Here is a 56,424-nt window from a genome sequence, read left to right as displayed (position 1 = left end):
TACGTCGCCTCGGGGAACGCGGCCCAGGCGTCCGAGCAGCTGCTCAACGTGCTGCGGCTGTGCACGCGCGCCGCGGACGTGCAGCGCGCGCAGCCGTACCTGGCCACCATCCTCAACGAGAACCCGGCGCACCCGGAGGTGCCCGCCTTCCTGTCGGTGCTGCGCACGGACGGCCCGGTGGCGGCGGCGCCGTCGGTGGCGGTGGTGGAGTCGGTGGGCGAGGACGCCATCCTCGTCGACTCCAGCGACGACGAGATTCTCGTCGCCCCTCCGCCGGAAGACGCGCTGCTGCACCCGCCCGGGGACGAGCTGGCGCTGACCACGCTGCCCTCGAGCGACTCGGACGAGGTCATCGAGGAGGACGGCGACTCCGCCGTCGTCAGCGAGGAGGCGCTCGTCGGCGAGGCCGTCTCCAGTGAGCACGACATGTACGGCACGCCCGCGCCGGAGGACCTGGCGGCGGCGGCGCTCTCGGACGAGACGCTGGTGGCCGAGGACGACGGGCTGGTGCTGACGGACGAGCCCGGCATGTCGCTCGTGGACGACGAGCCGCTCGTCGCCCCGGACGACGACCTGGGCGCGACGTCGGCCTACTCGCTCGAGGACGAGTCGCTGGGGGGCGAGGCCACGGCCACGTCCATGGAGGCGCTGTCGCTCGGGGACGAGGACGACCCGCCGCCCACGATGATTCGCGCGCCCACGCGGGCGCTGCTCCAGGAGGCCGCGCCGGACACCCGGCAGCTGGCCGCGCTGGAGGAGGACGAGGCGCTGGCGGACGAGGCCTTCGGAGAGCCGCCTCCGCTCGACGTGGAGGACATGCCCACGCGCGTGGGCATCGCCGCGCTGGACCCGTCCATGCTGGAGGAGGACGAGGCCGAAGTCACCGCGACGGCGCTGGGCGACCCGCTGGACTACGAGGAGCCCACCGCTTCGCACGCCATCCCGACGCTCGCGGACGAGCCCGGCATGGAGGCCGGGGCCGACGTCGTCTCGGAGCCGGCGCTGGAGGATGTGCCCGAGGCGGAAGCCGAGGCCGTGCCCGAGGAGGAGGAGCCGGCGGCGGAGGAGTGCGACGAGGCCTCCTTCTTCCTCGACCAGGGGCTGCTGGAGGAAGCGCGGGAAATCCTCGAGACGGTGATGATTGCCTTCCCGGGCCATGCGCGCGCCAGCGAGCTGATGGCGCGGCTGGAGGCGCTCGAGGCAGGCGGTGGCGTGGAGGCCGAGGAGGCCCCCGCGGAGCCGGTGTCCGTGCCGCACGTGCAGCCCGTGCTCGAAACGGAAGGCGAGCGCGACGCGTTCGACCTGGCGGCGGAGCTGGCCGGCGAAATCGACAACCTGGGCGACGACACCGCGGCCGCCGCTCCGGTGGAGGAGGACTTCCAGTACTCGGTGGAGGAGGTGTTCTCCGAGTTCAAGAAGGGCCTTGCCAAGGTGGTGAAGCCCGAGGACGTGGACACGCACTACGACCTGGGCATCGCCTACAAGGAAATGGGCCTGCTCGACGACGCGCTCCACGAGTTCGACGTGGCCCGCCAGGGCTGCGTGGGGACGAAGCGCGAGCTGGACTGCATCACCATGATGGGGATGCTGCAGCTCTTGCGCGGTGACGCCGCGGCGGCGGTGGAGGTCTTCCGCGAGGGCCTGTCCAGCCCGCAGGCCACGGCGGAGCAGACGAAGGCGCTCGGCTTCGAGCTGGCGGCGGCCTACGAGGCGCTGGGCGAGCCGGGCAAGGCGCTGTATCACTACCAGCGCGTCTCCGCGGTGGACGCGAAGTACCGCGACGTGGCGTCGCAGATGAACCGGCTGGCCGCCTCGGTGGAGCCGGAGGATGACCCGCTGCCGTCGCACGCGGGCAATGGAGCGAAGGCGAACGGCGCCCCGGCGGCCGCGGCGGCCGTCGCGTCCACCCCGATGCCGGCGGCTGGCGCGTCCAAGGCGCGCAAGGTCGGCTACCTGTAGTCACCCCCGAGGTCCGGCGAGCCCATGACGACCTACCTCGACTTCTTCGAGCTGACCCAGGAGCCCTTCTCCAACGCTCCGGTGAGTCGCTTCTATTACAACTCCGCGCAGCACTCGCAGGCGCTCACCCGGCTGATGCACGCGGTGAGCTACATGAAGGGCCTGTCCATCCTCATCGGGGACATCGGCGCGGGGAAGACGACGCTGGCGCGCCGCATGCTCGACTCGCTGCCCGAGTCCGAGTACGAGGCCGCGCTGCTGGTCATCATCCACTCCGGCATTACGGCCAACTGGCTGCTGCGGCGCATTGCCCTGCAGCTGGGCGTGGAGAACCCCGCGCAGGAGAAGCTCGCGCTGCTGTCGCAGCTCTACCAGCGCCTCCTGCAAATCTACGAGTCCGGCAAGAAGGCCGTCGTCCTCATCGACGAGGCGCAGATGCTGGAGACGCGGGAGCTGATGGAGGAGTTCCGCGGCCTGCTGAACCTGGAGGTCCCGGAGCGCAAGCTCATCTCCTTCGTCTTCTTCGGCCTGCCCGAGATTGAGAAGAACCTGAAGCTGGACGCGCCGCTCGCGCAGCGGGTGGCCATGCGCTACAAGCTGGAGCCCTTCACCGCCGAGTCCACGGAGGCGTACGTCAAGCACCGCCTCCGGCTCGCCGGGTGCCCGCGGATGCCGTTCTCCCCGGAGGCGCTGCTCGCGGTGCACGAGCACTCGTCCGGCTCGCCCCGCGTCATCAACACCCTGTGCGACAACGCCCTCTTCGAGGCCTTCCTCGCGCGCCAGGAGACCGTGTCCGCGGACCTGGTGAACCGCATCGGGAAGAACCTGGGCCTGCAGGGGGTGAATACGCCCGCCAGTGGAGCAGCCGAGCGAGCGAGCGCTTCCGTCACCGCGCTGCCCCGGACGGCGAACAGCAAGGTGGACCTGGCGGAGATCGACCGCTACCTCGAAGGGCTGGGTAAGCTGTAGGGGCTTTGTCCTCCCCGAATCGCAACAGTGCGCGCAGGGCGCTGCTGGTGGTGCTCCTCCTGCTGTCGGGGAGCGTCCTGCTGTTGCGGATGCAGGCGTCGTGGGACCTGGCCTGCACGCTGGCGCGGCGCAACCTGCCGGACGTGCTGGGGCTGGACGTGGGCATCGGCCGGTGCGAGCTGGACCCGCTGAACTCGCGCGTCCTCGTGCACGGCTTCTCGCTCTTCCTGCCGGGCACGGACACGCCGCTGGTCGCCGCGGACATGGCGGAGGTGCAGCTGGGCTTCCTGCGGCCGCTCTCCGGCCGGCTGCAGCTGGCGCTGGTGCGCGCCCAGCGGCCCCGCGTGACGCTGGACTTGTCGCGGCCGTCGGCGGAGCCCGCGAAGAAGTCCGAGGGCTGCTTCCTGGACCCGCTGGAGCGGCTGCGGGTGGCGAAGCTGGACATCACCGGAGCGGAGCTGCGGCTGGCGCTGCCGCAGGGCCGGCGCGTGGAGGTGGGCGAGCTGGACGTGCGCTGGGCGGAGCGCTGGGGCGTCATCGAGCTGGACGTGGAGGCGCGGCGCGGGCTGGTGCGGCTGGGGCCGGACGGGCAGGAGCTGGCGCTGGGGCAGCTCGCCGTGGCGGGCGCGGTGGACCCGGACGAGGCGCTGCTGGAGCTGGAGCGCGCGGAGGTGTCGCTCGACGACATCACCACCACGGTGTCCGGTCGCGTGGAGTCCCTGTGCGACCCGAACCTGGCGCTGGACGCGCAGGTGTTCCTCCCGCTGCGCACGCTGTCCCAGGCGCGCCTGGTGCCGAAGGCCGCCACCGGCCACCTCTGGTCCCGCGTGTCGATTGCGGGCAAGCCGTCCGCGCCCGCGGTGTCGCTGGAGCTGTCCGGCAGTGGGCTCGGCTATGAGCGCTTCGGCCCCTCCAACCTCACCGCGCGCCTGTCGTACTCGGGCGACGAGGTGCGGGTGGAGGACCTGGTGGTGCCGGTGGGCGCGGGGAAGGTGCGCGCCACGGCCCGGCTGGGGCTGACGCCCAACTTCCCGCTGGAGGTGTCGCTGTCCACGGAGGACGCGTCGCTGGGGCGCATCCTCGACAGGGCGGGGGTGAAGGGCTCGTGGGTGGACTTCCCGGCCACGCTGGACGCGCAGCTCCAGGGAAACCTGCTGCCGCGCTTCTCGCTGGCCGGCCCGCTGGACTTGCGCACCGGCCCCTTCGTGCTGGCCACGCGCGCGTACGACGCACCGGAGGACTCGGGGCTCACCATCCTGGAGTTCGACAAGGGCCGCGCCCAGGCGCAGGTGAAGATTCAGGCGGACCGCGTGTCCTTCACCCACGTCACCGCGGAGTCGGGCCGCTCGCGCGTGCACGGGGACGTGGGGCTGCTCATCGGCGACGGGCTGGGGCTGGACATCCACGGCCACGGCGACCTGGAGCTCGCGGACTTCGGCCACATCGCCGGGCTGCAGTGGGCGGGGCGGGGGAGCGCGACGTACTCGGTGACGGGCCCGGCCTCGGAGGTGAAGGTGGAGGCGGGCCTGTCCATGCGCGACTTCGTCTTCTGGAACCTCTCGCTGGGCGTCCTGCAGGGGAAGCTGGGGTACTCGGACGGGGTGCTGGCCTTCCCCGCCTTCACCGGCCAGAAGGGGCGCACGCAGTACTACGGCAAGGCGGGGGTGTCCTTCGGGCGGCTGCTCGGCCTGCGCCTGGAGGTGAATGTCCCGCAGGGGCGCACCGAGGACCTGGTGGACGTGGTGGCGGGGCTGAGCCCCTCGCTGGAGGTGATGCGGGGGACGCTGGGCGGCACGGCCACCGGGCGCGTGGAGGTGGACAGCCCGGTGGAGAAGCTGGAGGGGCTGGTGGCCTTCGACGTGAAGGACACCACCTACTACGGCCGCCGCATGGGCGACGGCGCCATGCGCCTGCGCTTCGTGGATGGCAAGGCGATGGTGCTCGAGCGCACCGTGCTGAAGGGCCCGCTGGGACGCACGTGGGCGGACGGCACGTTCACCTTCGCGGGCGGGCTGGACTACCGCTTCGGCGGGGACGACCTGTCCCTGGCGGAGACGGTGGGGCCGGACGTGGCCGAGCGCATGGGCATCCAGGGCCGCATGGTGATGGATGGGAAGGTATCCGGCACCGCCGACGTGCCGGTGGTGGACGCCACGCTGCGCGCGCCGCGCGTCACCTTCGCCGACCGCAACCTGGGCGCCATGGACCTCACCGGGCGCCTGGTGGGCAAGGACTTCGAAGTGAGGGGCCACCCGTTCCAGGACGCCACCGGACGGCTCGCCTTCAAGGTGAAGGACAACTGGCCCTATGAAGCGCAGGGCTCGCTGTCGCTGCCGGAAATCCGCCCGCTGCTGCCCGCCGAGCCGCTGTGGGCCGGCGTGTCCGGCGCGCTCTCCGGCACGCTGAGCGCGAAGGGGCAGCTGCTGGAGCCCGCCGGCTCGGAGGTGAGCGCCACCGTGGACAAGCTGGTGCTCTCGCGCGACGACGTGCACGGGGAGAACACGGGCCCCATCGTCCTGGCCTACGCCGGGGGCCGGCTGGACGTGCAGCCCTTCCGCTTCCTGGGGCCGTACGTGGACCTGTCGCTGGGCGGGTGGATGGGGCCGCGCGGCATGGACATCACCCTGCGGGGCGGCTGGGACGTGCGCATGCTGGAGTCGCTCCTGCCCTCCATGGTGGAGCGCGCCACCGGCCGCGTCACCGTGGACGCGGAAATCACCGGCACCCCGCTGTCCCCGTCCGTGGTGGGCGCCGCGGAGCTGCTGGACCTGCGGCTGGCGCTGCGGGACTGGCCCGTCAACGTGCGTGGCATGTCCGGGCGCATGGAGCTGACCGGCCAGCGCGTGCTGCTGGAGCACCTGCAGGGGCAGCTCAACGAAGGGCGCGTGTCCGCGCGCGGCGACGTGCGGCTGGAGCGCTTCCTGCCGACGCGGCTGGGCCTCACGGTGCAGCTCGACGAGGTGCCCTACCGCCTCACGGAGGACCTGCCCGCCACCTTCTCCGGGCTGCTCCAGGTGAGCGGCCCGCCCCATGGCTTCACCGTCACGGGCGGGCTGGACATCGTCAAGATGCGCTACCAGAAGGCCCTGGACGTGGAGTCGATGCTCAAGTCGCTCCAGAAGCGCACCACCTACACGCCCTCGGGGCCGGTGACGTCCTCCACGGGCGAGCCCCCGAAGCCGCTCGTCATCTGGGACGTCAACGTGCACTTCGGCGACGTCCGGGTGGACAACAACCTGGCGAAGGCGCGCCTTCTGGGCGACGTGCGGCTGACGGGGACGGACCTGCGGCCGGGCCTCTTGGGGCGGGTGGAGCTGGCGGAGGGCAGCCAGGCCTTCTTCCGCAACAACCCCTTCACCATCAACCAGGGGCAGGTCGAGTTCCAGGACGCCACCGGCATCAACCCCGTCTTCGAGGTCCAGGCCCAGACGCAAGTGCGCGAGTACACGGTGAAGCTGCACGCCTTCGGCAAGCCGGCGGACCCGCAGATCCTGCTCTCCTCGGAGCCGGCGCTGGTGGAAGGGGACATCGTCTCGCTGCTCACCCTGGGCTTCACCTCGTCGGACCGGGACACGGCTGCCACGGCGAGCGCCGGCCTGGCGGCCGAGGCCCTCTTCAACGTGTCGGGCCTGGACCGGCAGCTCCAGCGCTTCCTCCCCAGCAACCCGGTGTTGCGGGATTTGTCGCTGCAAATCGCCACCACCTACAACGACGCCACCCGGCAGGCGGAGCCGACCGCACAACTGGAGTCGAAGTTCCTGAGCGAGCAGCTTAAAATCGGCATGACACAACCGGTGAGCGGGCGCGGCACGCGGGCGCGCGCCGAGTACCGCTTCGACGACCGACTCTCTGCTCAGGCCCAGTGGGACAACGAGAACAGCGAAGCCTCGTTTGGCAACCTCGGGCTCGAGCTGAAGCTGAGCTGGGAGGTCGAGTAGCCCGCGCCGTCATGGCGTGGGTGCTGCTGCTGTGTGTCCTCGTGGCGGGCACGGCGGCGGCGCAGCCGGAGGGCGAGCCCCCGCCGGTGGTGGTGGCCGTGGAGCTGCACCTGCCGGGCAGCGCGGACGCACAGGGGCTCACGGGGCTGGTGGCGGTGCGCAAGGGGCAGACGCTGGCGCCCGGCGCGGTGCGGCGCTCGCTGGAGCGGCTGTGGGCCACGGGCCGCTTCACGGACGTGGTGGCGCGCACCGTGGAGGTGCCGGGCGGCGTGCGGCTGGTGTTCCAGCTGACGCCGGTGGCGCGGCTGGCGCGGCTGCGCTTCCTGGGCAACGCCGTCCTGTCCGAGGGGGAGCTCATCGAGGCCAGTGGCCTGCTGGAGGGCGGCCCCCTGGACGCGGAGGAGCTGGAGGGGGCGGTGTCCTCCGTCCTCCAGGCGTACCAGCGCAAGGGCTTCGACTCGGCGAAGGTGACGGTGCGGCAGGAGCCGGTGACGGACGGGCTCAATGTCTCGCTCACCGTGGACGAGGGCGTGCCCACGCGGGTGCGGATGGTGACGTTCTCCGGCAGCCCGGGCTTCCCGCTGCCCCGGCTGCTGGAGGTGCTGGAGATGCGGCCCGGCGAGGTGTTCGACCGGGTGCGCCTGGACGCGGGCCTGGAGCGGCTGCGCACGCTGCTGCGCGAGGCGGGCCACTGGCGCGCGCAGGTGGGGACGCCCTCGGTGCTGGTGGAGGGCAGCGCGGCCACGGTGGCGGTGCCGCTGTCGGCGGGCCCCCGGTACAGGGTGCGCTTCCATGGCAACCGCCGCTTCCCGGCGGCGCTGCTGGAGCGCGTGCTGGCGCACGACGTGGCGGAGACGCTGGACGTGGTGGTGGCGGGCCGGCTGGCACGGCGGGTGGAGTCCTTCTACCGGCACCGCGGCTTCCACGACGTGCACGTGCGGCCGCGCGAGGTGGTGCGGCCGGACGGAGAGCTGGCCGCGCTGGCCTTCGACGTGGAGGAGGGGCACCTGCTGCGCGTGACGGAGGTGCGCTTCCACGGCAACCGGGGGCTGGCGTCGGAGCAGCTGCGCGCGCTGCTGACCGAGCGCGTGCGCGCGGGCGAGCCCCGCCCGGAGCTGGACCTGCGCCTGCTGGATGACCCGCTGAACGCCGAGGGGCGCCTGGGCCCGGAGCAGGGGACGCTGGAGCCGCTGCCGGACCCGTCCACGGTGTACGTGGAGGACGCGTGGCTGGACGCCGTGGACGCGATGAACGAGCTGTACCGGGAGCGGGGCTATCTCTCGTCGGCGGTGTCGTTCCGCGGGCTGACGGTGGATGTGACGGGCCACACGGCGGTGGCGGACTTCGACGTGGAGGAGGGGCCGCAGGCGCGCGTCACGGACGTGCGCTTCGTGGGCGTGCCGAAGGACGTGCCGCTGGTGCCGGTGGGCCTGTCGCTGCGCAAGGGCCAGGCCCTGAGCTTCGACAAGGTGGAAGAGGCGCGGCAGGCGCTGGAGCGGGGGCTGGCCCAGTGGGGCTACCTCTTCGGCCGGACGACCACCGAGACAAGCGTGGGCGAGGACGGGCAGGCGGCGACGGTGGTGTTCCGCACGGACCCGGGGCCGCAGGTCCGGGTGGGGAAGATTCTCGTGCAGGGGCTGACGCGGACGGACCCGGAGCTGGTGCTGGCGAACCTGGACCTGGAGGAGGGCAAGCCCGTCGCGCTGGAGCGGCTGACGGAAGGGCAGCGGCGGCTGGCGCGGCTGGGGGTGTTCCGGCAGGTGGACGTGTCGCTGGCGGACCCCACGCGGCGCGAGGAGACGAAGGACGTCCTGGTGACGGTGCAGGAGCGCCCCCGGCTGGATGGCCAGGTGTCCGGCGGCTACTTCCTCGTGGACGGTCCGCGAATCACGCTGGACACGGCCTACCGCAACCTGGACGGCATGGGCCTGAGCCTGCTGGCGCGCGGGAAGGTGAACTACGCGGGCTGGAGCGCGGAGGCGCTGTCGGCGGACCGGCGCATCGCCTGCTCGCAGCCGGGCGTGGATGGCGGATTGGCTCCGGGCTGTGACGCGGAGTTGCAGGGGCTGAACGGGCTGGGCGGGCGCGGCAACCTGGCGCTGGCGCAGCCGCGCCTGTTCTTCATGCTGCCGCTGGAGGTGGGCGCGCGGCTGGACCTGATTGGCGAGCGCGTGCACCGGCCCTCGTACGTGTCCACGCGCTTCGCGGCGGCGGCGGCGCTGGACTGGGCGGCGGCGTCGTGGCTGAACGTGTCGCTGTCGTACGAAGTGGAGAACAACCGGCTGCGCTCGCGCGCGGGGGTGCTGGAGCTGCTCAACCGCGCGGACCAGGAGCGGCTGCGCTACCCCTTCGGTGACTTCGCGCTGCACTCGCTGCGGCCCTCGGCGACGCTGGACTTCCGGGACGACCCGACCAACCCGCGCAAGGGCGTGGTGTTCATCTCCAGCGCGGAATTCACGCGGGGGTTGAGCGTGAAGCCCACGGACGTGGCGGGCAACCGCGTGGCGGGGTACCCGATTGACGGCGTGAAGCTGGCCAGCAACCTGAGCGGCTACATCCCCCTGGGACGGCGGGCGAGCATGGCGCTGTCGGCGCGCGCGGGCACCATCATCCCGCTGGAGGAGGACGCGCAGGCCATCGGCTCGAAGCTGTTCTACCTGGGTGGCTCGTCCAGCCTGCGCGGCTTCCGCGAGGACGGGGTGCTGCCGGAGGACGTGCGTGGGGCGCTGCAGCAGCGGGTGCGGGACTGCCGGGCGCTGATTACGCCCGCGGGGTGTTCCGCGGAGTTGAAGGCGGTGCTGGCGGGGCAGGTGCCGGCGAGCCAGGGCGGTGAGCTCTTCACGCTGGGCAAGGCGGAGTTGCGGCTGCCGGCGCTGACGTCGTTGGACCTGGGCCTGTTCTTCGAGGCGGGGAACCTGTGGTTGGACCGGACGTCGTTCGACCCGGGGCGGCTGCGGTACGCGGCGGGCGCGGGCTTGCGGTACGTGACGCCGGTGGGTCCGCTGGCGTTCGACGTGGGCTTCAACCTGGACCCGGACGAGACGGTGAACGAGGCGACCACGCAGTTCCACTTCAGCATCGGCACGTTCTGAGGAGGCCAGGGGTGCGCATGCGCGGGCCGGTGTGGATGGCGGCGTGGGTGGTGCTGGGGCTCGTCTCGGGCTGCCGGCACACGCAGGGCGAGGGCGTGAAGGCGGAGCGTCCGAAGTGGATGCCGCCCGAGGGCGAGTGCCCGCGTGGGGCGCTGTTGCAGATGGAGCGGCTGGGGCTGAAGCCGGGGGACAAGGTCCCCGTCATCGTGGACGCCATCCAGGACCACCCGGGGCCGGCCCGGTACAACTACAGCTTCGTGATTGCGTTGCCCCGGGACGAGGGCGAGAAGCAGCTGCCGGGGGCGCGAATCGGCGGGCGGTTGTACGTGACGAAGCACCGGGTGTTTGGCCGGTATGACCGCATCTTCCTGCCGGAGAGCGGGGCCATGTCCGTGCCCTTCTGCGGCGTCCTGCTCGACGCACGGTGGGACCGGGACGGAGAAGGGCTGATTGCCTACCCGAGCCCGATGAAGGGCTTCTCCGTGGTGCAGGACAACACGGGCATCATCCAGGTGGTGGACAGGTATCCGTGACGGGGGTCAGCCCGGCTTCATGCCGGTGCGGACCATGGCGAGATCGATGGATTCCTGCAGGGCCTTCCTGTAGCGCCCCTTTCTCAGCCGGCGAACCCGTGAGGCAGCGTCCGCGATGAATGGCCGGACCACGGGAGAGTCCTCCTTGCCCAATTCAATCCATCTGCCGAGCATGGCGGCGATGTGCACCCTCTTTTCGATGCTGGAGAACCCAAGCCGGGTCATGCGTTTGAGCTCTAGGACGAGAGTCGCTTCGGGCTCGGGGAGCATGCATGCCCTGGAGAGGATTCTCTCTGAGACCCGTCTGGCCATCTCGCGTCGCACGAAAGCCGTCTGCGCCTTGGCCTGCATCCTTCGAAGAAAACGAAGCATCTCGGACCGGAACGCTGCGTGGGGCTCACGTCGGAGAGAAATCTCGGTGCGGCCGATGGACTCGCCGAATTCCAGTTCGAGCTTCTGCTTGGCAGTCATTCGACTGCGGGGCATTTTCTTCCTCCGTTCGTCCGGGTCGGCCAGTAGCCACGGTCAGTGCAAATGTCGAAGCATTGCTGGCAGACGGTCGTTCCGAATCCGCCCGAGTTCCTGCGGTTCGCCACCTTCGCATCCTCCATGCACTTTATGTACAAGTCTTCGCAGCGGTCGTAGGGCTTGCCGTCTTTCTCTCCCTGACCTTCCGTGGCCTGGGGTGGAATGACCGGGCCCGGATTCGGTGGCTTGGGTGCCTTTGGTCTGGGTGTCCCGAGTTGCTCACACGCCGCTTCCGAACCGTTCTTGCATGAGCAGTCCAGTGAGCTCGCGCAACCCGGCCCTGGTCCGGGGCCCACGCTCTGTCGGAGTGGCCGCGAGCCACCCGCACAGCCTGCGAGCCACAAGCACCAGAGTGAGACCCACAGCAATACACGCATGGCCTCAGCGTAGCAGGGGGGGCTCCAACGAGAGGCAGGCAGGACTCGTAGGGGCACCCGAAGCGGGCAGCGGTAGCCGGTTGCCCCGGGGGGAATGTCGTCCGTCCCTGCGCTACAGTCCCCGCCGTGTTCTACGCGTGCGTACGTGCGGTGGTCGCGCTGTTCTTGCGGCTCTTCTACCGGGTGAAGGTGAATGCCCCGGCGACGGAGCCGGAAGGCCCCGTGCTCTTCGTGGGCAACCACCCCAACGGGCTCATCGACCCCGCGCTGGTGTTCATCCTCACGCGCCGCAAGGTGACGTTCCTCGCCAAGGCGCCCCTGTTCAAGATGCCCGTCATCGGCTGGCTGCTCCGGGGCCTTGACGCGCTGCCCGTGTACCGCAAGCAGGATGACCCCACGAAGATGGGCGGCAACGAAGGCACGCTGGACGCCGCCAAGGGCGCCCTCGTACACGGCCGTGCCATCACCATCTTCCCCGAGGGCAAGAGCCACTCGGAGCCCGGGCTCGCGGAGCTCAAGACGGGCGCCGCGCGCATCGCCCTCAACGCCGCGAAGGAGGGCGCTCCCGTCCGCATCGTCCCCGTGGGCCTTACCTACGCGGAGAAGCACGTCTTCCGCAGCGAGGTGCTCATCGACGTGGGGCCCGCCATCGACGTGCAGGCCTTCGTCCCGAAGGACGCCGCGTCCGAGCCCGAAGCCGTGCGCGGCCTCACCGAGCGCATCGCCGGAGGGCTGCGCGCCGTCACCCTGAACCTGGAGCAGTGGGCGGACCTGCCGCTGGTGCAGCTCGCCGAGCAGCTCTACGCCTTCAGGCAGGGTGGGGCGCTGGACGCGGAGCGGCTGCGGCTGTGGGCTCGCGGCGTGCAGCTCTTCCGTGCGCAGGAGCCCGAGCGCTTCGAGGGCCTCCGCGCCCACCTCGCCGCCTTCAAGCACCGCATGGAGTTGGTGCAGGCGGCGGGGCCGCAGGACCTGGCGCTCGTGTACCGGCCCGGCAACGTGGTGCCCTTCGTCGCGAAGAACCTGCTCGCCCTGGTGCTGGGGCTGCCGCTGTTCGCGCTCGGGGTGGTGCTGTTCTGGCTCCCGTATCAGCTGCCGCGCACCGCCAGCCGCAAGGCGGAACTGGACGTGCAGGCCACGGTGAAGTTCCTCACCGCCTTCGTGGTGGCCCTCGTGTGGTGGGGCGCGCTGACGGTGGCGGCGGGGTGGTGGGCCGGAGTCCCCTGGGGCGTGGCCACCTTCCTCGCGGTGCCACCGCTGGCCCTCTTCACCCTCTACTTCGCCGAGCGCTGGGAGTCGCTCCAGCGCGACATCCGCGTGTTCTTCACGCTGGGCAATCGCGCGCGCCTCAAGGCGCTGCTGCTCGCCGACGGCGAGCGGCTGGCCTCGGAGGTGGAGCGACTGGCCGGTGAGTACCGGCCGAAGCTCGAAGGCACCCCCGCCCCCGCGACACCCTGAAGCGTCACCGCGTCCGGGGCACGGCCTCGCGGAACATCTTCGCGCCCACCAGCAGGGCCAGGCCGCCCAGCAGCACGGGCAGGGCGTTGAGTTCGATGGCGGCGTGCAGGCTCCACGCGTCCGCGATGCTCCCGATGAGCGTGGGGGAAATCGCGTCGCCCAGCATGTGGATGAAGAGCACGTTCAGCCCCATGGCGAAGGCGCGGAACGCGGGCGGCACGCAGTTGACGATGGCCGCGTTGATGGGGCCGCTGTTGAGGAAGATGAGGAACTGCGCCACGCCAATCACCGCGAACGTCAGCGCGGTGCTCTGGATGTTCGTGGCCAGGTACATGGCCGGCGCCGCCAGCAGCAGCCCCACGCCCGACATCCACAGCCCGCCGCCCTCGCGCTTGCGGTCCAGCTTGTCCCCCAGCCACCCGCCCACCAGCGTCCCGATGAGTCCCGCCACCAGCGTAATCGCGCCGAAGGTGGTGCCCGTGTCGCCCTGGGCCATGCCCCGCTCGCGCACCAGGTACGTGGGCATCCAGAAGCCCAGCCCGCCGATGGAGAACGTCATCAGCGTGTAGCCCGCCGTCACCGCCCAGAACGCCGGGTTCCTCCCCAGCCCCTTGAGCCCGACGAGGAAGGGCATCTTCGTCTGCGCGTCCGGTCCGTCCATGGCGCCGCGCTGGGGCTCGGGCATGAAGAAGGCCATCAGCCCCAGCACCAGCCCCGGCACGCCGCCCACGTAGAAGGCCACGTGCCACGAGTAGCGCTCCGTCAGCCACCCGCCCAGCCCGTACCCCGCCGCCACGCCCACCGGAATCGCCGTGTAGAAGAACGCGAGGATGCGCGTGCGCATGTCGCGCGGGTACAGGTCCGAGATGATGCTCGGCGCCACCGCGCCATAGCCCGCCTCGCCAATGCCAATCACCGAGCGCGCCACCAGCAGCATGATGAACGACGTGGCCAGGCCGCTGGCCCCGGTGGCCAGGCTCCACAGCAGCACGCCGCCCGCCACCAGCAGCTTCCGGGGGTAGCGGTCCCCCAGGTAGCCGCCCAGCGGCGAGGCCAGCATGAACACCACCATGAACATGGTGCCCAGCAGGCCGGACTGCGTGTCGTTGATGCCGAACTCCTTCTGGATGTCCGGCAGCGCCACCGCGACGATGTACCGGTCGAGGTAGTTGACCAGGTTGATGAGCGTGAGGATGAACAGCCCGAAGCCGGCATTCGCCGCGGGCGCGGTGGGCACCGCCGGCGAGGCCGTGGCGGAAGTGGCGTTCATTTCGAGGTGGCTCCGGCTCCGAAGCGGTGCGCGAGCAGTCCCCAGCGCAGGCCCCTGTCACTCACGCGGCAGGCGTCCAGGCCCAGCGCCTTCACCGACTCGAGGAGGATGAGCGCGCCCGCGGAAATCACGTCCGCGCGCTTGGGCTGCATGCCGGGCAGGGTGCGGCGCAATTCCAGCGGCATCTCGCACAGCCGGTCCGCCAGCGCCGTCAGCTCGGACACCGACATGGTGCCGCCGTGGACCTCCTCGGCGTCATACGGGTCGATGCCGTACTCGACGGCGTAGAGCGTCGTGACGGTGCCGGCCACGCCCACCAGCACGGCGCCCGGAGGCGGCGACGGCAGCGTCTTGAAGGTGTCGCGCAGGTGCGCCTCGATGCGGGCGCGGTCCTCGGCGCTCATCGGGTCCGAGCGCACGAAGCGCTCCGTGAGCCGCACCGCGCCCACGTCGAAGCTGTGCCGGAAGTCCACGTGTCCGGCGGGGTTGCCGTAGATGAACTCCGTGGAGCCGCCGCCGATGTCCAGCACCAGCAGCGGCCCGGCCGCCTCCGCCGCGAAGTCCGTGTGCACGGCGGCGAAGGACAACTCCGCCTCCAGCTGCCCGGAGATGATTTCCACCGTCACGCCCGCACGGGCCTGTGCCGCCGCGAGGAACTCCGCGCCGTTCTGCGCGTCGCGCGCCGCGCTGGTGGCCGACACGGCGATGTCCTGTGCGCCCAGTTCGCGCGCCTCGCGGGCGAAGGCCTCCATCACCGCGAGCGTGGCCTCCATCCCTTCCGGAGACAGGCGGCGCGTCGCGTCCACGCCCCGGCCCAGGCGGGTGATTTCCGCGCGCTCGCGCACGGCTTCGAAACGGCCTTCGGAGGTGCGCTCGGCGACGAGCAGCAGCACCGAGTTGGTTCCCACATCGATGGTGGCGAATCGCGGCATGTGCGGGAGCCTACTCAACGCAGCAGCGCTTCCAAAGCATCGCCCAGGGCCTGGTACTCACTGTGTGTGTTGTAGAGCTGCGCGGAGACGCGCACGTGACGCGCGGGCGCCTGCGGCCAGGGGACGATGGGCACCTCGATGCGGTACTCGTCGAAGAGGCGCAGGTGGAGCGGGTCCACGTAGAGCGGGGGCTGGGGCGGCACGGGGAAGCCGTCCGGCAGCCGCACCGTCGCCATGCTGCCCACCAGCTCCTCCGGGCAGTCGGGCTCCACCCGCATCCGGGCGCACAGGAGCTTCCGCGCGGCCAGCGCCTTCTCCCGGTTGGCCTGCATCACCGCCGGCCAGCCGCCGGGTAGCATGCCACCCACCACGCGAATCGCGTGGGGGACGCAGAGCGCGGCGGAAGGGTCCAACGTCCCCGTCCAGTCGAAGTCCAGCCGGAACCGCGAGCGGTCCGTCCGCCCCGAGTTGTGGCCATGGCTCACCGCCAGCGGCTTGAGCTCCGGCTGCAAGTCCCTTCGCACGTGGAGGAAGGCGGCGCCCTTGGGCGCGCACATCCACTTGTGGCAGTTGCCCGTGTAGTAGCCCGCCCCCAGCGAGCGCAGGGACAGGGGCAACATGCCCGGCGCGTGCGCGGCGTCCACCAGCGTCTCCACGCCCCGCTCCCGGAGGGCGGCGATGAGCCGCGCCACCGGCATCACCACCGCCGTCTGGCTGGAGACATGGTCCACCAGCAAGAGGCGCGTGCGCGGCGTCACGTGCGCCAGCACCGCGTCCACCACCGCCTCAGGCGACGGAATGGGCCAGGGCAGCTTCGCCACCACCACCTTCGCGCCCCAGCGCGAGGCCGCGTACTCCAGCGCGTTGCGGCTGGCGTTGTACTCGTGGTCGGTGGTGAGCAGCTCGTCCCCGGGAGCGAAGCGCAGCGAGCGCAGCACCGTGTTGACGCCCGAGGTGGCGTTGGGGACGAAGGCCAGGTCGTCCGCGTCCGCGCCGACGAAGGTGGCCAGCGCCTCGCGGGCCGCGTCCAGCAGCGGCTCGACTTCGCGGTGGAGGAAGCGCACCGGCTCGGCCTCCATGCGCGCGCGCAGCTCGGACTGCGCCTGCAGCACGGCGGTGGGGCAGGCGCCGAAGGAGCCGTGGTTGAGGAAGAGGACCTCGGGGTCCAGGCTCCAGTGCGTGCGGAAGGAGGCGCTCATGCACGGGCACTCGACCCGAGCCGGCGCCCCCTGTCAACGCGTGCGTCGGGCCTACTCCGCCTGCGCGAGGGGCGCCCAGTCGGGCGTCTGCAGGGAGCCCTTCTCGGCGCGCAGCGGGAGCTGGTTGTTGCCGTCCGCCGTCATGACGAACAGCTGCGAGCCGCCGTTGCGCGTGGAGGTGAAGACGATGAGCCGCCCGTTGGGAGAGAAGGCCGGCTCCTCGTTGTTGGCCTGGTCCTGCGTCAGGCGCGTCACCTTGCCCGTCTCCACGTTGACGGTGAAGAGGTCGAAGGCGTTGCGCTCGTCGCGCGCGGTGAAGGCGATGAGGTCGCCGCGCGGGGACCAGTCCGGCGTCTGGTTGTAGTTGCCCTGGAAGGTGAGCCGCCGCACGCTCGAGCCGTCCACGTTCATCACGTAGATTTGCGGGCTGCCGCCCCGGTTGGACACGAAGGCGAGCCGCTTGCCGTCCGGAGACCAGGCGGGGCTGGTGTTGAGCCCGTAGGGCGTGTCGGTGACGGCCTTGGCGCCGCTGCCGTCCGCGTTGGCCACGTAGATTTGAGCGCTCTCTCCGTCCGCCACCGCGTAGGCCAGGCGCTTGCCGTCCGGCGAGTACGCCGCGCCGGTGGCCATCTGCCCCGCGGAGACGAGGGCGCGCGCCTCACCGCCCGGCTTCTGCACGAAGATGTCCGGCTGGCCCTTGCGGTAGGTGGTGAAGGCCACCTGCGCGCCGTCCGGGCTCAGCGCGGGGAGGATGTTGATGCCGCCCTTGCTGAGCGACTGCGCGTTGCCGCCGTCCCAGTCCGCCACCACCACGTCGCGATTCTGGCCGGACTTGCGCACGTAGGTGATGCGCGACAGGAAGGGGCTGGGCTCGCGGGTGTAGTGCCGGTAGAGCGCGTCCGCCAGCCGGTGCGCCAGCAGCGACGCGTTGTCCGCCGGGGCGTCCTTGGACACCTTCAGGTCCTCACGGCCGGTGCCCACGTTGAACAGGCGCATCTCGCCGCGCAGCACGCCGCCGTCCTGCGCCAGGGACACCTTCACCAGCGCCTCGGCGCCCACGTCCGCCCAGCGGCTGAAGTTGATGCTGCCGGCCGTCATGCCCTCCGTCGCGTCCGCGGTGAAGCCCTTGCGGTCCAGCACCTGGAGGATGCCGGAGGCGGCCAGGTCGAAGCTGAAGGCCGTGTCGAAGGCGGGCGCCAGCTTCTTGCCGCCGTCGTTCTGCGTCACCGGCGCGGGCACGGCCACCGGCAGCGGGCGGAAGTTGGCGCCGGAGATTTCAATCGTCGGCGCCTGGGCGAGCGCCGCGAGCGGGAGGAGGACCAGGGAAAGGAGCAGGGCTTTCATAGGGCGTTGAACACCAGGTTGACGCCGCTCTTCTGCAGAGCGTCTCGGAGGTGGTCCGGCGGAGGCGAGAACGGCGCCGCCTTGCGCACGGCGGTGACGACGGCGGAGTCGAAGAGGTCGTTGCCACTGGCCTTGGTGAGGCTCACGTCCAGCACCTCGCCGGCGCGGCCCAGCCGCACCGCCACCATGGCCTTGAGGTGGAGGCGCTCGGACTCGGGGATGGTGTCCGCCACGCTGTAGTGGCGGCGCACCTGCGACTGCAGCAGGCCGAAGTAGCGCTCGCCCTCGGCGGTGGCCGAGTCGCCGTCCGGGTCGCCGTCCTCGGCTCCTTCCGCCTCCTCGGGCTCGGCCGCCTTGGCCGTCTTGTCGAAGGCGCCGAACAGCCGCTTGCGCCGGTCCTCGCCCGACGTCTCACCCTTCACGGGCGTGGGCTTCGGCGCGGAGGAAGGCTCGGGCTTCACGCCCGGGATGGGCACCGCCACCGCGGCGGACGACGGCGGAGGCGGCGCGTCCGGGGCGGGCTTGGGCGCGTCCACCTGCTTGGGCGGAGGCGGCAGCTGCTCCTTGCGCGGCAGCAGCTTGGCGTCCCGGGGCTTGCCCAGCCGCACCAGCGAGGCGCGGATGGGCTTGGCGTCCAGGTCCACCGTCGGGCCGGCGTTGAAGCGCGCGTACAGCACCGCCGCCAGCAGCACGGCGATGTGCCCCACGACGGAGGCCCCCACGAAGCGCGACAGCCGCGAGGGACGCGAGACGAGCAGGCTGTGGGCCACCGCGGAGTCCGTCATGGGCTAGCGCTTCGCCTCCTTCGACTTGCCCTTCTTCTCGTTGGACGTCTTGGCCCCACCCGAAGGGTCCGTGATCATCCCCACGTTGTTGATGCCCGCCTTCTGCGCCGCCGCCATGACCTCCACCACCACGCCGTACGGCACGTCCCGGTCCGCGTGGAGATAGACTTCCTTGTCGGCCTGGGCCTTGGCGTTGGCGGTCAGCTTCTCCGCCAGCTCCTCCAGGGCCACTTCGGCATCACCGATGTAGACCTTGCGCCCGGCGTCGATGGAGAGCACCAGCTTCTTCTCGGTGGCCTCTACCGGAGCGGCCTTCGTCTCCGGCAGGTTGACCTTCACGCCCTGCTGGATGAGGGGCGCCGTCACCATGAAGATGATGAGCAGCACCAGCATCACGTCCACCATGGGCGTGACGTTGATCTCGCTCATGGTGGTGCGGCCACCGCCGCGGTTGCCTCCGCCCATTCCCATGGCAGCCCTCGCCTAGCGGAAGAAGTGCCGCTTGATGATGTTGAGGAAGTCCGCGGAGAAGTTCGACATCTCCGTGTCGAACACCTTGATGCGGCTGACGAACGAGTTGTAGGCCACCACCGCCGGAATCGCCGCGAACAGGCCCGCCGCCGTGGCGAACAGCGCGTTGCCCACCGGCGCGGCCACCGTGGCCAGCGTCGCGTTGCCCTGCTCGGCAATCTGGTTGAACGCGCTGAGGATGCCGATGACGGTGCCGAACAGCCCCACGAAGGGGGACGCCGCGCCCACCGTGCCCAGGAAGGACACCCGGTTCTCCAGCTCGGTGATCTGCGCGGTGGACGCGCGGTTCAGCGCGCGCTCCACGTTCTCGATGCCGCCCAGCCGCTCGGCCATGGCGCCCTCGGCGCCGCCTTCCTTGGACTGGGCCAGCTTGCTCAGCTCTTCATAGCCGGCGCAGAAGACCTTGGAGAGGGGCGAGCCGTCGAGCTTCTGGGCCGTCTGGTAGATGGCCTCCAGGCGCGAGGCCTTCCAGAAGGTGTCGAGGAAGGTGAGAGACTGTGCGCGGGCCTTCGCGAGCTGGGCGGCCTTCATGGCGATGAGGGCCCAGGAGGCCACGGACACGCCCATCAGGAGCAGCAGCACGGCCAGCTCGATGAAGGAGGCGTCGCGGATGATCTCCACGTAGTTCATGGCGCCGAGCGCCAGGGGCAGGTGGGGCGTCATGGGGTGGAGGCCGTAACACTCCGAAACCAGAGGGTCAAACAAAGGCGGTACGCCCGGTTGCTTGAGGTGGAATGCGGCCCTGGGTGAATAATTCCCGGAGGTGGTCGTCAGGAAGCTTTGTAACGGGCCGAACGAACACCTCACCACCCACGAAGGTTCCCCCATGAGCTCCCGACTGCTGGTCGCAATCCTCTGCCTGGCGGCGGTCACCCCCGGCTGCATCATCCACGATGACACGCCGGACTATCCGGGTGACGCCACGTTCCGCTGGACGTTCGGTGGTCTGCGCTGCGACGAGGACCGCGACATCAAGGGCGTCAACATCCACATCCCCGGCGAAATCCTCGAGAACGACGGCCGCTATCCCTGCCAGGCCAACGGCTTCGACGGCATCGTCCTCCACGACTTCGCGCCGGGCGTGTACAGCTTCACCATCGAGGGCGTCAGCTACTCCAACGAGCAGCTCTATGTCGCCAGCGGCACCTTCCGGGTGGACGGCGACGTGACGGTGAGCGTGGACATGACGCCGACGGGCACGCCGCCCTCGTTCGCCTACGTGAGCTGGCTGTTCCCCCCGAACAACGTCAGCTCCAGCCCCAACTGCAACCAGGCCGGCATCGCCTCCGTGGACGTCCGCGTGGACGATGAGGAGTGGGTGCGCCTGGACTGTGCGCAGGGTTACGGCGCCAACAACGTGAAGACGCCGTACCTGGAGCCCGGGACGCACTCGCTGGAGTTCGTCGCCGTCGATGGGAATGGCAACCCCTGGTACTACTACAGCGGCACCATCAACACGCAGTCGGGCGCGCCCACCTCGCACACGGCCTCCATGTGGGCGATTGGCGGGGCCTCCATCCGCTGGGACATCGTCGCCAGCGGCCAGACGCTGAGCTGCTCGCAGGCCGGCATCACCGAGGTGCGCATCAACTTCCGCGACGCCTTCACCAACGAGCTGGTGTACGGCATGTTCGGCGACGGCCACGGCTGCAACGACGCCCCGGTGGTGTACGAGTTCCTGCGGCCGGGCCGCTACAAGGTGGAGATGTACGCGCAGGCCTCGAACGGCCGCGAGTACCTGTCGCCGGACAACGGGCCCTTCCTCGACGTGGTGGCCCACCAGTTCCCCGGCCCGAACAACGCGCTCCCGGTGCCGCTCATCCGGTTGTAAGGCTTACCGGCGGCCAGCCTGCCGGGGGGTGAGGTGAACGGAGGGTCGGGGCGGGTGCCCCGGCCCTTCGTCGTTTCTCAGGGGGGCGCGGAGGCTGGCATCAAACGTGATAGGGACAGGGCTCATGCGGCAAGGCAGCCACAGTCCCATTGGCGTGTTCGACTCGGGTGTCGGAGGGCTGACGGTCCTCAAGGCGCTCATGGCCCACCTCCCCCACGAGAGCACGGTGTACCTGGGGGACACCGCGCGGGTGCCCTACGGCACCAAGTCCGGCGAGGTGGTGACGCGCTACTCGCTGAAGAACGCGGAGTTCCTCCTGGAGCGCGGCGTGAAGCTGCTGGTGGTGGCGTGCAACACCGCCTCGGCGGTGGCGCTGCCGGCGCTGGAGGCCGCGCTGCCCATTCCGGTGGTGGGCGTCATCGCCCCCGGCGCGCGGGCGGCCCTGGGGCGCACCCGGGGCGGCGGGGTGGGCGTCATCGGCACACCGGGCACCATCCGCTCGGGCGCCTATCAGCGCGCGCTCGAGGCCGCGGACCCGCGGGTGCGGGTGAAGGCCCGCGCCTGCCCCCTCTTCGTGCCGCTGGCGGAGGAGGGGTGGACCACGGGCGACGTGCCCTTGCTGACGGCGCGCGAGTACCTGTCCGAGTTCGCCCGCGACGGCGTGGACACGCTGGTGCTGGGCTGCACCCACTACCCGCTGCTCAAGGGCGTCATCGCGGAAGTCGTGGGGCCGAAGGTGACGCTGGTGGACTCGGCGGAGGCCACGGCGGAGGCGGTGGCGGCGCTGCTCGCGGAGCGCGGGGGCCTGGCCTCGGCGGCGCACACCGCGCCCACGCACGCGTACTACGTCACCGACGTGCCGGAGCGCTTCGTCGAGGTGGGAGCGCGCTTCCTCGGCCGGCCCATCCCCGCCGCGGAGCAGGTGGACCTGACCTTCTGAAGAGGGCCGGGGGACGTCCTCGCCTTCGTTGCGAAGGCGGCGTCACCCGGGCCGGACCGCCGCCCGGGGGCTTCAGGCCGACGGGCGGGTGGAGACGGGCGCCGAGGTCTCCTCGGCGGCCTTGGTGAGCAGCTCCTTGGCCACCTGGACGACGGGGGCCTCGGTGGCGACCTGGGCCTCCACCAGCGCGAGGGCGGCCTCGTCGCCGATGTCGTCCTGGCGCGGCAGCAGGCCGGTGGCCCAGGTGATGAGGCGCTCCGCGAGGGGGAAGAAGTGCACCACCTGCAGCGGCCAGTTCAGCCAGCCCACGGTGATGCAGTAGTACTTGTTGTACGGGGCCGTGTGGTGGATGCGGTGGTGGTCCGGCGGCAGGATGAGGTGCACGCGCTGCAGGAAGCCGATGAGCGGCGGCGGCGCGTCCATGTGCGACCACTTGTGGAACTGGTTGGTCGCCATCACCCAGAAAATCATCGCGCCGAGGAACGCGGAGGCGAACACCCAGCCCGGGCCCGTCATCGGCATGGCCACGGCCATGATGGCCACGGGGATGGAGATGAGGCAGTTGTTGCCGTTGGTCTCCACGAAGTCGTGGCGCGTAATCGCCTTCTCGTCCACGTGGTGCTCGCGGAACGGGCGGATGAAGGCCTTGCCCAGCAGCGGCATCTTCGTGGAGCCCCAGGTGTCGCCCATCCAGTGGACGAAGCCGGAGACGAAGTCCGCGGCGAGGTAGCCCAGCAGCACCGCGCTCAACAGCAGCCATGTGCCCGTGTAGGCACTGCCCCAGAGCCGGTAGACCAGCGCCAGCTCCAGCGAGATGAAGGCGACGATGGAGCTGATCTCCATGGCGCGGATGGCGGGCGAGTAGCCCTGGGCCAGCACCTGGGCGTCCTGCTGGCGCACCTTGTTCTCGATCTGGTTTTTCTTCATCCGTGGAGTCCTGGACGTCGGCGGCGTTGGAAACCGCTCACGTCAGTCAGTACGTACCCCAGCCCCTTTCGGCTTTTCAACGGACGGGTCGCAAGTTCCCGAGGGCTCGCACGGTTGGTGGGCTCTGGTGGGCCCGCATCGTGCCCGGCGGGCAGGCGCACGGACGCGGACGCCGAACACCGTGACGCTTACCTTGTGTCGTGGGGATGCGGCTGGTACGTTCCGCCGCCTCGGCGATGACGAAAACCTTCGAGAAAGCCGTCACCGGCTTCAACCACAACATCAAGCACAAGGGGAAGGTCTACCACGTCCAGACCGAGGACTCGGGCGTCAACAACCCCCACATCATCACCCACCTGTTCGTGGGCGGGAACATCCTCGCGTCGAAGAAGACGTCCTACGCGGACATCCTCAACGCGGAGAACCTGTCGGAGGTCGTGCGCGAGTTGATGGAGGAGCAGCATAAGGAAATGCTGCGCAACCTCATCAACGGTGTGTACGACACCTACGAGTCCACCGCGCGCAGCTACCAGCCCGGACAGCTGGAGACGGACTCGGCGCCCGTGAAGATGCAGCCGGGGCAGTCCATGGCCCCGCCGCAGCCGCTGCCGCAGGCGCCCGTCGTGCCCGCCGTGACGGCGCTGCCTCCGGAAGTGGCCGCCGCGCGCGCCATGAAGGAGAAGCCGAAGATCAACGAGGTCGGCGTGGAGACCCTCTTCGGTGAGGACCTCATCTCCGAGAAGAGCCTCGACGAGGTCATCCTCAGCTACCTCGCCGGCGAGGGCGAGCAGTAGCACCGCCGCCCGCTGACGCGCGTCCCGGGCGCCGCGCGCCCGGCTCGCTCCACCCTGGACAAACCCTGGACAGGGCCTGGACAGCGCCTCAGGGCAGTACCCACTGCACCCACGTCGCCCCGTACACGGTGAGCGCGAGGGCGGCCAGCACGTCCAGCACCACCCCCGCCTTCATCATCACCGGCAGGCGCACGTAGCCGCTGCCGAAGACGATGGCGTTGGGCGGGGTGCCCGCCGGCAGGGCGAAGTCGCACGAGGCGGCGAAGGTCGTCACCGCCATCAGCGGCCGCGAGGCGGGCAGCACGTTGAGCATGACATTCACGGTGGCGGTGTTGGAGGCGATGGCCGACAGCAGGATGGTGGTGGTGGCCACCACGCCGTGCTGCGCGAGGGCCGGCAGGGCCTCCAGCCCGGACAGGCGGGCGATGAGCCAGGCGGACAGGCCGCTCCCCTCGATGCCGGCCGCGAGCGCGAAGCCGCCGCCCAGCAGCAGCAGCGTGTCCCAGGGCACGCGGCGCAGGGCGGCCAGGGACAGCCGGCCCACGGCCAGCAGCACCAGCGCCCCCGTCATGGCCACCGCCGCCTCGTAGTGCTTGCCGCCCAGCTTGAAGCCGTCGAAGGCGCGGGCCACGGGCGGGGCCAGCAGGGCGCGCAGCGGGTCTCCGAAAATCCACAGCACCGCCGCGACGAGGAACACGCCTCCCACCACGCGCTCGCCGCCGGACAGCGGGCCCAGGCGGGCCAGCTCGCTGGCGATGACGTCCCCGCCCTGGCCGGGGCCCAGCCGGTCCTGGCGTCCCCAGCGCCACAGCACCGCCCAGGCGATGGGGAGGAAGAGGAGGACGAAGGGAAGGGCGGCGACCATGTACTCCACGAAGCCCACCTCGGTGCCCAGCCGCCGCGACACCACGCCCGCGAAGACGGAGTTGGTGGGCGAGCCAATCTTGGTGCCGATGCCGCCCACGTTGGAGCCGTACGCCACCGCCAGCATCAGCGCGGCGCCGAAGTGATGCAGCCGGCGGCCCTCGGAGGCCTCGAGCTGGGCCACGAGCGCCATGCCGATGGGCACCATCATCACCGCGGTGGCGGTGTTGGAAATCCAGAGCGACACGGCGGCGGTGGCGGCCAGCATGCCGAACAGCAGGCGCCGGGGCCCGGTGCCGATGGCGTGCATGATGAGCAGGGCGATGCGCCGGTGCAGGCCCCACTGCTCCAGCGCGGCGCCCAGGGCCATGCCGCCCATGAAGAGGAAGATGTACGGGTCCACGAAGGGCTGCGCGGAGTGGCCCACCGCCGCCACCACGCTCTTGTCGCCGAAGACGCCCAGGGCGGGGAAGAGCACCAGCGGGAGCAGGGCCGTCCAGCCCATGGGGACGGCCTCGGAGAACCACCAGAGGGCCATCCACGCGGCCACGGCGGCGGCCGCGGCGGGACGGTGCCCCGCGCCCTCAATCGTGTGCAGCCCGGAGGGGATGAAGTACACGAGCGCGGCCACGACGGGCCCGGCGATGCGCCCCACCCACTGTCCCGTTGTCGTACGCGGAGCGGACTGCTGGCTCATGGCCCGCCACGCTCGCACAGGTGGCGCCACGGGTGGGAGGGGAAAGCCCGCCCTCTCGCCGGGCGTGCGTGGGGCGCTTCGGCCCGGCCGTGGTAGGTTGGCGACCCTCCCGCGCGCGCCATGATTCAGTTCTTCCACGTCTACAAGGCGTACCCCGGCGACCCGCCGGTGCTCTCGGACATCAACCTCAACGTGGAGAAGGGCGAGTTCGTCTTCCTCACCGGCCCTTCCGGCGCGGGGAAGACGACGCTGCTCAAGCTCATCTTCTGCGCGGAGAAGGCCACCAAGGGGCAGATCCTGGTGGGCGGCCGCAACATCGCCCGCATCCGCGAGTCGGCGGTGCCGTACCTGCGGCGCAACATCGGGGTGGTGTTCCAGGACTTCAAGCTGCTGCCGCACCGGACGGTGGAGGACAACGTGTCCTTCACGCTGGACGTGCTGGGCGTGCCGCGCGCGGAGGCCCGGGAGAAGGTGCGCCGCATGCTGAAGCTGGTGGGACTGGAGCACAAGGCGGACTCGTTCCCCCTGCGCCTGTCGGGTGGAGAGCAGCAGCGCGTGGTGATTGCGCGCGCGCTCGTGAATGACCCGACGATTCTGCTGGCGGACGAGCCCACCGGAAACCTGGACCCGGCGCTCACGGTGGAAATCATGGACCTGCTCACCCAGGTCAACATCCGCGGCACCACGGTGATGGTGGCCACGCACGACGCGACGCTCCTGGCGCGCTACCAGAAGCGCACGGTGCGGCTGGAGCGCGGGCAGATTGTCTCCGACGAGGACGGCGTGAAGGCGGCGCGGCGGATGGTGGCCGGATGAGCGTGGCGGCGAAGGCGCGGTACTTCTGGCGCTCGGCGGCGGTGGGGCTGCGGCACTCGCCCTTCGTGCACTTCATCGCCGTCACCACCATCGCCATCGCCCTGTTCTCCGCGGGCATGGCCCGGGGCGCGGCGCGGGTGCTGGACAACCTCCTGGCGTCGCTCGGCGGCGAGGTGGAGGTGACGGTGTACCTGGCCCCCGAGCTGGGCGAGGACGAGGTGCACGGCGTGCGCACCCGCGTGCAGGAGCTGAGCGCGGGCGAGGTGACGCTGGTGCCCCCGGACGCGGCGCTGACGCGGCTGCGCACGGAATTGGGAGATTTGGGCGACGCGCTGGCGGAGCTGCCGGAGAACCCGCTGCCGGCGACGCTGGAGCTGCGCGTGCCTCCGGAGAAGCGCAACCCGGCCTCGCTCCAGGCGCTGGCGAAGGAGCTGCGCACGCAGCCGGGCGTGTCGGGCGTCGACTATGGCGAGGCGGCCGTGGAGCGGCTGTCGGCCATTGCCCGCGCGCTGCGCTTCGGCGCGCTGGTGGCCTTCGCGGTGGTGCTGGGCGCCACCGTCATCATCGTCGCGGCGACGCTGCAGCTCGCCATCTACGCGCGGCGCGGCGAGATTGAAATCCAGAAGCTGGTGGGCGCCACGGACCGCTTCGTCAAGGCGCCCTTCCTGCTGGAGGGGCTGCTCCAGGGGCTGCTGGGCGCGGGCGTGGCGCTCCTGGGGCTGTGGGCCTTCGGGCACGTGCTGGGGCCCACGCTGGGCTCGCTGTTCGCGTTCCTCCTGGGCCCGGGCGTGGCGGCGCCGTGGGTGGAGCCGCGGCTGGCGCTGGAGCTGGTGGGCGCCGGGTGTGGCCTGGGGCTGGGCGGCAGCTTCGTCGCGGTGGGACGCTTCCTGCGGGTATGAGCCGGGCCCTCCTCCACCTGCCGCTGGCCCTGGTGCTGGCGGCCTCCGCCGCGTCCGCGCAGGCGAACGAGGAGGCCGAGCAGGCCGCCCTGCGCGAGAAGCTGGCCACGCAGCGCGCGACGCTGGCGCTCATCGAGGCGAAGAAGCTCTCCGTGCTGGAGGGCGTGGAGCTGATGGAGGAGATGGCGTCCTTCTCCCGGCGGCGCGTGCGCTCGCTGGAGGGAGACCTGGCCGTGTTCCGCCGCCGCGTGACGCTGGCCGAGCGCGAGGAGGCCGTGCTGCGCGAGGCCCTGCGGCTGCAGCTGCGCCGGCTGTCGCCCCGGCTGCGCACGCTCTACCGCCTCATGCGCCGCCGGCCGCTGGAGGTTCTGCTGTCCGCGGACGACTTCGCCGCGCTGGTGTGGCGGGCCCGGGCGCTGGAGGCCAGCATGTCCGGCGACCTGGAGCTCTTGCGCACCGTGCAGCGCGTGGCCCACCTGCAGCGCCAGGCGACCCGAGAGCTCAAGCGCCTGCAGACGTCGCTGTCCGCGCGCGTGGCCTTCCTCCAGGAGCAGGAGAAGCTGGCCCGCGCGCAGCAGGAGGCGCTGGAGGAAGTGGTGGGCTCGCTGGCCGGCGAGGCGGAGCTGGCGAAGCGCGCGGTGCGCGAGCTGGAGCAGGCGGACGCGGAGCTGGCCCGCGTGGTGAGCGACTTGAAGGAGCTGCCCGCCACGCACGGCTTCGGCGCGCTGAAGGGCAAGCTGCCCCGGCCGGTGAAGGGCGTCGTCGAGGTGGGCTTCGGCAAGGTGGTCAACCCGCGCTTCAACACCGTCACGGTGCAGAAGGGCCTGGACATCCGCGCCGCCGCGGGCACGGCCGTGCAGGCCGTGGCCGAGGGCACCGTCGCCTACGCCGGCTCGCTGCGCGGCTACGGCAACCTGCTCATCCTGGACCACGGCGACGGCTTCCACACCCTCATGGCCCACCTGGCCACGATAACGGCCGAGCTCGGCGCCACCGTGGCCGCCGGCGACGTGGTGGGCGAGGTGGGCGACACCGGCTCCCTCAAGGGCGCCTACCTCTACTTCGAGGTGCGCAGGGCCGGACAGGCCGTGGACCCGGCGCCCTGGCTGGCCCCGTCGCCCTGACTTGCGGAGCAAACGCCGGGGGCCAGATGCTCCAGGTCGGGTGCACGGTGGAGGCCGCTCATGGGAACCAAGACCAAGACACTGGATCAGCTCAACGACGAAATCACCCTCAAGGCGGTGGAGCTCCTCAAGAAGAAGGAGGGAGCGCTGGGGCCCTGTGGCAGGTGCGGGAACACCGACTGGAACGCGACGTCCCTGCGGCTCATGGCAACGCTCGTGAATGAAACCCAGATGGGGGGCGCCACGAAGAACGTGCCCATGCTGCTGCTGGCGTGCTCGCATTGTGGCCTGACCTACATGCACAACCTCATCGTGCTCGGGCTGGAGAAGTGACGGAGGACCCGGCGTCCTGGCGGGGCCCTGCCTGGTGACGCGGTGCGGCGAAGAATTCCATGGGCTGTTAGAGTCCCCGGCACCCCCCCTGGCGAGGAGCAGGCAGGCGCATGGACTTGATGGGCGGAATGCAGAAGGTGATGCGGCGGATGCTGGTGGCCCGCGGCGTCGCGTCCACCACCGTGGACGTGGCCGGGCAGGCGCTGCACCACTACTCGCTGAAGGGTGAGGGCAAGGGGCCGCCGGTGGTGCTGGTGCACGGGCTGGGCGGCTCGGCCAACGGCTTCGGGCGCACCTTCTTCGGGCTGGCGAAGCGCTTCTCGCGCGTGGTGGCGCCGGACCTGCCGGGCCACGGCTTCTCGGTGCAGTACTGCGGCGGCGAGGTGTGCGTGCGCAACCAGTTCGACGTGCTGCGCGCCTACGTCGAGCAGGTGGTGGGCGAGCCGGCCTTCGTGGTGGGCAACTCGCTGGGCGGGGCCATGTCCGTGAACCTGGCGGCGGAGTACCCGCGCTGGGTGCGCGCGCTGGCGCTGGTGGCCCCCGCGGGCGCGGAGTTGCCGGAGGCGGACAACACCGCGCTGCTCAACTCCTTCGCCGTGCGCTCGCCCGCGGAGGCGCGCGCCTTCACCCGCAGGCTGTTCCACCGGCCGCCGCTGCCCGCGCTGCTGTTCGCCTACGAGCTGCGCCGCTTCTACGACACGCCCACCGTGCGGGCGCTCACCGCCGAGGCGCTCGCCACCCGCGCCAGCCTGGAGCCGGAGAAGGTCCGCAACCTGGCCATGCCCGTCCTCTTCCTGTGGGGCGGCAGCGAGCGGCTGCTCCCCTCGGTGACGCTGGAGTGGTACCGCGCCCACCTGCCGGCGCACGCCCGCATCCAGGTGGTGGACGGCTTCGGGCACGTGCCGCAGCTGGAGCGTCCGGACGAGCTGGTGTCGCACCTGGTGCGCTTCGCCGACACGTCCGGGCTCTAGGGCCGGGTGTAGACTCCGACCCGGCCTTCCTCCGCCTCCCTCCCGGGAAAGGATGTACCGACGTGACGGCTCTCTCCCAGCCCTGGCGCGCGGCGCTGGCCGCCTTGCTCCTCCTCGCCGGCCCCGCGGCCGCGGACGAGAAGACGAAGGGCGGCGCGCGGGCGTCCTCCGCGCCCGCCGCCACCGGCCGCGCGGAGAAGGCCGAGCGCGACGACGCCACCTTCCGTCAGCTCGAGCTCTTCGCCCGGGTGCTCTCCTACGTGGAGAACAACTACGTGGAGCCGCCGGACCGCGAGCGGCTGGTCCAGGGCGCCATCCAGGGCATGCTGGAGACGTTGGACCCGCACACCGTCTACATGCCCCCGGAGGTGTTCCGGGAGATGAAGATAGACACCTCGGGGGAGTGGGGCGGGCTGGGCATCGAAATCGCGCGCAAGGGTGAGCGCATCGTCGTGGTGGCCCCCATCGACGACACGCCGGCGGCGCGCGCGGGCATCAAGGCCGGGGACGAATTGGTGGGCATCGACGGCGAGTCCACGCAGGGCATGGACGTGGGCCGGGCGATGCAGAAGATGCGCGGGCCGGCGGGCGGGCGGGTGCTGCTCACCATCATGCGCCAGGGCTTCAGCGCGCCCCGCGAAATCGCCATCATCCGCGACCACATCCGCATCGTCTCCGTGGAGGGCGCGCTGTACGGCGGCATCGGCCACGTGAAGGTGAAGAACTTCCAGGACCGCACGGCCCTGTACCTGCGCAAGGAGCTGGACCGGCTGCGCGCGCTCAACGGCGGGAAGGAGCTGAGCGGGCTGGTGCTGGATTTGCGCAACAACCCCGGCGGCCTGCTGGACGAGGCGGTGTCGGTGAGCGACCGCTTCCTGCCGGGCAACCTGCCCATCGTCTCCACCCGGGGGCGCGACGGCCGCAACGCCACCGAGGAGCGCAGCAAGGACCGCGACACGGAGAAGGACTACCCCGTGGTGGTGCTCGTCAACGCGGGCAGCGCCTCCGCGTCCGAAATCGTGGCCGGCGCGCTCCAGGACCACGGCCGCGCCACCATCATGGGCACGCAGACCTTCGGCAAGGGCAGCGTCCAGACGGTCATCGAGCTGGAGGACGGCTCGGGCCTGAAGCTGACCATCGCCCGCTACTACACGCCCAAGGGGCGCAGCATCCAGGAGCGCGGCATCACCCCCGACTACCTCGTCCCCGACGAGCCGAACGGCAAGGCGCCGCGCGACGTGGTGCGGGAGAAGGACCTGCAGCGCCACTTCCGCGCCGAGCCCACCGCCGTCACCGAGACGCCCGACGCCGCGCCGCACGGGCTGCCCGAGGGCCTCAAGGCGTGGGACGTCACCGCCACGCTGAAGGATTATCCGCTGAAGGTGGCCCTCGACTACCTCCATGGGCTGGCCCCGGCCCCCGTGCGTGTGCCGTCCCGCACGTCGGGTCGCTGATGACTCGTTCCCTCTTGCATTTCGCCGCGTACTCCGTTTGATGCGCAACGAACAAAGGGTGAACGAGTGATGCGACCTTCGAGCATTCGCGCGCTGCAAGCGGCCCTGAGCGGGTGGCTGGTGGGGCTGTTGGCGGTAGGGCCCGCGGCGGCGCAGTCGTCCCTGCCTCCGCGGCTGGTGCCCCGGGCCCTCTCCGCCGCCTCCTCGGCGCCGACGGTGACGGTGGTGGCCATTGCGCTGGACGCGGCGGCCCGTGAGGAGGCGGCCCGGCTGGCGCACTTCGCGGAGCAGGCGGTCGTGCGCTCCGGCCGGCTGGAGCTGGTGCGGCTGACGGATGCCCTGGACGTGGGCGGCCGGCGCGAGCGCGAGGCCCGTGCGGCCGAGGCCGCCGCCGCGATGAAGGAGGGCCACAAGGCCTACGACGAGCTGGACACGCAGCAGGCGCTCCAGCAGTTCGACAAGGCGGTGCGCGCGTACGAGGCGGGGGACTTGTCCCGGCACTTCGGCGAGCTCATCCGCGCGCGGGTGATGAAGGCGGCCTCGCAGGTGGCCAACGGGGAGAACACGGCCGCCCAGCTGGAGATCCGCTCGGTGCTGGCAATGGACCCGCGGGCGCAGTTCTCGCCCAACTTCTTCCCGCCGGACGAGATGGCCTTCGTGGAGAAGGAGCGCAAGTCCGTGCTGGCCGCCACGAAGACGCCGCTGACGGTGCGCACGGCGCCGGTGCCCGCGCAGGTGTACGTGGACGGTGAGTTCCGGGGCGTGTCGCCGGTGTCGCTGGCGGACCTGACGCCCGCGGACCACTACGTGACGGTGGTGGCGCCGGGCTACGAGCTGGCGCAGCGCCGCGCGCGCGAGGGCGACACGGAGCTCACCCTGAAGCCGGTGGCGGCGCAGAAGGCGCTGCAGACCGCCACCGAGAAGGCGGCGCGCAACCCGGACGGAGCGGAGCGGGACAAGGCCCTGCGCGAGCTGGGCACGCTGGCCGGGGTGTCCCAGGTGCTGGCGCTGCTCGTCCGGGGCGGGGCGGGAGCGGGGCCGCTGGACGTGACGGCGCTGCGGCTGGACGTGGCGGACGGGCACAACCAGGCCTGGGCGCTGGCCATGGTGCCGCGCGGAGTGGGCATGGCGGCGGGCTCGGACGCGCTGCTGACGGGGCTGGTGTCCGCGGACGCGCCCCGCCAGGGCGGCAAGCCGGTGACGCATTTCTCGGGCGGCAGCGCCACGCGCCGCACCGTGGGCTACGTGTTGATGGCCACGGGCGTGGCCATGGTGGCCGGCGGCGTCTACTTCGGCATGGAGGCCTCCGCGAAGGAGGACGACTTCCGCCGCGCCCCGCAGAACAGCGCGCGCGCCAAGGACCTCAAGGACACCGGCAAGACGTACGCGCTGGTGGCGGACATCGGCGTCATCGCGGGCCTGGCGGCCGCGGGCCTGGGCGGCTACTTCGCCTTCGCCGGTGGTGGCGGTGGAAGCAGCAGCAGCAAGGCCCCCGCCCGGGTGAGCCCCGCCGAGCCCCCGCCCCCGCAGGACTCGAAGCGCGAGGCGCTGCCCATGCCGCCGCCTCCGGCGAGCACGAAGCCCCGGGGTGAGGCGCTGCCCATGCCGCCTCCGCCCTCGAAGGCCACGCCCTCGACGACGCCTGCGCCCTCGAAGACCTCGCCCTCGACGCCGCCTGCGAAGGAGGAGCCGCCCGCGCGTCCGACGGACAGCAAGCGCGCGCAGGAGGAGGCGCGCCAGCGCGAGGAGGAACTGCGCAAGCGCCGTGAAGAGGTGGAGCGCCAGCGCCGCGAGCTGGAGGAGCAGCGCAAGAAGGACGAAGAGGCGGCGGCGAAGCGCGAGGCGGAGGAGAAGCGCAAGCGCGAGGAGGAAGCGAAGCGCAAGCGTGAAGAGGAGGAGCGGCGGAAGAAGGAAGAGGAGAAGAAGAAGAAGCCCGCACTCGACGAAGACGATCTCCGGAACTACTAGCCATGCGCCGCTCCCTGCACCCCCTCGTTCCGCTCGCGGCCCTCTGCCTGGGGCTGTCCGCGTGCAGCCTGCTCCTCGACTTCGACGAGGAGGGGCAGCCCTGCGACGAGCGCAATCAGTGCCTCCCGGGCTACGCCTGTGTGGATGACGCGTGCGTCTCCGACGGCAGCTCCACCGGGGATGCCGGCACCACCGCGGATGCCGGTACCACCACGGACGCCGGTACCACCACGGATGCCGGTACCACCACGGACGCCGGCACCGACGCCGGCCCCTGAGCCCGCGCGCGGGGACGGGACTTTCTACAGTCCCCCCCGCGTGTCCTCGGGGCCGCGCCGTGTCCCGAGGACCACGCCTGCCCGCCTGCCCGGGCGTCCGCCCAACCCCTTGTTCCGAGGGGAAACCCGGGCGGCGCGGCCCGTCCCACCCGGGCGCGGTGCGGTTGGCATCCTCCGTGCTCTGTCCGGTGTCCAGGAGGCATCAAAGACATGGGCAAGCGCGTGGGAGTCCTGATGGGCGGGTGGGGCGAGGAGCGGGAGATTTCGCTCAAGACGGGAGAGGCCGTGGTGGGGGCGCTGGAGTCGCGCGGCCACCAGGTCACCCGCATCTTCGCTGGCCCGGGCCTGGACAGGGCGCTGCGCGCGGCGGAGCTGGACGTGGCCTTCATCGCGCTGCACGGGCGCATGGGCGAGGACGGCCGGGTGCAGGGCCTGCTGGAGCTGCTGGAGCTGCCGTACACGGGCTCGGGCGTGCTGGCCTCGGCGCTGGCCATGAACAAGCCCATGGCGAAGAAGCTCTTCCGGCTGCACAACCTGCCCACGCCCCAGGGCTACCGCGTGGGCCGCGACGACGCGGCGCGCGCGCTGGAGCTGCACGCGGACCTGGGCTTCCCGTGCGTGGTGAAGCCCGCGTGCGGCGGCTCCTCCGTGGGGCTGGCGCTGGTGCACGAGCCCCAGGCGCTCGCCCCCGCGGTGGCGCAGGCGTGCCGCTTCGGCGGCGAGGCGCTGGTGGAGCGCTTCGTGGCCGGCCGCGAGGTGACGGTGGGCATCCTCGGCGACACGGTGCTGGGCAGCTGCGAGATTGCCACCCCGCGCGAGGGCTTCGACTACGAGGCCAAGTACAAGGGCGGCGCGCGCTACTTCGTCCCGCCCCGGCTGTCGCCGACACGCGCGGCCAACGTGGAGGCGCTGGCGCTCGCCGCGTACCGCGCGCTGGGCTGCCGCGGCTACGGCCGGGTGGACCTGCTCTGCTCGGACACGGAGAACGACGTGGTGCTGGAGGTGAACACGCTGCCCGGCTTCACCCCCACCAGCCTCCTGCCGAAGATTGCCGCCCAGGGCGGCCTGGACTTCGCGGAGCTCACCGAGCGAATCCTCGCGCTGGCCACCCGCGACGAGGCCGGCGTCACCGAGGCCCCCGCCGTGGCCCCCGTCCCCGCCACCCCGGAGCCCCGCCGCGCCGTGAGCTGACCCGGCGGGTTGGCCCCCCACCGGCGCCGCCTCAGCCCCGGCGCCGGCCCCGACGGCCCACCGAAACGACAGTGACGCAGGGTGTCAGTTCCCCGTGAACGGAACGTTCAAATCCGGGGAATAGTTTGACACGACCTTGACGCGTCCCTATTGTCCGGCGCCGATCACCCCGGAAGGCTAAAACCTCGTCATTTCGGGCACATACGGAGCGGGGGCTCACCAGACCCATCTGGCGGCGGTCAGCGTGAGAAGGGTGTGGGTGCCGCCGCGCAGGGAAGGACCGCGGGCCACGGGGGCCGAGCGGGAGGGGCTGAGCGTCACCGATGACCACCGTCGAGATCATCTTCCTGGGCGTCTACTTCAGCGTCCTGTGCGTGCTGGCGGTCTACGGCTCGCACAGGTACCGGATGGCGTTCCTGTACTACCGGCACAAGTTCAAGCTGCCGACGCCGAAGGGCCCGCTCAAGGCGCTCCCACGCGTAACCATCCAGCTGCCCATCTTCAACGAGATGTACGTGGTGGAGCGCCTGGTCGAGTCGGTGTGCCGCATCGACTACCCGCGCGAGCTGCTGGAAATCCAGGTCCTGGACGACTCGACGGACGAGACGTGTGGCATCGCCCGCGCGTGCGTGGAGCGGCACAAGCAGAAGGGCCACGACATCGTCTACATCCACCGCACCAACCGCCAGGGCTTCAAGGCGGGCGCGCTGGAGAACGGCCTGAAGATGGCGCGCGGCGAGTTCGTCGCGGTGTTCGACGCGGACTTCGTGCCCAGCCCGGACTTCCTCTTGCGCACGGTGCCGTTCTTCGCGGACGACAAGGTGGGCATGGTGCAGGTGCGCTGGGGTCACCTCAACCGTGACTTCTCCATCCTGACGCAGGCGCAGAGCATCTTCCTGGACGGGCACTTCATCATCGAGCACACCGCCCGCAACCGCTCCGGCTGCTTCTTCAACTTCAACGGCACGGCGGGCATCTGGCGCCGCGGCACCATCTCCGACGCGGGCGGCTGGCAGCACGACACGCTCACCGAGGACCTGGACCTGAGCTACCGCGCGCAGCTCAAGGGCTGGCAGTTCATCTTCCTGCCCGAGGTCATCTCCCCGGCCGAGGTGCCGGTGGACATGAACGCCTTCAAGAGCCAGCAGCACCGCTGGGCCAAGGGCTCCATCCAGACGGCGAAGAAGCTGCTGCCCACCATCCTGAAGAGCGACCTGCCCATGGCGGTGAAGCGGGAGGCCTTCTTCCACCTCACCAACAACATGGCTTATCTGTTGATGGTGCTCCTGTCCGTGCTGATGCCCATCAGCATGGTGGTGCGCTTCCAGCACGGCCTGTACGGCACGCTCTTCCTGGACCTGCCCTTCTTCATCAGCGCCACCGCCAGCGTCTGCGTGTTCTACGTGGCCGCGCAGCGGGAGATGGGCGTGAATGGGTGGGCGCGGGTGAAGTACCTGCCCTTCCTGATGAGCCTGGGCATCGGCCTGGCCATCAACAACGCGAAGGCGGTGCTGGAGGCGCTGCTCAACCAGCAGTCCGGCTTCGCGCGCACGCCGAAGACGGGCGCCGAGGGCAAGAAGGTCGTCGCGGTGAAGAAGACCTACCGCGGCAGCAAGACGCTGATGCCGGTGGTGGAGCTGCTCTTCGCGGCCTACTTCACGGGAGCGCTCTGGTTCGCCATCGACGCGCGCATCTACACGTCGGTGCCCTTCATCATCCTGTTCCAGGCGGGCTTCCTGTACGTCGGCGTGTCCAGCCTGCTGCAGGGCCTGGGCCTGTCCGGCAAGCTGAAGCTGACGGACGCCGCCCCGACGGTGAACGCCACCGGCGAGCAGCCGCGCCGCGCGGCCTGAGCGGGCGCTCCCTGCCGGGGAAGCGAAGGGGGTGGGGTCCACAGCGGGCCTCACCCCTTCGTCGTTTCAGGTGCCCGCGTCCGGCTCGCCGCGCAGGAGCACCTGCCGCAGCCGCACGGTGGGCGCGCCGGAAGGCGCGGCGCGGCAGCCCTCGTCGATGGAGGTGCTGGCCGCGGAGCGCAGCGTGAGGCCCGCGTCGGCGCACGCCTCGACTTCGGTGGGGAAGACGACGGGGCAGGGCGCGCCGGAGCCGGCGAAGCCCGTGGCGTGCGTCTGGCCCACGAAGCCCTCGGGGGTGCGCCGGAGGACGATGGTGGCGGTGCTCGCGTCCGGCGCGCCGGTGCCCCCGTCTGCGTGGGCGCGCACCACGGAGAGCGACAGGGTGCTGCCGTCGTCCTCCCCGTGGTAGCGGAAGGCGGGGTTGTCCGCGTGGAAGTACTTGCCTGCCTGGCTGCTCTCACAGCCCGGAGGCACGCGCACGGGCGGGGGAGGTGGGACCTGCACCTCCGTGCGCGGAGGCGTCTTGGCGGGGCACGCCGTAAGGAAGAGGACACTGAGGCCGAATGCCAGGGAGGACGAGGCGCGGTGCATGGGGCGCGGATATTCGCCCAACGCCATGGCGGGAGGGACTCTGTTTGATTCCCCAGGGATGACTCTCTAACCTTCGGTCCGTCATGAGCCCTCACCGCCTCGTCCTCTTCGCCCTGGTGACCGTCCTGGCGGCGCCGTCCTCCGCCTTCGCTCAGGATGACGACCTCCTCACCCCCCTCACCCCGCAGACGAAGTCCGGGAAGACGAAGTCCGGGAAGACGAAGGTGGTGCGGAAGAAGACGCCGCGCGAGAAGCCCGCGAAGGTGACGAAGAAGCCCGCGAAGTCCTCGAAGACGAAGAGCGGCGCGACGGCGCGGGGCAAGGCGGGCAAGAAGCCCGTGGAGCCCGTGGAAGACGACCTGCTCGCGCCGCTGGCCCCCCGGAAGACGGAGATGCTGGTGCGCATCACGGGCGGCGTGCGCGGGGCGAAGCTGCAGGTGGACGGCAAGGACTCCGGCACGCTGAGCGCCGCTCCCATGCCCCTGGAGGTGACGCCGGGCGAGCACCTGCTGGTGGTCCGCAAGCCGGGCTACGCCGAATACACGCGGCGCATCGACGTGAAGGAGGGCGCGCAGCAGGAGGTGTCCGTGTCCCTGGATGCCACCATGGGCTTCGCCACGCTCGCCGCGGACGTGGCCGAAGCGGTGGTGCTGGTGGACGGCGACGAGGTGGGGCCGGTGCCGCAGGGCAACGTGCTGCTCAAGCCGGGCTCGCGCGAAATCGAGTTCCGGGCGCCGGGCTTCAAGCCCGACGTGCACAACATCACCGTCTTCGCCGGACGGAGCTACTCCGTGGAGGGCACGCTGCGGCCCCTGGAGGACACGTCGGTGGCCAGCGCGGACGCGCCGAGGAAGCCGACGTTGGACCCGTCGCGCACGCCGGAGGAGACGTCGCCCGGCCTGTCGCTCACGGACCCGGAGCCCGACGCGGAGGTGAGCTCCAGCAAGCCCTGGTACGGCCGCTGGTACGTGTGGGCCGGCGTCGGCGCGGTGGTGGCCGCGGGCACGGTGGGCGCGGTGGTGGCGACGCAGGGCAACAGTCCTGCTGCCCTGGATCCGGACAGGGACGTGTGCGGCGGTAACTGCGATGCCATCCTGCGGGGGGCGCGCCCGGTGCGCGGTGGCGGCTCGGGAGGCCCGCTGCGCATTCCCGCCAACGCCTTCCGCTTCTGAGTCGCCGTGCTGCCCGCCCTGCTCGAGGGCGGGCTCGGCTCGCGGCTCACTGGCCTCGCAGGTCGTCGTCGGACGAGGAGCGCGAGTCCGGGGCGAGCACGAGGTACACGTCGCTCACCCTTCCCACGCCCCAGTAGTCCAGCGCGGTGGCGCGGACCTGGAAGGGCTCGGACTCGGGCAGCAGGTGGGTGAGGTCCACCTCGCCCGGCTCGAAGCTGAAGGCGCGGCGTCCCAGGCTGTCCACCTGCTCCTTGCCCATGTGGACGCCCTCGGTGAAGCCCACCACGGCGCTGCGCACCAGCTTGCCCTTCGCGTCCAGCACCTCCACCAGCAGGAAGTTGTCCACGGAGATGCCCAGGGTGCCCCGGGCGTCGCCGTAGAGGCGGGCCCGGCTGCCCTCCAGCCGCAGCAGCGGCGTCTGTCCCGTCGTCACGACGTGCGGCGTGCGCTCGCCCTCGGTGGTGTCGACCTCCACGTCGTCGCGCAGCTTCGTGAGCAGCTCCGTTTCCTGCGCGGGTGTGTCGAGCAGGAGCCGTACGGCACGGGGAGCCGCGGCTGTGGACGTGGTGGGGGAGGCGGGGACGTGCCGCGCACAGGCCACCAGACCCCAGGCGGCGGCCAGGACGAGCGTTCGAGAGTGCATGGACCCCCAGGCTAGACGAGCAGTGGTGGAGCCGGTCAATTAGCATGGCCCCATGCGGACCTTCCTGCGCGGGTGCCTGCTGTGGGGTGTGCTCTCCGGTGTCCCCGCCTGGAGCGGTCCGCCTCCGGCCGCGACGCCTCCGGTCGCGACGCCTCCGGCCGCGACGCCCCCGGCCTTCTCACCCGAGGTGCAGCTCTGCCTCCAGCACCTCAAGCCCTCCGAGCGCGTGCGGGCGGCGAAGGCCCTGGGGCCGCTGGATGAGCTGCCCCGCTACCGGGTGCAATTGGACGTGGACCCGGCCACACGCGAGGTGACGGGCCGGGTGCAGGTGGAGGTCCTGGCCCGCGACACGCCCCTCACGGAGCTGTACCTGCGGCTGACGCCCAATGCCCGGGAGCGCCGGGTGACGTTGTCCGGGGCGAAGGTCGGCGGCCGGCCGGTGAAGCTGGAGCGGCCGGAGCCCACGCTGTACCGCGTGCCGCTGGAGGAGCCGGTCCCCGTCGGCGCGGCGGCGGTGGTGGACGTGGCGGTGAAGGCCACGGTGCCCCAGGCCGCGGCGGGAGGCGGGGGCATGCTGTCGGGGCTGTTGGGCGGAGGCTCGCGAGGAGGCGGCGGAGACCACGGCGCCTTCTCCGCCACGGAGGACTTCGTCAGCCTGGTGGGGGTGGTGCCCCAGGTGCCGCCGACGGACGCGGTGGGACGCCCCTGGGACGGGCCGCAGGGCATTGGCGACCTGGCGCTCTACGCGCCGGCGCACGTGCTGGCCACCGTCTCGGTGCCCTCGGGCTGGGTGGTGCACGCCACGGGCGTGCCCATGGGCGAGGTGCCCGAGCGCAACGGCCGGGTGCGCTTCGCCTTCGCCGCGGCCGCGGTGCGCGACTTCCCCATCCTCGTGTCGAGGGGCTACGAGCGCTCCACGGCCACGGTGGGCGGCGTCACCGTGGAGAGCCACTACGCGGCGCGGGACAAGGCCGCGGGCGAGCGCGTGCTGAAGTACGCCAGCGCGATGCTGGAGGAATATGAGCGGCGCCTGGGCCCGCTGCCCTACACGCACTTCCGCGTGGTGGAGGCGCCTCTGTCCGGCGGCGCGGGCGGCATGGAGTTCCCCGGGCTCGTCACGGTGGCCACGTCGCTGTACCGCGGCCCCGTGGACCCCACGGAGGCGCTGGCCGGCCTCCAGGGGATGGAGGGGCTCGAGGAGCTGCTGGGGGCCATGGGGCAGGGCGGCAACCCCGTCATGGCGCACCTGGGCGAGATGCTGGAGCGCACGCTGGAGTTCACCGTGGCGCACGAGGTGGCGCACCAGTACTTCGCGGGCCTCGTGGGCTCGGACCCCATCCACCTGCCCGTCGTGGACGAGTCGCTGGCCCAGTACGCCGCGCTCCTCTACTTCGAGTGGAAGCACGGCAAGGGGGCGGCGGAGGCGCAGCGGAAGGAAGCGCTGGTGTCCGCGTACCACCTGTACCGCATGACGGGCGGGAAGGACGGCCGCGCGGACCGGCCCACGGGCGACTTCGCGGACGAGTTCGAGTACAGCGCGCTCGTCTACGGCAAGGCGCCGCTGCTGCACCACGCCTCGCGGCAGCTGGTGGGGGACGCGGCCTTCACCCAGGCGCTGCGCGCGTATGTGGACACGTACCGCTTCAAGTGGGCCGGCGGGGATGCATTCACCCGCGAGCTGGCGAAGGCGAGCCCCGCCCACGCGAAGCGGCTGGAGGCCCTGCGCGTGCGCTGGTGGCAGCAGGCGCACGGCGACGAGGACCTGGGCAAGGCCGACCTGTCCTCGATGCTGGGGGCCCAGGGGCTGGGCGACCTGGGAGACTTGCAGGGCCTGGAGCTGGACCCGGCGTCGAAGCAGCTGTTGGAGCAGCTGTTGCCGGGCCTGCTGGGGGAGTGAGCCCGGACGTCAGTCGAAGAGGGCCTGGACGAACTCGCGCGGCTCGAAGCGGCGCAGGTCGGCAATCTTCTCGCCCACGCCCACCCAGACGACGGGCAGCTTCAGCTCGTCGCAGATGCCGATGATGACGCCGCCCTTCGCGGTGCCGTCCAGCTTCGTCAGCGCAATCGCGGTGACGCCCACGGCCTCGTGGAACTGCTTGGCCTGCTGAATCGCGTTCTGGCCGTTGGTGGAGTCCAGCACCAGCAGCACCTCGTGCGGGGCCCCGGGCAGCGCCTTGTCCATGACGCGCTTGACCTTCTTGAGCTCGTCCATGAGCGGCGCCTTGGTGTGGAGCCGGCCCGCGGTGTCCGCGATGATGACGTCCGCGCCCTCGTCCTTCGCCTTCTTGATGGCGTCGAAGATGACGGAGCTGGGGTCTCCGCCCTCGGCGCCCTTCACCAGCTGGGCCTTCGCGCGGTCCGCCCACACGTCGAGCTGCTCGGTGGCGGCGGCGCGGAAGGTGTCGCCCGCGGCGAGCACCACCTTCTTGCCCTGGCCGGTGAGCTTCGCGGCCAGCTTGCCGATGGTGGTCGTCTTCCCGGCGCCGTTGACGCCCACCACCATGACGACGTGCGGGGGGCCTCCGCCCTCCAGCGAGCGCGGCACCGGCAAGTCACAGATGCGGGCCACCTCCTCGCGGATGAGGGCCTTGATGCGCTCGGGGTCCTTCAGCTCGTTGCGCTTGAGCTTCTCGCGCGCCACCTCCACCAGGTGGTTGGCGGTACGCACGCCGATGTCCGCGGTGAAGAGGATTTCCTCCAGCTCCGCCAGCACGGACTCGTCCACCTGGCGCTGCTGGCCGAACAGCCCGTTGAGCCTGGCCATGAAGCCCTGGCTCTTCGTCTTGTCCAGGCCCTGCGCCAGCGTGCGGCCGGCCTCGGCCTCCACCTTGGCGCGCGCGGCGGCCTCCTCGGCGCGGCGGGCCTCCTCGACGGCGGCGGCCTCGCGGGCACGCTCTTCCTCCACGAGCCGCTGCGCCTCGGCCTGCTCGCGCTTGCGCCGCTCGCGGGCCTCGTCGTCGGCGGCCTTCTTCGCGCGGTACTCGGCGCGCTTCTCCTCCTCCTCGCGCTCCTTGAGCTCCCGGGCCTGCGCCTCCAGCCGGGCGCGCTCGGCGGCGTCCGTGGTGGTGCGGGCGGCGCGGGCGGCCTCCTCGCGCTGGCGGGCCAGGGTGGCGGCGCGCTCATGCGCCTCCTCCGCCTCGCGCAGCCGGGCGGCCTCCGCCTGCGAGGGCGGCAATTCCACCCGCAGCTGGGGCCGCTCCGCCGGCAGGACCGGCTTCTCTCCCGGGACGGCGGTGGGCTTCTTCTCCTCGGGCGCGCGCTTGCGGAAGAACAGCTTGCGCGCGGCCAGCACCATCAGCAGGACGAAGAGGCCCGCGGCGCCAATGCCGACGGCATCCCCTACGGGGAAGCCCTCTGTCGGGGGCGTGCCGGTGCCCGGCTGCGTGGTGCCCCCGCCCGGGGTGGGGGCGGGGGAGGGGGCGGGTGGCACCTGCGCGGCCAGGGCGTCGAGGGCGTTGGGCGTCTTCATGGGCGCGGCCTCGCATACACCAACGCGCAAGTGGATGCAGCGCCCGTGGCCGGGTAGAAACGGCAGGCCATGCGCCTCAAGCTCTCCAGTGTCCTGCTTCCGTCGGTCCTCCTGCTGGGCCCCGCCTGCATCGTCGAGGCGCCCGGCGGCGCCAGTCCGCAGGAGCGGCGGGCGGCCACCGTCGCCCAGGTGCCGCCGCTGTCCCTGCGCAACGGCGCCAACCTCGGCGGCAAGGTGGAGCTGGTCGGCGCCACGGTGCAGCCCGGCCGGCTCACCCCGGGCGAGCAGGCGAAGGTGACGCTCTACTTCAAGGTGCTCCAACCCATCGAGGACGACTACCTCGTCTTCGTCCACGTGGAGGACGCCGAGGGGCGCATGGAGCGCATGAACGTGGACCACAAGCCCGCGGGCGGCCTCTACGCGACGTCACAGTGGAAGCCCGGCGAGACGGTGAAGGACGAGTTCGCCATCTACCTGCCGGCCGGCGCCTCGCCGCGCGCCCTCAACATCTGGCTGGGCCTGTGGGAGCCGCGCACGGACTCGCGCCTGAAGCTCACCAACCCGGACGCCGTGCGCAACGACGGAAGGGACCGCATCCTGCTGGGGCAGGTGCCCGTGGCGCGCTGAGGCGCGTCGCCAGGGCCCGAGGCGCGCTCGAGCGCGCCTCCAGAGCCGGTGGCGCGCTGAAGCGCGTCGCCAGAGCCCAAGGCGCGCTCAAGCGCGCCTCACGAGCGGGACGGCACAGGGAAGAAAAAGCCGGAGTGGCCCTGTAAGCCGGGTTCTGTCACCACCCCTTTCGAGGTGGGCAGTGAACATTCATCTAGGGCCCTGGTTGCCCAGGGACCTCATCAGCGAGCAACCCGAACGCCTGGGACGGGCCATCCCTGTCCCCCCGGACTGCGAGGGACGCGCTCCTATTGGCTCTTGCTCCAGGTGGGGTTTACCGTGCCGTCCGAGTCACCCCGGACGCGGTGCGCTCTTACCGCACCGTTTCACCCTTACCCGCCCCTTGCGGAACGGGCGGTCTGTTTTCTGTGGCACTTTCCTGCGAGTCGCCTCGACTGGCCGTTAGCCAGCACCCTGCCCTACGGAGCCCGGACTTTCCTCCCGCCACCCGTGACTGCGGTGGCCGGCGTTCACCCGGACCACTCCGGCACCGTGCCCTTACAACAGGCGGACGGCGCAGGTCCACTCCGGGGGAGGGACGGTGGGGGCTACTTCGTCGCCGCGGGTGCTTCCTGGAGGGCTTCCACCGCGTAGATGATGCGGTTGCAGGACGGGCACACGTCCGTTCCCAGCGAGGTGCGCAGCTGGTTGTAGAGCTGCGGGGGCACGTTCATGTTGCAGCCCTGGCAGGTCCCGGCCACCACGCCCACCAGCGCGGGCAGCTTCTTCTTGCGAATCGACTCGTAGCGGCGGAGCAGGTTGGCGTCCACGCCCGCGGACACGCCGGAGCGGCGGCCTTCGAGCGTCTTCACCTGCGCCTCGGCCTCGCCCAGCTTGCCCTTGAGCTCCGCCATGCGGCCGGACAGGCCCTGCTGCTTCGTGGCGAAGTCGGACTCCTTGGACTTGATGGCCTCGCGGGCGGCGCCGAGCTGCTTCGTCAGCTCCGCCAGCTCCTCGGCCATGGTCAGGTTCGCCTTCTTGGCGATGTCGATTTCACGGGCCAGGGCGGAGTACTCGCGGGTGGAGCGCTGCTCGCTGAGCCGCGCCTCCCACTTCTTCACCTTGTCCTTCTCGTCCGTGATGTTCTGCTCGAGCTGCGACTTCTGCCGCTCCATGTCCGTGAGCCGCGCCCGCTCGGCCTCGATGGCGCTACGAGCAACGCCCAGCTCCCGCTCCAGTTCGGCAATCTGACGGGGGTGAACGTCCGCGGCCTTTCGGAGCGAAGCGACCTCGAGGTCAACGTTCTGCAGCTCCGCCAGCGCTTTCAATTTCTCCCGCAAAGTTGCTGCCTCCCACAGGGCCGCACCGTGTACGGCCGCGCTCTTGTACCAACAAGGGTGATGGGGGTCCAACGTCCAAATGGCCCATGAGTCATCCCTTGGGCCCCGGGCAGGCGTGCTGCATTTGAAACAGCTTCACGCTCCAGTTAGACCGGGCGCGTGTTCCGCCCCCTCCTGCTCAGCTCCTTCCTGCTCGCGCTCGCCCCCGGCTGCCGCGAGTCCGCGCCCACTCCGCCCGCGACCTCCGCCGCCGTCGCGAATCCGGACACGCCCGTCGCGCCTCCGGCACCCGCCGCCACCGGGTGGGGCACCGTCGAGGGCCGCCTCCGGCTTTCCGGGACTCCGCCGCCCCCGGCCCGCTTCCCCACCAGCGGCACCGTCGTGTCCGTGTGCGGGGAACAGACGGAGGACCGCTCCCTCGTCGTGGGTGGCGAGGGCTCGCTCGCCTACGCGGTGGTGTCCCTGAAGGACGGGGCCATGCTGCCCGCGTCCCGCCAGTCCCCGCCCGAGCCCGTGCTGGACCAGAAGCGCTGCATCTATGACCCGCCTGTCCTGGTCGCGCGGGCCGGCGGCACGCTGGCGCTGCGCAACTCGGACCCGCTGGTCCACAACGTGCGCGCCGCCTCCGGGGCCAACCGCGCCTTCTTCAACGTGGCCATGCCCCTGGAGGGGATGACGGTGCGCCGGCCCCTGCCCGCCGCGCCCGGCGCCGTTCCCATCCGCTGCGACGTCCACCCCTGGATGCGCGCGCTCGTGCGCACCTTCGACCATGGGTACTTCACCACCAGCGCCGCCGACGGCCGCTTCCGCCTGGAGGTGCCCGAGGGCACCCACACCCTCGTCTTCTGGCACGAGCGCCTGCCGGAGCTGGCACGTAGCGTGAATGTGAAGAACGGCGAAACCGTCCAGGTGGACCTGGAGTGGACGGCGGACCAGCTGAAGTAGGCCGGGGGGAATGACCCGGTGCGGGCAACCCGGACGTATTCGGGGCGGGGGAGAGGGGGCCGAGGAAATAATTTCGGCGCTCAGCGTATAAGTGGGTGAGAAGCGGATTTTTCGATCTGGTTTCCGTTCTGGCGGAAATATTGCTATAAGAGTGACGTCAACAAAGAAGAGGGGGGCCGAGTCATGCATCAGCCGAAGAAGCGGACGACTTTGACGAGCGACCTGAGCACGGTGGAGTCGCCCCGAAAGGCGACCTCGCGACCGGTGGGCATGCAGGAGATGGGGCCCGGCCTCTACGAGCAGATTCGCCGGGCGCTGCTGGAGCTGGCGCCCGCGTCGGGAACCTGAGGGCGGCACGCGAAGCAGGGCGCTCCCGTCATGGGGGGCGCCCGCCGGGCAGCCTGACAACCCTGTCCTGAACAAAGCGAAGGGGCTCCCGGCATGTGCCGTGGAGCCCCTTGGTGCTTCAGGACCTAGATGTCTTCCTCTTCGGGCTCCGCGGCGGCCTCTTCGTCGTCGAAGGTCTCCAGTTCTTCCTCTTCCTCGTCACCCGCGGCGGCTGGCTCCTCCGGCTCGATGGGCTCGATGACCTTCGGGGCAGCGGCCAGGCGGCCACGGCGTCCCTCGGGCTGAGGCTTGAGGGCCGGGCTCTCCCGCTGGTCTGCCCCACACTTGGGGCAGAGCGGGTCCGGCTTCTTCATGTCGTAGAACTTCGTCTGGCACTTGTAGCAGACGTACTTCGTTCCAAGATCCTTCGCCGGCATTCGCCACCTTTGGAAAGGCCAGTGGAGACACGAGAGGGCGGCTGAATAGTTGGGCTGTCGGACAGAGTCAACCTGTGGTTTGCGCGGGAGATTTCTAGCGGTAGCATCCGACCCGCGTTTTCCCCCGAGTTTTCCCCCGGAAGTCGGACGCTCCCCTTGAACTTCACCTGCGACAATTGCCAGAAGCGGTATTCCATTGCGGACGAAAAGGTCCGCGGCAAGACGGTCAAGGTCCGCTGCAAGAACTGCCAGAACGTCATCACCGTCGAGGGACCGTCACTGCCCCTGGAGGAGAGCACCCGCGTGGTGTCTCTCGCGGACGTGGAGCGCATCCGCGCCCAGGAGCGCTCCCTCGCGGAGCCGGAGCCGAGCGCGCCCGTCACAGCGGCGCCTGCCGTGGCCCGTGCCCCGGCAGCCGCCCTGCAGACGCCCTGGGATGACGAGCCGACCCGTGCGGTGCCCCTGAAGCCGGCGGGCTCGCCCTGGTTCGTCATGGTGCGCAACAAGCAGGAGGGGCCGCTGGACGAGGGCGCCCTCCGGGAGCTGGTGGCCACCGGAACCGTCAGTGGACGGAGCTTCTTCTGGCAGCAGGGCATGGCGGACTGGAAGCGCGGCTCGGACATCCCCGAGCTGGCCGTCCTCTTCGCGCCCACGCCCGCCCCCGAGCCGCCCCCGCCGCCGCCTCCCCCGGTGGAGGAGCCGCCCGTGGCCGCCGCGCCGTCCCGCGCGCGGGCGGCCCCGGCCCGCCGTGAGCCCGAGCCCCAGGCCTTCATGCCCGAGCCCGAGGAGCCCGCGGCCCCCGAGCCCCAGCAGCAGGCGTGGGACCCGGAGCAGGACGAGCCGGAGCGGACCTTCTTCGAGGAGCCCGACCCGCGCGTCCAGGCCCAGCCCCAGCAGGGCCGGCGGGCTCAGGCCGCCGCACCGGCCGCCAGCGCCGCGCCGCTCAATGACGACCTGTTCTCCGACCTGGACCTGCCCGGCAACCGGGGCGCCGGTGACGAGGACGATGGCCAGGGTCAGGGTCAGTACGAGGACCCGCTGGCCGCGCTGGGCGGCGGCGACGGGAACGAGCGTCAGCCCGTGGAGGACACCCGCCACTTCGCGGCGAAGTCGGGCGTGACGCGGCGCAACCCCGCGTGGAAGTACGCCGTCGCCGTGCTGCTGCTGCTCCTCGTCCCCCTCGGCGGCGCGTACGTGCTGTCGGAGACGCTGGGCGTGGTGCCCCTGCGGGTGAAGACGGTGGACGCGGAGGGCCAGCCGGTGGAGCAGCCCATCTTCTCCACCCGGGGCGTGGGCGCGCTGCGCGACAAGCTGCTGGGACGCGAGCAGCCGGCGGCCCCGGCGCCCAGGCCCGTGCCCCCGCCCGCGGAGAAGCGTCCGGCCGCGCCCGCGCCGGAGTCCGCCCCCGCGCCCTCGGGCCAGGCCCCCACGGGCGCTGGCACTCCGGCGGGCGTCGCGCCGGCCCCGTCCGCGGAGCAGATGCAGGCCGTCTACGCGGACGCGGAGAAGAAGGACGTGGGCCCCGACGTGCGCAAGGACGCGGAGGTGGCCGCGACGGACTCGGACGAGGTGGGTGGCCCCTCGGACGAGGAGGTGGAGCGCGTGGTGGACAAGGCGCAGGACGCGTTCCGCTCCTGCGTGGAGAACGAGCTGCGGAAGAACCCGTCCTTCCGCGTGGGCAAGGTGACGCTCACCGCCACGGTGGGCAGCTCCGGCAAGGTGAAGGAGGCCACGCTCGACAAGCGGGAGCTCAACCGCTCCGCCGTGGGCACCTGCATCAAGGACCGCGCGAAGAGCATGGTGTTCTCCGCCTTCTCCGGTGACGACGTGGACCTGGAGATTCCGCTCGTCCTCTCCGGGACGCTGTAGCCGCCCCCTTCCGTGCGCACCCGGGAGGCCGAGCTGTCGCGAGTCTCGAGCGGACGGCTGCCCCGCGCGGTGGTGCTGCTGGGGCTGGTCTCGCTGCTCACGGACGTGAGCAGCGAGATGATCTTCCCGCTGCTGCCCGCGTTCCTCGCGGCGCGCTTCCCCGCGGCGCCGCTGCTGCTGGGGGCCATGGAGGGGCTGTCGGACCTGGTGTCCGCGCTCCTCAAGTACCGCTCCGGCCTGTGGGCGGACCGGGCGCGCCGGCTCAAGCCGCTGGTGCTGATGGGCTACGGCGTGTCCTCGCTGGCGCGGCCGATGATGGCCTTCGTCACCCTCGCGTGGCAGCCGCTGCTCATCCGCTCGCTGGACCGCGTGGGCAAGGGCGTGCGCAGCAGCCCGCGCGACGCCATCATCGCCCACTCGGTGCCGGAGGGCGCGCGGGGGCGGGCCTTCGGTTTCCACCGGGGCATGGACCACGCGGGCGCGGCGCTGGGGTCGCTGGTGGCCATGGCGCTGGTGGCGCTGGGGCTGCGCGCGGAGCAGGTGTTCCTCGCGGCGGCGGTGCCAGGCTTCGTCGCGCTGCTGTGCCTGCTCGTGGTGAAGGAGCCCGAGCGCGCGCCGGAGGCCCATGGCACGGGCGCCGCGCTGGTGCCGGTGCCCCGCCGGCTCGGCTACTACCTGGCGCCGGTGGTGCTCTTCGGCGTGGCCAACGCCACGGATGCCTTCCTCCTGCTGAAGCTCACGGAGGAGGGCGCACCGGCGGCGCTGCTGCCCATGGCGTGGCTGCTGCTGCACGTGGTGAAGGCGGCCGTCTCGTACCCGGCGGGCTGGCTGGCGGACCGGCTGGGCTCTTCGCGCGTGGTGCTGGCGGGGTGGGGGCTGTACGCGCTCAGCTACGTGGCGCTGTCCCTGGTGCGCGGCATCCCCGGCACGCTGGCCGTCATGGCCTTCTACGGGCTGTACCACGCGCTGGCGGAGGGGGCGGAGAAGTCGCTGCTCACCTCGCTGGTGCCGCCGGCCGCCCGGGGGCGCGCCTTCGGCCTCTACAACGGGCTCACCGGCGGGGCCTCGCTGGCCGCGGGCCTGCTGTTCGGCGCGGTGTGGACGCGATGGGGCAGCGCGCCGGCCTTCCTCACCGCGGGCCTGCTGGCGGCGGTGAGCGCGGTGCTGCTGGCGGTGCTGCTGCCCCGGGCGCGGCCCTCCGCGACGGCGCCCCTGGCTTGAGGCTACAGGTCGAAGTCGCCGGACGGCGGCTTCTTCTTGCCCCGCTTCGCCCGCTCGCGGGCCTCGCGCACCTGGGCGCGCAGGGCCTCGGTGGCCTCGCGGTCCACGCGCAGCGTGTCCAGGTCCAGCACGTCCCCCTCGCGCACGCCTTCCGGCAAATCACTCAGCGGGCGCGTCTGCTGGCGGCCCTCCACGACGAGCACGGCGACGTCGCCTTCGATGCGGTCCAGCGTGGCGCGAGTCATGTGCGGGAGCCCCTAGGGGTTGCAGTCCTTGGCCGGACGCCGGCCGCGGGCGGCCTCGTCGCGGGTCTTGAAGGTGAGCAGGTTGGACTGCTTTATCTTCGCCGCGTTCCGGCAGAACGGCCGGTGGAAGACGTCCCCCTTGCTGCTGGCGACGTACACCTCCGAATTGCCCGAGCGCGACTCCGTGCCGCCGCGAGTCGGGCGCGTCTCCGCGCGGGAGGGCGGCGCGCTCGTGGACGGCAGGTCGTCGATGTCCACCACCTGGCCGTAGCGCGTCAGGTTCGCCGAACTCCGGGCGGGCTGCGTGCCCCGGACGGGCGGGGCCTTCGCGGCGTCCGTCTTCGGGGCGTCCGTCTTCGGGGCCTCCGTCTTCGGAAGCTGGGCGACGGGCGGGGTGGCGGTGTCGCCGAGCCCGTGGAACGTGTAGCGCGTGTCCTCCGGCACGCCGTCGGGCAGGCGCTGCGGGGTGACGACGAGCTGCTTCCCGTCGCTCACCACCTGCACCTCGCCCGCGGCGTCGGTGTGGAACACCTGGGCACCCGCGGCCCGCAGCCGCGCCAGCGTGGCGGCCGCCGGTGTGCCGCCGGTGGAGATGACGGCGGCGCCGGGCCGCACGGCCTCCAGGAAGGCCTTCGTCGTCGGCCCGTCCGCGCCATGCGCCGCCACCTTGAGCACCGTGGCCCGCATGGGCGTGCCGCGCGCCAGCAGGGACTCCTCCGTCCTCGCGTGCGCATCCCCCGCGAAGAGCACCGCCGTGTCGCCGTAGGTGAGGCGCAGGACGACGGAGTTGGCCTCCAGCGGGGCCTCGGGCACGTCGAGCAGCTTCTCGGTGGGGTGGCGCGGCCACAGCACGTTCAGCTCCACGCCCGGGCCCAGCGGCAGGCGCAGCGGCGCGTTGGGCGTGTTCTGGGGCGGCGCCACGGAGACGAACTCCACGCCCATGCCCCCGAGGCGGGTGAGCAGGGCGTCGTACTCGGGCGTCGTCGTCTCCAGCTGCGGCTCCATCAGCTGCTTCGCGCCCACGCGCCGCAGCACCGCCTCCACCGAGCCATGGTGGTCCGCGTGCGGGTGCGTGAGGATGACCAGGTCCAGCCGCTGCGTGAGCAGCTCCGGCAGGCGGTTGCGCAGGTGGTCGGCCGAGGAGGCGGGGCCCGTGTCCACCAGCACCGTGTGCCCTTCCGGGGACACGATGAGCGCGGCGTCCCCCTGGCCCACGTTGAAGAAGTAGACGTGCAGCTTCCCGTCCGGAGGTGAGCCGAAGTAGCGGCGCGCCTCGGCGGGACGGGGGATGGCGGCCGGCGGGGGCGGCGGGGGCGGCGGCGGCTCCTCGCAGGCGGCCGCGGCCACCAGCACCCCCAGCAGGCAGAACAGGCGCGGGCTCATGGGTGGCAGTCCTCGGCGGGGCGGCGCTCGCGCTGGGCGGCGGCGCGGCTGGAATAGACGGTGCGCTCCGACTTCGAGCGCTTCAGGGTGGCGCAGTCCTCGCGGTGGAACACCTTGCTGCCCTTCAGGCTGACGAAGTCCCCGGCTCCCGGCTCGCCTCGCGAGGGCGCCGACGCGGGCTCCACGCTGCCCCTCGTAACGGTGGCCGTGCCGCGCGCGCCGGGCTCGGGCTCCTTGTCCCGGGCACTGCCGCGGGCGCGCTTCGTGCTGGGGAGGATGGGGCCGAGCGCGACGGGGCCGGGCTTCACCCCGCCGGGCACCACGAGGGGCGCGGCGCGGCCCTTGTCGGAGCGCAGCGTGACGGTGTTGCCGTCGCTCACCGCCACCACCTCGCCGTCCTGGTCCGTGCGCAGGACGCGGGCGCCGGACGCGTCCAGGCGCTGCAGCGCCTCCGCGGTGGGGTGCCCGTAGTCGTTGCCGGCGCCGCAGGAGATGACGGCGGCCTTCGGCTTCACCGCGGCGAGGAAGGCGGCCGTGGACGAGTGGCGCCCGCCATGGTGGGCCACCTTGAGCACGGTGGCGGAGAAGTCGATGCGCTTCTGGAGGAGGGCGGCCTCCGTGTCCGGCTCGGCGTCGCCGGTGAAGAGGAACGCCGTCTTCCCGTACGTCAGCTTGGTGACGATGGAGTTGGAGTTCGGGTCCGAGCGCGTGTCGTCCAGGAAGGGCTCCTGCGGCACGCGCGGCCACAGCACCGTGAGCGAGGTGCCCTCGCCCAGGCCGATGGTGAGCAGCGTCTGCGGCGCCTGCGCGTTGGGCTCCGGGGTCATCACCTGGCCCACCGAGCCCCCCACCGCGTCCAGCAAATCCCGGTAGGCGTCGCTCGGGTGGTCGAACCCCGGGTCCATGAAGCGCTTCGCGCCCACCGCCTTCAGCGCGTGGGCCATGCCGCCCAGGTGGTCCAGGTGCGGGTGGGTGAGGATGACCAGGTCCAGCGGCTCCTTCACCAGCTGGCGCAGCCGGCGGGCCAGGTGCTCGCGCGCCTCGGGGGGCCCCGCGTCGATGAGCACCGTCTTGCCCGTGGGCGACACGATGAGCGCGGCGTCCCCCTGGCCCACGTCGAAGAAATACACCGTGAGCGGCTTCACGGCGGGCGAGGGCGCGGCCCGGCCCGGGAGCGAGGCGAGCAGGAGGACGAGGAGGGTGAGCAGCCGGGCGGAAGACGTCACGCAGCGGACTCTAGCGCTCCGCTCCTATCTTCGGCACCTGCGGGAGCACAGCGGACGCGTGCTCCCCGTGCGAGCGCTTCCCGAGGGCCGGGAAGTGGGCTAAGGGGCGCGTCATGTCCGACTCCCAGGACGTCTTCGCGAAGTTCCTCGAGGAGCTCGCCGACCAGGCCCGCCGTCGCATGGATGCCTGGAAGGAGACCTCGCCCACGGAGCCCGGGGCTCCCGCTCCGGACACCCATACGTCCACCGCCCCCGTGGACATGGAGTCCATCCGCTCCCCGGCCGACCTGGCGCCCTACATCGACCACACGCTGCTCAAGCCCGACGCCCGCGCCGAGGACGTGGTGAAGCTGGCCCAGGAGGCCCGCAAGCACGGCTTCGCCACGGTGTGCGTCAACAGCACGCACGTGGCCACCGCCGCGCGCATGCTGGCCGGCGCCACCACCGTGCCCATCGCCGTGGTGGGCTTCCCGCTGGGCGCGTCGCTGCCGTCCGCCAAGGCCTTCGAGGCCCGCGAGGCCATCCGCGCCGGGGCGCGCGAAATCGACATGGTGCTCAACGTGGGCGCTCTCAAGTCGCGTGACTACGCGCTCGTCCACCAGGACATCGCCACGGTGGTGGACGCCGCCCGCCCGCTGCCGGTGAAGGTGATTCTGGAGACGTCCCTGCTCACGGACGAGGAGAAGGTGCTCGCCTGCGCCCTGTCCAAGGCGGCGGGGGCCGCCTTCGTGAAGACGTCCACCGGCTTCGGCGGAGGCGGCGCCACCGCCCAGGACGTGGCGCTGATGCGCCGGGTGGTGGGCGACGACGTGGGCGTGAAGGCGTCCGGCGGCATCCGCTCCGCCGAGGACGCGATGAAGATGCTGCGCGCGGGCGCCAACCGACTGGGTGCGTCCGCGTCCGTGGCCATCATCAGCGGACAGGCCTCCACGGCGAAGTACTGACACGGCGGCGAGACGTGAACGCGAAACAGCGAGAGGAATTCAAGAAGCTGCTGCTGGCGCTCCACTCCGAGCTGACGGAGAAGACGCCCGCCAGGATAGAGCCCAACCGCACCGACGACGCGCGTATCGGCGGCGACGAGGACGAGCAGCCCCTCAACGAGATGATGCAGGCCATCGCCTCCAACCGGAACCGGAACATGGACGGCGTGCTGGCCCGGGTGATGAAGGCGCTGGGCAAGCTGCGCGACGACCCGGACTCGTATGGCGAGTGCGAGGAGTGCGGCGACGAGCTGCCCCTGGGCCGGCTGCGCGCCATGCCCTACGCGGAGTACTGCGTGACGTGCCAGGGCGCCAAGGACGGCCCCAAGGGCCGCGCCACCCGCAAGAAGCTCACCGACTACACCTGAACAACCGGCGCGCGAGCCGCGTGCTCGCCGCGCCTTCCAAGGCTACACGAGGTCTCTACGCGCATGGACACCACCGGACTGAGAGAGCGGGCGGAGGCATGGCGGCAGGCGGACCCGGACGCGGCCACCGCCGCGGAGCTGGCGCACCTGCTGGCCCGGGGCGACTGGACGGAGCTGGCGGACCGCTTCGCCGGGGACCTGGAGTTCGGCACCGCGGGCCTGCGCGGCGTGCTGGGCGCCGGCCCCAACCGGATGAACCGCGCCGTGGTGCGCCGCACCACCGCGGGCCTGGCGCGCTACCTCAAGGAGCAGGTGCCGGACGCCGCCACGCGCGGCGTCGTCGTGGGCCGCGACGCGCGCCGCCTGAGCGCGGAGCTGGCCGAGGACACCGCCGCCGTGCTCGCCGCGGAGGGCATCCCCGCCCACGTCTTCCCGCACCCGGTGCCCACCCCGGTGGCCGCCTTCGCCGCCCTGCACCTCGACGCCGCCGCGGCCATCATGGTGACGGCCAGCCACAACCCGCCCGAGTACAACGGCTACAAGGTCTACTGGGGCAACGGCGCGCAAATCATCCCCCCACACGACACCGGCATCGCCTCCGCCATCGCCCGGGTGGAGCCCGCCAACCGCGTGCCCCTGCTGACGCCCGCGGACGCGCGCGCGAAGGGGCTTTGGCGGGACCTGGCGGACGGGGTGGGGGAGGCGTACCTGCGCGCCATCTCCGGGCTGCGCGTGCACAAGCGCGGCTCGGACACGCTGTCCCTCGTCTACACCGCCATGCACGGGGTGGGCGGCGTCTGGGCGGAGCGCGCCCTGCGCGAGGCGGGCTTCCCGCGCTTCACCGCCGTGTCCGAGCAGCAGATGCCCGACGGGCGCTTTCCCACCGTGCGCTTCCCCAACCCGGAGGAGCCCGGCGCCATGGACCTGTCGCTCGCCACCGCCGAGCGCGTGAAGGCGGACCTGGTGCTGGCCAATGACCCGGACGCGGACCGGCTCGCCGTCATGGCGCGCGACGCGGACGGCCGCATGCGCATGCTCACCGGCAACGAGGTGGGCGTGCTGCTGGGCCACTACGTGCTCACCCAGGGCACGAAGCGCTCGCGGCCGCACGTCGTCACCACCATCGTCTCGTCCACGCAGCTGGGCGACATCGCCCGCGAGCTGGGCGCCGCCTATGACGAGGTGCTCACCGGCTTCAAGTGGATTGCCAACCGCGCGCTGGAGCGCGAGCGCTCCGAGGGCACGCAGTTCGTCTTCGGCTACGAGGAGGCGCTCGGCTACACCGTGGGCACGGTGACGCGCGACAAGGACGGCGTCGGCGCGGCGCTCGTCATGGCGGACCTGGCCGCGTGGTGCGAGTCGCGCGGCACCACGGTGCTCGGCTACCTGGAGGAAATCCAGCGCCGCCACGGCCTGTACGTGGGCGCCCAGCGCAACGTCACGCTGCCCGGCGCCGCGGGGGCCCAGGCCATCCGCGCCATCATGGAGGCCTTCCGCGCCTCACCGCCCGCGCGCATCGGCGGGGACCCGGTGCGCACCGTGCGCGACTACAAGCAGGGCGGGGCCGGGTTGCCGCCGTCCAACGTGCTCGCCTTCGAGATGGCGGGCGGCGGCCGCGTCACCCTGCGGCCGTCCGGCACCGAGCCCAAGATCAAGTACTACTTCGAGCACAAGGAGTCGCTCGCCCCCGGAGAGCCCATGGCCGGCGCCCGCGAGCGCGCGGAAGCGCGGCTGGCGCGGTTCATCGACGACTTCCTCGCGCTCGCGCGTGAGCGCGGTCAACCCGCCTGAGTCCTCCAGCACAACCTCCCCCCGGCCGCGCCCCCGCGTGGCCTTCCGCAGAAAGGCACCGTGTGAAGCGTCTCGTTCCCGGATTCCTCCTCGCCTGCATCCTGGCCCTCCCTGGCACCGCGCTGGCGCAGCGCGGGCAGGGCTGGTCCATCCTCGCCGCCGACACGCTGGGGCGGGGCAACACCGCCTTCTCCGGTCAGATTGGCTGGCCCGGGCTCACGCTCGGCCTGCTCCACGGCGGCTCGGAGCGCTTCGACATCGGCGGCAAGTTCACCTTCAACTGGGGCCGCGAGGGCTGGGTCCGCTACACGGACCCCGGCATCAAGTTCCAGGCGTGGATGCGGCTGATGCTCGCGCAGACGAACAACGTCTCGCTGGCGCTCACCTTCCAGCCGGGGCCGCTGTTCTACTTCGACAACGGCGACACGGACGTGGGCCTGACGCTGCCCGTGGGCTTCGTGGTGGGCATCCCCGCCGGCAGCGCCGTCATGGTGAACCTGGGCCTGGACATCCCCTTCCACGTCTACTTCGGGGAGGGCATCGGCCCGGTGTTCCCCATCCTCGTGGGCGGCGGGCTGGAGTACTTCATCGATCGCAGCCTCGGCGTCACCTTCAACGTCCGGATGGGGCCCTCGCTGATTCCGGACTTCGACGCGACGGAGTTCACCCTGGAGGCGCTCGCCGGCATCGCCTACCGCTTCTAGCGGGGCGTGCCGGCGTGCGCGGCGGCTACCAGGAAGACGTCTGCTCGGGCAGCTCGGCCGTGAAGGTGCTGCCCAGGTTGACGCGGCTCTGCACCGTGAGCTTGCCGCCCATGGCCTCCACCAGGGCGCGCGCCACGGTGAGGCCCAGGCCGGCGCCCTTCTCCGGCGCCTTCGTCGTGTAGTAGGGCTCGAACACGGCCCCCACCTCGTCCTCGAAGATGCCGATGCCGGTGTCCTTGACGAACAGGCGCGGGCCGAAGTCGCCGAACATGTCCGGCAGCTCCACGCCCACGTGGATGCGGCGCGGGCGGTCGTTCACGTCCTCCACCGCGTCCGCCGCGTTGGCCAGGAGCTCCACCAGCACCTGCTCCAGCTGGCGCCGGTTGAAGACCACGGCAATCGGGTCCTCCGGCAGCAGCACCTTCACCTCGGCGGAGCCCAGGCGGCCGGCGGCGCGCATCCGCTCCACCACGCCGGGCACCACCTCGCGCAAATCGAAGCGGCGGATGTCCTTGGGGCTGGTGGGGCCGAGCGAGAGGAGATGCTGGCCGTGCAGCCGCATCTGCTCGCCCGCCACGCCCAGCTTCTTCAGCTCCGCGGGGTCCGGCGCCAGGCCCTGCTGGGCCCGGCTCTGCACGTGCGCCAGGGCGCGCTGCAGGCCCTCGCCCACGCGGCCCAGGTTCTGCGCTACGTCCGCCGCCAGCGTGCCCAGGCGCGCCAGCCGCTCCATCTCCACCCAGCGCAGCCGCGGGTCCAGCAGCGCCTCGGGGCGCAGGCCGCCCGCATCGCGGTGCGCCTTCAGCTCCAGCAGGGTGTGGACGCGGACCTTCAGCTCCAGTGGGTCCAACGGCTCGGTGATGAGCAGGTCGTCCACGCCCGCCTCGAGCACCTCGCGGCGCGTCTGCCGGTCCGCGCGGGGCGTCAGCATGAGCACCGGAGGCGACGAGGGGCCCCCCAGCTCCGCCACCAGCTGCCGGTAGGCCGCCAGGCCGTCCGTGCCGGGCCGCTGCACGTCCAGCAGCACCAGGTCCGCCGACTGCCGGGTCGCCGCCGCCGCCGCCGCCTTGCCGCTGGCGGGCAGGACGTCATAACCCGCGGGGGCGAGGATGGAATACAGCCGCTCCATTCCACCCGACTGCACATCCACAGCCAGCACCCGAGGCCGGTACGTCGCGGTCATTCCCGTCGTCTCCAGCATCACGCCACCCCCACCAGGTGACCGGGCAACGACACCCGGATGTTCCCAAGTAGA

General features: G+C 71.6%; 49 protein-coding genes and 1 other RNA gene (1 of these 50 only partly in view). 30 read left to right on the top strand and 20 right to left on the bottom strand.

Annotation, left to right across the window (positions count from 1 at the left end; genetic code table 11):
- The 5 genes in view from sgmX to ACX9TP_RS36920 are tightly spaced (at most 24 nt apart) and all read left to right on the top strand, a layout consistent with a single transcriptional unit that may run on beyond the window.
- On the top strand, positions 1-1,959 hold the 3' portion of the coding sequence (sgmX, locus tag ACX9TP_RS36940) for a type IV pili formation protein SgmX (protein WP_482975352.1). The gene continues 1,167 nt to the left of window position 1, outside the view; 1,959 of the gene's 3,126 nt are visible here — the last part of the coding sequence; the start codon falls outside the window, past its left edge; the stop codon is at positions 1,957-1,959.
- Between the two features lie 24 nt (positions 1,960-1,983).
- The gene (locus tag ACX9TP_RS36935) at positions 1,984-2,928 is read left to right on the top strand and encodes an ExeA family protein (protein WP_482975351.1); all 945 of its coding nucleotides are present in this window, start codon (positions 1,984-1,986) and stop codon (positions 2,926-2,928) included.
- A gap of 5 nt (positions 2,929-2,933) precedes the next feature.
- Entirely contained in the window at positions 2,934-6,866 is a 3,933-nt protein-coding gene (locus tag ACX9TP_RS36930) for a translocation/assembly module TamB domain-containing protein (RefSeq protein WP_482975350.1), read from the top strand.
- 11 nt (positions 6,867-6,877) lie between these two features.
- Positions 6,878-9,958, top strand: a complete 3,081-nt coding sequence (locus tag ACX9TP_RS36925; RefSeq protein ID WP_482975349.1) for a BamA/OMP85 family outer membrane protein — start codon at positions 6,878-6,880, stop codon at positions 9,956-9,958.
- A 17-nt stretch (positions 9,959-9,975) separates the two neighbouring features.
- Positions 9,976-10,491, top strand: a complete 516-nt coding sequence (locus ACX9TP_RS36920) for a hypothetical protein (protein WP_482975348.1) — start codon at positions 9,976-9,978, stop codon at positions 10,489-10,491.
- Between the two features lie 6 nt (positions 10,492-10,497).
- On the opposite strand, the gene ACX9TP_RS36915 is transcribed toward ACX9TP_RS36920, so the two are convergent.
- Positions 10,498-10,962, bottom strand: coding sequence for a hypothetical protein (locus ACX9TP_RS36915; protein ID WP_482975347.1), 465 nt, complete (start codon positions 10,960-10,962; stop codon positions 10,498-10,500).
- A gap of 560 nt (positions 10,963-11,522) precedes the next feature.
- Between ACX9TP_RS36915 and ACX9TP_RS36910 the strand changes: the two genes are divergently transcribed.
- Positions 11,523-12,851 (top strand): lysophospholipid acyltransferase family protein, encoded by a 1,329-nt coding sequence (locus ACX9TP_RS36910; protein WP_482975346.1) that lies wholly within the window; start codon positions 11,523-11,525, stop codon positions 12,849-12,851.
- Positions 12,852-12,855: 4 nt separating this feature from the next.
- Here ACX9TP_RS36910 and ACX9TP_RS36905 read toward each other — a convergent pair whose 3' ends face one another.
- From ACX9TP_RS36905 to ACX9TP_RS36875, 7 genes are read right to left on the bottom strand one after another with little or no spacing between them, the layout of a single operon-like run.
- Positions 12,856-14,121, bottom strand: a complete 1,266-nt coding sequence (locus ACX9TP_RS36905; protein WP_482975345.1) for a spinster family MFS transporter — start codon at positions 14,119-14,121, stop codon at positions 12,856-12,858.
- Positions 14,118-15,053 (bottom strand): Ppx/GppA phosphatase family protein, encoded by a 936-nt coding sequence (locus ACX9TP_RS36900; protein ID WP_482975344.1) that lies wholly within the window; start codon positions 15,051-15,053, stop codon positions 14,118-14,120. The genes ACX9TP_RS36905 and ACX9TP_RS36900 overlap by 4 nt, the downstream gene beginning before the upstream one ends.
- A 14-nt stretch (positions 15,054-15,067) precedes the next feature.
- Positions 15,068-16,252: an aminotransferase class V-fold PLP-dependent enzyme gene (locus tag ACX9TP_RS36895; RefSeq protein ID WP_482975343.1), complete on the bottom strand. Its 1,185-nt coding sequence runs from the start codon at positions 16,250-16,252 to the stop codon at positions 15,068-15,070.
- A gap of 51 nt (positions 16,253-16,303) precedes the next feature.
- Positions 16,304-17,596 (bottom strand): Tol-Pal system beta propeller repeat protein TolB, encoded by a 1,293-nt coding sequence (gene tolB, locus ACX9TP_RS36890; protein ID WP_482975342.1) that lies wholly within the window; start codon positions 17,594-17,596, stop codon positions 16,304-16,306.
- The gene (locus tag ACX9TP_RS36885) at positions 17,593-18,381 is read right to left on the bottom strand and encodes an energy transducer TonB (protein WP_482975341.1); all 789 of its coding nucleotides are present in this window, start codon (positions 18,379-18,381) and stop codon (positions 17,593-17,595) included. Before ACX9TP_RS36885 ends, tolB begins: the two co-directional genes overlap by 4 nt.
- Positions 18,382-18,384: 3 nt before the next feature.
- Positions 18,385-18,852 carry a protein TolR gene (gene tolR / locus ACX9TP_RS36880; protein WP_482975340.1) on the bottom strand — a complete coding sequence of 156 codons (468 nt, stop codon included), beginning with the start codon at positions 18,850-18,852 and terminating at the stop codon, positions 18,385-18,387.
- A 12-nt stretch (positions 18,853-18,864) separates the two neighbouring features.
- Entirely contained in the window at positions 18,865-19,575 is a 711-nt protein-coding gene (locus ACX9TP_RS36875; protein ID WP_482975339.1) for a MotA/TolQ/ExbB proton channel family protein, read from the bottom strand.
- 163 nt (positions 19,576-19,738) lie between these two features.
- On the opposite strand from ACX9TP_RS36875, the gene ACX9TP_RS36870 reads away from it, so the two are divergent.
- Positions 19,739-20,743: a hypothetical protein gene (locus tag ACX9TP_RS36870; RefSeq protein WP_482975338.1), complete on the top strand. Its 1,005-nt coding sequence runs from the start codon at positions 19,739-19,741 to the stop codon at positions 20,741-20,743.
- Positions 20,744-20,867: 124 nt separating this feature from the next.
- Complete coding sequence (gene murI / locus ACX9TP_RS36865) at positions 20,868-21,683, top strand: glutamate racemase (RefSeq protein ID WP_482975337.1); 816 nt, start codon at positions 20,868-20,870, stop codon at positions 21,681-21,683.
- A 72-nt stretch (positions 21,684-21,755) separates the two neighbouring features.
- Here murI and carF read toward each other — a convergent pair whose 3' ends face one another.
- Positions 21,756-22,610: a plasmanylethanolamine desaturase gene (gene carF, locus ACX9TP_RS36860; RefSeq protein ID WP_482975336.1), complete on the bottom strand. Its 855-nt coding sequence runs from the start codon at positions 22,608-22,610 to the stop codon at positions 21,756-21,758.
- 236 nt (positions 22,611-22,846) lie between these two features.
- Here carF and ACX9TP_RS36855 point away from each other — a divergent pair, with 236 nt between their 5' ends.
- A complete protein-coding gene (locus tag ACX9TP_RS36855) occupies positions 22,847-23,404 on the top strand; it encodes a hypothetical protein (RefSeq protein ID WP_482982277.1) in 558 nt (185 codons plus the stop codon).
- An 88-nt stretch (positions 23,405-23,492) separates the two neighbouring features.
- Here the strand turns inward: ACX9TP_RS36855 and ACX9TP_RS36850 are convergent, their stop codons facing one another.
- A complete protein-coding gene (locus ACX9TP_RS36850; protein ID WP_482975335.1) occupies positions 23,493-24,965 on the bottom strand; it encodes an SLC13 family permease in 1,473 nt (490 codons plus the stop codon).
- Positions 24,966-25,085: 120 nt separating this feature from the next.
- Between ACX9TP_RS36850 and ftsE the strand changes: the two genes are divergently transcribed.
- The 10 genes from ftsE to ACX9TP_RS36800 all read left to right on the top strand — a co-directional run bounded on the left by ftsE (position 25,086) and on the right by ACX9TP_RS36800 (position 35,852).
- The gene (gene ftsE, locus ACX9TP_RS36845) at positions 25,086-25,781 is read left to right on the top strand and encodes a cell division ATP-binding protein FtsE (protein ID WP_163995335.1); all 696 of its coding nucleotides are present in this window, start codon (positions 25,086-25,088) and stop codon (positions 25,779-25,781) included.
- A complete protein-coding gene (locus ACX9TP_RS36840) occupies positions 25,778-26,680 on the top strand; it encodes a cell division protein FtsX (protein WP_482975334.1) in 903 nt (300 codons plus the stop codon). The genes ftsE and ACX9TP_RS36840 overlap by 4 nt, the downstream gene beginning before the upstream one ends.
- On the top strand, positions 26,677-27,804 hold the full coding sequence (locus ACX9TP_RS36835) for a murein hydrolase activator EnvC family protein (protein ID WP_482975333.1): 1,128 nt from the start codon (positions 26,677-26,679) through the stop codon (positions 27,802-27,804). Before ACX9TP_RS36840 ends, ACX9TP_RS36835 begins: the two co-directional genes overlap by 4 nt.
- Before the next feature lie 60 nt (positions 27,805-27,864).
- Positions 27,865-28,137, top strand: a complete 273-nt coding sequence (locus ACX9TP_RS36830; protein ID WP_482975332.1) for a hypothetical protein — start codon at positions 27,865-27,867, stop codon at positions 28,135-28,137.
- Positions 28,138-28,247: 110 nt separating this feature from the next.
- The gene (locus ACX9TP_RS36825; protein ID WP_482975331.1) at positions 28,248-29,108 is read left to right on the top strand and encodes an alpha/beta fold hydrolase; all 861 of its coding nucleotides are present in this window, start codon (positions 28,248-28,250) and stop codon (positions 29,106-29,108) included.
- Positions 29,109-29,170: 62 nt separating this feature from the next.
- Complete coding sequence (locus ACX9TP_RS36820) at positions 29,171-30,562, top strand: S41 family peptidase (RefSeq protein WP_482975330.1); 1,392 nt, start codon at positions 29,171-29,173, stop codon at positions 30,560-30,562.
- 69 nt (positions 30,563-30,631) lie between these two features.
- A complete protein-coding gene (locus ACX9TP_RS36815; RefSeq protein WP_482975329.1) occupies positions 30,632-32,530 on the top strand; it encodes a PEGA domain-containing protein in 1,899 nt (632 codons plus the stop codon).
- A gap of 2 nt (positions 32,531-32,532) precedes the next feature.
- Entirely contained in the window at positions 32,533-32,808 is a 276-nt protein-coding gene (locus ACX9TP_RS36810) for a hypothetical protein (RefSeq protein ID WP_482975328.1), read from the top strand.
- A gap of 210 nt (positions 32,809-33,018) precedes the next feature.
- Entirely contained in the window at positions 33,019-33,999 is a 981-nt protein-coding gene (locus ACX9TP_RS36805) for a D-alanine--D-alanine ligase (protein WP_482975327.1), read from the top strand.
- A 323-nt stretch (positions 34,000-34,322) separates the two neighbouring features.
- Positions 34,323-35,852: a cellulose synthase family protein gene (locus tag ACX9TP_RS36800; protein ID WP_482975326.1), complete on the top strand. Its 1,530-nt coding sequence runs from the start codon at positions 34,323-34,325 to the stop codon at positions 35,850-35,852.
- Between the two features lie 66 nt (positions 35,853-35,918).
- Here ACX9TP_RS36800 and ACX9TP_RS36795 read toward each other — a convergent pair whose 3' ends face one another.
- On the bottom strand, positions 35,919-36,470 hold the full coding sequence (locus tag ACX9TP_RS36795; RefSeq protein ID WP_482975325.1) for a hypothetical protein: 552 nt from the start codon (positions 36,468-36,470) through the stop codon (positions 35,919-35,921).
- 56 nt (positions 36,471-36,526) lie between these two features.
- Here ACX9TP_RS36795 and ACX9TP_RS36790 point away from each other — a divergent pair, with 56 nt between their 5' ends.
- Positions 36,527-37,615 carry a PEGA domain-containing protein gene (locus ACX9TP_RS36790; protein WP_482975324.1) on the top strand — a complete coding sequence of 363 codons (1,089 nt, stop codon included), beginning with the start codon at positions 36,527-36,529 and terminating at the stop codon, positions 37,613-37,615.
- Between the two features lie 46 nt (positions 37,616-37,661).
- On the opposite strand, the gene ACX9TP_RS36785 is transcribed toward ACX9TP_RS36790, so the two are convergent.
- Positions 37,662-38,258 carry a hypothetical protein gene (locus ACX9TP_RS36785; protein WP_482975323.1) on the bottom strand — a complete coding sequence of 199 codons (597 nt, stop codon included), beginning with the start codon at positions 38,256-38,258 and terminating at the stop codon, positions 37,662-37,664.
- A 52-nt stretch (positions 38,259-38,310) separates the two neighbouring features.
- Between ACX9TP_RS36785 and ACX9TP_RS36780 the strand changes: the two genes are divergently transcribed.
- Positions 38,311-40,155 carry a M1 family aminopeptidase gene (locus ACX9TP_RS36780; protein WP_482975322.1) on the top strand — a complete coding sequence of 615 codons (1,845 nt, stop codon included), beginning with the start codon at positions 38,311-38,313 and terminating at the stop codon, positions 40,153-40,155.
- Between the two features lie 9 nt (positions 40,156-40,164).
- Here the strand turns inward: ACX9TP_RS36780 and ftsY are convergent, their stop codons facing one another.
- Positions 40,165-41,727 carry a signal recognition particle-docking protein FtsY gene (gene ftsY / locus ACX9TP_RS36775; RefSeq protein WP_482975321.1) on the bottom strand — a complete coding sequence of 521 codons (1,563 nt, stop codon included), beginning with the start codon at positions 41,725-41,727 and terminating at the stop codon, positions 40,165-40,167.
- Between the two features lie 69 nt (positions 41,728-41,796).
- On the opposite strand from ftsY, the gene ACX9TP_RS36770 reads away from it, so the two are divergent.
- Positions 41,797-42,354, top strand: a complete 558-nt coding sequence (locus ACX9TP_RS36770; RefSeq protein ID WP_482975320.1) for a hypothetical protein — start codon at positions 41,797-41,799, stop codon at positions 42,352-42,354.
- A gap of 127 nt (positions 42,355-42,481) precedes the next feature.
- On the opposite strand, the gene rnpB is transcribed toward ACX9TP_RS36770, so the two are convergent.
- Positions 42,482-42,879: RNase P RNA component class A (gene rnpB, locus ACX9TP_RS36765), an RNA gene on the bottom strand.
- 62 nt (positions 42,880-42,941) lie between these two features.
- Positions 42,942-43,673 carry a zinc ribbon domain-containing protein gene (locus ACX9TP_RS36760; protein ID WP_482975319.1) on the bottom strand — a complete coding sequence of 244 codons (732 nt, stop codon included), beginning with the start codon at positions 43,671-43,673 and terminating at the stop codon, positions 42,942-42,944.
- A gap of 159 nt (positions 43,674-43,832) precedes the next feature.
- Between ACX9TP_RS36760 and ACX9TP_RS36755 the strand changes: the two genes are divergently transcribed.
- Together ACX9TP_RS36755 and ACX9TP_RS36750 are read left to right on the top strand one after the other, a co-directional pair.
- Entirely contained in the window at positions 43,833-44,618 is a 786-nt protein-coding gene (locus tag ACX9TP_RS36755; RefSeq protein WP_482975318.1) for a cupredoxin domain-containing protein, read from the top strand.
- A gap of 183 nt (positions 44,619-44,801) precedes the next feature.
- Entirely contained in the window at positions 44,802-44,966 is a 165-nt protein-coding gene (locus ACX9TP_RS36750; protein ID WP_482975317.1) for a hypothetical protein, read from the top strand.
- 125 nt (positions 44,967-45,091) lie between these two features.
- On the opposite strand, the gene ACX9TP_RS36745 is transcribed toward ACX9TP_RS36750, so the two are convergent.
- Entirely contained in the window at positions 45,092-45,382 is a 291-nt protein-coding gene (locus ACX9TP_RS36745; protein WP_482975316.1) for an FYDLN acid domain-containing protein, read from the bottom strand.
- 156 nt (positions 45,383-45,538) lie between these two features.
- Here ACX9TP_RS36745 and ACX9TP_RS36740 point away from each other — a divergent pair, with 156 nt between their 5' ends.
- Both ACX9TP_RS36740 and ACX9TP_RS36735 read left to right on the top strand, forming a co-directional pair.
- Positions 45,539-47,251, top strand: coding sequence for an AgmX/PglI C-terminal domain-containing protein (locus ACX9TP_RS36740; protein WP_482975315.1), 1,713 nt, complete (start codon positions 45,539-45,541; stop codon positions 47,249-47,251).
- Between the two features lie 12 nt (positions 47,252-47,263).
- Entirely contained in the window at positions 47,264-48,472 is a 1,209-nt protein-coding gene (locus ACX9TP_RS36735) for an MFS transporter (RefSeq protein ID WP_482975314.1), read from the top strand.
- A 2-nt stretch (positions 48,473-48,474) separates the two neighbouring features.
- Here ACX9TP_RS36735 and ACX9TP_RS36730 read toward each other — a convergent pair whose 3' ends face one another.
- Genes ACX9TP_RS36730 through ACX9TP_RS36720 form a run of 3 tightly spaced genes read right to left on the bottom strand, consistent with a single transcriptional unit; the run spans position 48,475 to position 51,326 of the window.
- A complete protein-coding gene (locus ACX9TP_RS36730) occupies positions 48,475-48,717 on the bottom strand; it encodes a DUF3006 domain-containing protein (RefSeq protein WP_482975313.1) in 243 nt (80 codons plus the stop codon).
- A 12-nt stretch (positions 48,718-48,729) separates the two neighbouring features.
- On the bottom strand, positions 48,730-50,100 hold the full coding sequence (locus ACX9TP_RS36725) for a ComEC/Rec2 family competence protein (RefSeq protein ID WP_482975312.1): 1,371 nt from the start codon (positions 50,098-50,100) through the stop codon (positions 48,730-48,732).
- Positions 50,097-51,326 carry a ComEC/Rec2 family competence protein gene (locus tag ACX9TP_RS36720; RefSeq protein WP_482975311.1) on the bottom strand — a complete coding sequence of 410 codons (1,230 nt, stop codon included), beginning with the start codon at positions 51,324-51,326 and terminating at the stop codon, positions 50,097-50,099. Before ACX9TP_RS36720 ends, ACX9TP_RS36725 begins: the two co-directional genes overlap by 4 nt.
- A gap of 113 nt (positions 51,327-51,439) precedes the next feature.
- Here ACX9TP_RS36720 and deoC point away from each other — a divergent pair, with 113 nt between their 5' ends.
- From deoC to ACX9TP_RS36700, 4 genes are all read left to right on the top strand, one after another.
- On the top strand, positions 51,440-52,270 hold the full coding sequence (gene deoC, locus ACX9TP_RS36715; RefSeq protein WP_482975310.1) for a deoxyribose-phosphate aldolase: 831 nt from the start codon (positions 51,440-51,442) through the stop codon (positions 52,268-52,270).
- A 14-nt stretch (positions 52,271-52,284) separates the two neighbouring features.
- Positions 52,285-52,677: a TraR/DksA family transcriptional regulator gene (locus tag ACX9TP_RS36710; RefSeq protein ID WP_163995312.1), complete on the top strand. Its 393-nt coding sequence runs from the start codon at positions 52,285-52,287 to the stop codon at positions 52,675-52,677.
- 63 nt (positions 52,678-52,740) lie between these two features.
- Entirely contained in the window at positions 52,741-54,468 is a 1,728-nt protein-coding gene (locus ACX9TP_RS36705) for a phospho-sugar mutase (RefSeq protein WP_482975309.1), read from the top strand.
- A 62-nt stretch (positions 54,469-54,530) separates the two neighbouring features.
- Positions 54,531-55,172: a hypothetical protein gene (locus tag ACX9TP_RS36700; protein WP_482975308.1), complete on the top strand. Its 642-nt coding sequence runs from the start codon at positions 54,531-54,533 to the stop codon at positions 55,170-55,172.
- 25 nt (positions 55,173-55,197) lie between these two features.
- On the opposite strand, the gene ACX9TP_RS36695 is transcribed toward ACX9TP_RS36700, so the two are convergent.
- Complete coding sequence (locus ACX9TP_RS36695; RefSeq protein ID WP_482975307.1) at positions 55,198-56,352, bottom strand: sensor histidine kinase; 1,155 nt, start codon at positions 56,350-56,352, stop codon at positions 55,198-55,200.
- Positions 56,353-56,424 lie beyond the last annotated feature (72 nt).

The organism is Pyxidicoccus sp. M15 (genome assembly GCF_056858435.1).
Note: the sequence above shows the minus strand (reverse complement) of the source record. Positions and strands in the feature narration are given on the sequence as shown.

Coding starts and splice junctions, on each gene's coding strand:
- ACX9TP_RS36935 (WP_482975351.1), top strand. CDS start 1,984: ATGACGACCTACCTCGACTTCTTCGAGCTGACCCAGGAGCCCTTCTCC.
- ACX9TP_RS36925 (WP_482975349.1), top strand. CDS start 6,878: ATGGCGTGGGTGCTGCTGCTGTGTGTCCTCGTGGCGGGCACGGCGGCG.
- ACX9TP_RS36920 (WP_482975348.1), top strand. CDS start 9,976: ATGCGCGGGCCGGTGTGGATGGCGGCGTGGGTGGTGCTGGGGCTCGTC.
- ACX9TP_RS36915 (WP_482975347.1), bottom strand. CDS start 10,962: ATGACTGCCAAGCAGAAGCTCGAACTGGAATTCGGCGAGTCCATCGGC.
- ACX9TP_RS36905 (WP_482975345.1), bottom strand. CDS start 14,121: ATGAACGCCACTTCCGCCACGGCCTCGCCGGCGGTGCCCACCGCGCCC.
- ACX9TP_RS36900 (WP_482975344.1), bottom strand. CDS start 15,053: ATGCCGCGATTCGCCACCATCGATGTGGGAACCAACTCGGTGCTGCTG.
- ACX9TP_RS36895 (WP_482975343.1), bottom strand. CDS start 16,252: ATGAGCGCCTCCTTCCGCACGCACTGGAGCCTGGACCCCGAGGTCCTC.
- tolB (WP_482975342.1), bottom strand. CDS start 17,596: ATGAAAGCCCTGCTCCTTTCCCTGGTCCTCCTCCCGCTCGCGGCGCTC.
- ACX9TP_RS36885 (WP_482975341.1), bottom strand. CDS start 18,381: ATGACGGACTCCGCGGTGGCCCACAGCCTGCTCGTCTCGCGTCCCTCG.
- tolR (WP_482975340.1), bottom strand. CDS start 18,852: ATGGGAATGGGCGGAGGCAACCGCGGCGGTGGCCGCACCACCATGAGC.
- ACX9TP_RS36875 (WP_482975339.1), bottom strand. CDS start 19,575: ATGACGCCCCACCTGCCCCTGGCGCTCGGCGCCATGAACTACGTGGAG.
- ACX9TP_RS36870 (WP_482975338.1), top strand. CDS start 19,739: ATGAGCTCCCGACTGCTGGTCGCAATCCTCTGCCTGGCGGCGGTCACC.
- murI (WP_482975337.1), top strand. CDS start 20,868: ATGCGGCAAGGCAGCCACAGTCCCATTGGCGTGTTCGACTCGGGTGTC.
- carF (WP_482975336.1), bottom strand. CDS start 22,610: ATGAAGAAAAACCAGATCGAGAACAAGGTGCGCCAGCAGGACGCCCAG.
- ACX9TP_RS36855 (WP_482982277.1), top strand. CDS start 22,847: ATGACGAAAACCTTCGAGAAAGCCGTCACCGGCTTCAACCACAACATC.
- ACX9TP_RS36850 (WP_482975335.1), bottom strand. CDS start 24,965: ATGAGCCAGCAGTCCGCTCCGCGTACGACAACGGGACAGTGGGTGGGG.
- ftsE (WP_163995335.1), top strand. CDS start 25,086: ATGATTCAGTTCTTCCACGTCTACAAGGCGTACCCCGGCGACCCGCCG.
- ACX9TP_RS36840 (WP_482975334.1), top strand. CDS start 25,778: ATGAGCGTGGCGGCGAAGGCGCGGTACTTCTGGCGCTCGGCGGCGGTG.
- ACX9TP_RS36835 (WP_482975333.1), top strand. CDS start 26,677: ATGAGCCGGGCCCTCCTCCACCTGCCGCTGGCCCTGGTGCTGGCGGCC.
- ACX9TP_RS36830 (WP_482975332.1), top strand. CDS start 27,865: ATGGGAACCAAGACCAAGACACTGGATCAGCTCAACGACGAAATCACC.
- ACX9TP_RS36825 (WP_482975331.1), top strand. CDS start 28,248: ATGGACTTGATGGGCGGAATGCAGAAGGTGATGCGGCGGATGCTGGTG.
- ACX9TP_RS36815 (WP_482975329.1), top strand. CDS start 30,632: ATGCGACCTTCGAGCATTCGCGCGCTGCAAGCGGCCCTGAGCGGGTGG.
- ACX9TP_RS36810 (WP_482975328.1), top strand. CDS start 32,533: ATGCGCCGCTCCCTGCACCCCCTCGTTCCGCTCGCGGCCCTCTGCCTG.
- ACX9TP_RS36805 (WP_482975327.1), top strand. CDS start 33,019: ATGGGCAAGCGCGTGGGAGTCCTGATGGGCGGGTGGGGCGAGGAGCGG.
- ACX9TP_RS36800 (WP_482975326.1), top strand. CDS start 34,323: ATGACCACCGTCGAGATCATCTTCCTGGGCGTCTACTTCAGCGTCCTG.
- ACX9TP_RS36795 (WP_482975325.1), bottom strand. CDS start 36,470: ATGGCGTTGGGCGAATATCCGCGCCCCATGCACCGCGCCTCGTCCTCC.
- ACX9TP_RS36790 (WP_482975324.1), top strand. CDS start 36,527: ATGAGCCCTCACCGCCTCGTCCTCTTCGCCCTGGTGACCGTCCTGGCG.
- ACX9TP_RS36785 (WP_482975323.1), bottom strand. CDS start 38,258: ATGCACTCTCGAACGCTCGTCCTGGCCGCCGCCTGGGGTCTGGTGGCC.
- ACX9TP_RS36780 (WP_482975322.1), top strand. CDS start 38,311: ATGCGGACCTTCCTGCGCGGGTGCCTGCTGTGGGGTGTGCTCTCCGGT.
- ftsY (WP_482975321.1), bottom strand. CDS start 41,727: ATGAAGACGCCCAACGCCCTCGACGCCCTGGCCGCGCAGGTGCCACCC.
- ACX9TP_RS36770 (WP_482975320.1), top strand. CDS start 41,797: ATGCGCCTCAAGCTCTCCAGTGTCCTGCTTCCGTCGGTCCTCCTGCTG.
- ACX9TP_RS36750 (WP_482975317.1), top strand. CDS start 44,802: ATGCATCAGCCGAAGAAGCGGACGACTTTGACGAGCGACCTGAGCACG.
- ACX9TP_RS36745 (WP_482975316.1), bottom strand. CDS start 45,382: ATGCCGGCGAAGGATCTTGGAACGAAGTACGTCTGCTACAAGTGCCAG.
- ACX9TP_RS36730 (WP_482975313.1), bottom strand. CDS start 48,717: ATGACTCGCGCCACGCTGGACCGCATCGAAGGCGACGTCGCCGTGCTC.
- ACX9TP_RS36725 (WP_482975312.1), bottom strand. CDS start 50,100: ATGAGCCCGCGCCTGTTCTGCCTGCTGGGGGTGCTGGTGGCCGCGGCC.
- deoC (WP_482975310.1), top strand. CDS start 51,440: ATGTCCGACTCCCAGGACGTCTTCGCGAAGTTCCTCGAGGAGCTCGCC.
- ACX9TP_RS36705 (WP_482975309.1), top strand. CDS start 52,741: ATGGACACCACCGGACTGAGAGAGCGGGCGGAGGCATGGCGGCAGGCG.
- ACX9TP_RS36695 (WP_482975307.1), bottom strand. CDS start 56,352: ATGACCGCGACGTACCGGCCTCGGGTGCTGGCTGTGGATGTGCAGTCG.